The 57,671-nt window shown below is 34.6% G+C and carries 48 protein-coding genes (2 of these 48 cut by a window edge); 29 read left to right on the forward strand and 19 right to left on the reverse strand.

The genetic code is table 11. The annotated features are described in order from the left end of the window. Positions 1-801, reverse strand: partial view of a TlpA family protein disulfide reductase gene (locus GJV76_RS03280; RefSeq protein WP_155091218.1) — the 5' portion only. The gene continues 621 nt to the left of window position 1, outside the view; 801 of the gene's 1,422 nt are visible here — the first part of the coding sequence; it begins with the start codon at positions 799-801; its stop codon lies off the left edge, out of view. 181 nt (positions 802-982) lie between these two features. On the opposite strand from GJV76_RS03280, the gene GJV76_RS03285 reads away from it, so the two are divergent. Next, positions 983-2,599: an ABC-F family ATP-binding cassette domain-containing protein gene (locus tag GJV76_RS03285; protein ID WP_155091219.1), complete on the forward strand. Its 1,617-nt coding sequence runs from the start codon at positions 983-985 to the stop codon at positions 2,597-2,599. A 151-nt stretch (positions 2,600-2,750) separates the two neighbouring features. Here the strand turns inward: GJV76_RS03285 and GJV76_RS03290 are convergent, their stop codons facing one another. Both GJV76_RS03290 and GJV76_RS03295 read right to left on the reverse strand, forming a co-directional pair. After that, entirely contained in the window at positions 2,751-4,199 is a 1,449-nt protein-coding gene (locus GJV76_RS03290) for a glyceraldehyde-3-phosphate dehydrogenase (RefSeq protein ID WP_155091220.1), read from the reverse strand. A 111-nt stretch (positions 4,200-4,310) separates the two neighbouring features. Next, on the reverse strand, positions 4,311-5,711 hold the full coding sequence (locus tag GJV76_RS03295; protein ID WP_155091221.1) for a trypsin-like peptidase domain-containing protein: 1,401 nt from the start codon (positions 5,709-5,711) through the stop codon (positions 4,311-4,313). Positions 5,712-5,849: 138 nt separating this feature from the next. On the opposite strand from GJV76_RS03295, the gene dapF reads away from it, so the two are divergent. From dapF to mltG, 3 genes are read left to right on the forward strand one after another with little or no spacing between them, the layout of a single operon-like run. Further along, complete coding sequence (gene dapF, locus GJV76_RS03300) at positions 5,850-6,629, forward strand: diaminopimelate epimerase (protein WP_155091222.1); 780 nt, start codon at positions 5,850-5,852, stop codon at positions 6,627-6,629. A gap of 6 nt (positions 6,630-6,635) precedes the next feature. Next, positions 6,636-7,157, forward strand: a complete 522-nt coding sequence (locus GJV76_RS03305; RefSeq protein ID WP_155091223.1) for a GNAT family N-acetyltransferase — start codon at positions 6,636-6,638, stop codon at positions 7,155-7,157. Positions 7,158-7,165: 8 nt separating this feature from the next. Continuing rightward, complete coding sequence (mltG, locus tag GJV76_RS03310) at positions 7,166-8,203, forward strand: endolytic transglycosylase MltG (RefSeq protein WP_155091224.1); 1,038 nt, start codon at positions 7,166-7,168, stop codon at positions 8,201-8,203. 313 nt (positions 8,204-8,516) lie between these two features. On the opposite strand, the gene GJV76_RS03315 is transcribed toward mltG, so the two are convergent. From GJV76_RS03315 to GJV76_RS03345, 6 genes are all read right to left on the reverse strand, one after another. Further along, a complete protein-coding gene (locus GJV76_RS03315) occupies positions 8,517-9,989 on the reverse strand; it encodes an efflux transporter outer membrane subunit (protein ID WP_155091225.1) in 1,473 nt (490 codons plus the stop codon). 15 nt (positions 9,990-10,004) lie between these two features. Beyond that, complete coding sequence (locus GJV76_RS03320) at positions 10,005-13,154, reverse strand: efflux RND transporter permease subunit (RefSeq protein WP_155091226.1); 3,150 nt, start codon at positions 13,152-13,154, stop codon at positions 10,005-10,007. 59 nt (positions 13,155-13,213) lie between these two features. Then, positions 13,214-14,368, reverse strand: coding sequence for an efflux RND transporter periplasmic adaptor subunit (locus tag GJV76_RS03325; RefSeq protein ID WP_155091227.1), 1,155 nt, complete (start codon positions 14,366-14,368; stop codon positions 13,214-13,216). 822 nt (positions 14,369-15,190) lie between these two features. Beyond that, positions 15,191-15,988, reverse strand: a complete 798-nt coding sequence (locus GJV76_RS03335) for a hypothetical protein (RefSeq protein WP_155091228.1) — start codon at positions 15,986-15,988, stop codon at positions 15,191-15,193. A 49-nt stretch (positions 15,989-16,037) separates the two neighbouring features. Beyond that, positions 16,038-16,892 carry a KPN_02809 family neutral zinc metallopeptidase gene (gene ypfJ, locus GJV76_RS03340; protein ID WP_155091229.1) on the reverse strand — a complete coding sequence of 285 codons (855 nt, stop codon included), beginning with the start codon at positions 16,890-16,892 and terminating at the stop codon, positions 16,038-16,040. Positions 16,893-17,021: 129 nt separating this feature from the next. Then, a complete protein-coding gene (locus GJV76_RS03345) occupies positions 17,022-19,427 on the reverse strand; it encodes a TonB-dependent receptor (RefSeq protein ID WP_155091230.1) in 2,406 nt (801 codons plus the stop codon). A gap of 120 nt (positions 19,428-19,547) precedes the next feature. On the opposite strand from GJV76_RS03345, the gene GJV76_RS03350 reads away from it, so the two are divergent. Then, entirely contained in the window at positions 19,548-20,534 is a 987-nt protein-coding gene (locus GJV76_RS03350; protein ID WP_155091231.1) for a helix-turn-helix transcriptional regulator, read from the forward strand. A gap of 67 nt (positions 20,535-20,601) precedes the next feature. Here GJV76_RS03350 and GJV76_RS03355 read toward each other — a convergent pair whose 3' ends face one another. Then, positions 20,602-21,312 (reverse strand): YebC/PmpR family DNA-binding transcriptional regulator, encoded by a 711-nt coding sequence (locus GJV76_RS03355; protein ID WP_155091232.1) that lies wholly within the window; start codon positions 21,310-21,312, stop codon positions 20,602-20,604. A 101-nt stretch (positions 21,313-21,413) separates the two neighbouring features. Next, the gene (gene gcvT, locus GJV76_RS03360) at positions 21,414-22,496 is read right to left on the reverse strand and encodes a glycine cleavage system aminomethyltransferase GcvT (protein ID WP_155091233.1); all 1,083 of its coding nucleotides are present in this window, start codon (positions 22,494-22,496) and stop codon (positions 21,414-21,416) included. 238 nt (positions 22,497-22,734) lie between these two features. Here gcvT and GJV76_RS03365 point away from each other — a divergent pair, with 238 nt between their 5' ends. The 4 genes from GJV76_RS03365 to GJV76_RS03380 all read left to right on the forward strand — a co-directional run bounded on the left by GJV76_RS03365 (position 22,735) and on the right by GJV76_RS03380 (position 25,354). Then, the gene (locus tag GJV76_RS03365; protein WP_155091234.1) at positions 22,735-23,052 is read left to right on the forward strand and encodes a rhodanese-like domain-containing protein; all 318 of its coding nucleotides are present in this window, start codon (positions 22,735-22,737) and stop codon (positions 23,050-23,052) included. 2 nt (positions 23,053-23,054) lie between these two features. Continuing rightward, positions 23,055-23,669: a class I SAM-dependent methyltransferase gene (locus tag GJV76_RS03370; protein WP_155091235.1), complete on the forward strand. Its 615-nt coding sequence runs from the start codon at positions 23,055-23,057 to the stop codon at positions 23,667-23,669. A 93-nt stretch (positions 23,670-23,762) separates the two neighbouring features. Further along, the gene (locus GJV76_RS03375; RefSeq protein WP_155091236.1) at positions 23,763-24,347 is read left to right on the forward strand and encodes a hypothetical protein; all 585 of its coding nucleotides are present in this window, start codon (positions 23,763-23,765) and stop codon (positions 24,345-24,347) included. Positions 24,348-25,117: 770 nt separating this feature from the next. Next, positions 25,118-25,354 (forward strand): VF530 family protein, encoded by a 237-nt coding sequence (locus tag GJV76_RS03380; RefSeq protein ID WP_155091237.1) that lies wholly within the window; start codon positions 25,118-25,120, stop codon positions 25,352-25,354. Between the two features lie 12 nt (positions 25,355-25,366). Here the strand turns inward: GJV76_RS03380 and GJV76_RS03385 are convergent, their stop codons facing one another. The 6 genes from GJV76_RS03385 to GJV76_RS03410 all read right to left on the reverse strand — a co-directional run bounded on the left by GJV76_RS03385 (position 25,367) and on the right by GJV76_RS03410 (position 33,024). Further along, a complete protein-coding gene (locus GJV76_RS03385; RefSeq protein ID WP_155091238.1) occupies positions 25,367-25,765 on the reverse strand; it encodes a hypothetical protein in 399 nt (132 codons plus the stop codon). A gap of 7 nt (positions 25,766-25,772) precedes the next feature. Then, complete coding sequence (locus GJV76_RS03390) at positions 25,773-26,072, reverse strand: DUF6804 family protein (RefSeq protein ID WP_155091239.1); 300 nt, start codon at positions 26,070-26,072, stop codon at positions 25,773-25,775. A gap of 203 nt (positions 26,073-26,275) precedes the next feature. Continuing rightward, positions 26,276-27,406: a cytochrome-c peroxidase gene (locus GJV76_RS03395; RefSeq protein ID WP_155091240.1), complete on the reverse strand. Its 1,131-nt coding sequence runs from the start codon at positions 27,404-27,406 to the stop codon at positions 26,276-26,278. Further along, positions 27,406-28,893 (reverse strand): DUF6850 family outer membrane beta-barrel protein, encoded by a 1,488-nt coding sequence (locus GJV76_RS03400; protein WP_155091241.1) that lies wholly within the window; start codon positions 28,891-28,893, stop codon positions 27,406-27,408. Before GJV76_RS03400 ends, GJV76_RS03395 begins: the two co-directional genes overlap by 1 nt. A 3-nt stretch (positions 28,894-28,896) precedes the next feature. Further along, positions 28,897-30,288, reverse strand: a complete 1,392-nt coding sequence (locus tag GJV76_RS03405; RefSeq protein WP_155091242.1) for a DUF4876 domain-containing protein — start codon at positions 30,286-30,288, stop codon at positions 28,897-28,899. Positions 30,289-30,294: 6 nt separating this feature from the next. Next, on the reverse strand, positions 30,295-33,024 hold the full coding sequence (locus GJV76_RS03410; protein WP_155091243.1) for a TonB-dependent receptor: 2,730 nt from the start codon (positions 33,022-33,024) through the stop codon (positions 30,295-30,297). A 418-nt stretch (positions 33,025-33,442) separates the two neighbouring features. Between GJV76_RS03410 and hmpA the strand changes: the two genes are divergently transcribed. The 4 genes from hmpA to GJV76_RS03430 all read left to right on the forward strand — a co-directional run bounded on the left by hmpA (position 33,443) and on the right by GJV76_RS03430 (position 40,981). Continuing rightward, positions 33,443-34,651, forward strand: a complete 1,209-nt coding sequence (gene hmpA / locus GJV76_RS03415) for an NO-inducible flavohemoprotein (protein WP_155091244.1) — start codon at positions 33,443-33,445, stop codon at positions 34,649-34,651. Positions 34,652-34,755: 104 nt separating this feature from the next. Further along, positions 34,756-35,352, forward strand: coding sequence for a Crp/Fnr family transcriptional regulator (locus GJV76_RS03420; protein ID WP_155091245.1), 597 nt, complete (start codon positions 34,756-34,758; stop codon positions 35,350-35,352). 117 nt (positions 35,353-35,469) lie between these two features. Further along, entirely contained in the window at positions 35,470-35,907 is a 438-nt protein-coding gene (locus GJV76_RS03425; RefSeq protein WP_155091246.1) for a hypothetical protein, read from the forward strand. A gap of 10 nt (positions 35,908-35,917) precedes the next feature. Next, a complete protein-coding gene (locus tag GJV76_RS03430; protein WP_155091247.1) occupies positions 35,918-40,981 on the forward strand; it encodes a DUF4132 domain-containing protein in 5,064 nt (1,687 codons plus the stop codon). 67 nt (positions 40,982-41,048) lie between these two features. Here GJV76_RS03430 and GJV76_RS03435 read toward each other — a convergent pair whose 3' ends face one another. Continuing rightward, positions 41,049-42,014: a hypothetical protein gene (locus GJV76_RS03435; protein WP_155091248.1), complete on the reverse strand. Its 966-nt coding sequence runs from the start codon at positions 42,012-42,014 to the stop codon at positions 41,049-41,051. 149 nt (positions 42,015-42,163) lie between these two features. Between GJV76_RS03435 and GJV76_RS03440 the strand changes: the two genes are divergently transcribed. From GJV76_RS03440 to GJV76_RS03475, 8 genes are all read left to right on the forward strand, one after another. Next, positions 42,164-42,799: a hypothetical protein gene (locus GJV76_RS03440; RefSeq protein WP_155091249.1), complete on the forward strand. Its 636-nt coding sequence runs from the start codon at positions 42,164-42,166 to the stop codon at positions 42,797-42,799. Between the two features lie 38 nt (positions 42,800-42,837). Next, positions 42,838-44,514 carry a hypothetical protein gene (locus GJV76_RS03445; RefSeq protein ID WP_155091250.1) on the forward strand — a complete coding sequence of 559 codons (1,677 nt, stop codon included), beginning with the start codon at positions 42,838-42,840 and terminating at the stop codon, positions 44,512-44,514. A 6-nt stretch (positions 44,515-44,520) separates the two neighbouring features. Beyond that, entirely contained in the window at positions 44,521-45,159 is a 639-nt protein-coding gene (locus GJV76_RS03450) for a hypothetical protein (protein ID WP_155091251.1), read from the forward strand. A 112-nt stretch (positions 45,160-45,271) separates the two neighbouring features. Further along, positions 45,272-45,742: a hypothetical protein gene (locus tag GJV76_RS03455; protein WP_155091252.1), complete on the forward strand. Its 471-nt coding sequence runs from the start codon at positions 45,272-45,274 to the stop codon at positions 45,740-45,742. Positions 45,743-45,894: 152 nt separating this feature from the next. Continuing rightward, positions 45,895-46,299 (forward strand): DUF2262 domain-containing protein, encoded by a 405-nt coding sequence (locus GJV76_RS03460; RefSeq protein WP_155091253.1) that lies wholly within the window; start codon positions 45,895-45,897, stop codon positions 46,297-46,299. Positions 46,300-46,488: 189 nt separating this feature from the next. Next, a complete protein-coding gene (locus GJV76_RS03465) occupies positions 46,489-47,505 on the forward strand; it encodes a hypothetical protein (RefSeq protein ID WP_155091254.1) in 1,017 nt (338 codons plus the stop codon). Positions 47,506-47,606: 101 nt separating this feature from the next. Beyond that, entirely contained in the window at positions 47,607-48,212 is a 606-nt protein-coding gene (locus GJV76_RS03470) for a porin family protein (RefSeq protein WP_160339227.1), read from the forward strand. 107 nt (positions 48,213-48,319) lie between these two features. Continuing rightward, positions 48,320-49,711, forward strand: a complete 1,392-nt coding sequence (locus GJV76_RS03475; RefSeq protein ID WP_155091256.1) for an aminopeptidase P family protein — start codon at positions 48,320-48,322, stop codon at positions 49,709-49,711. Positions 49,712-49,781: 70 nt separating this feature from the next. Here GJV76_RS03475 and GJV76_RS03480 read toward each other — a convergent pair whose 3' ends face one another. Further along, on the reverse strand, positions 49,782-50,126 hold the full coding sequence (locus GJV76_RS03480) for a hypothetical protein (protein ID WP_196216213.1): 345 nt from the start codon (positions 50,124-50,126) through the stop codon (positions 49,782-49,784). Positions 50,127-50,293: 167 nt separating this feature from the next. On the opposite strand from GJV76_RS03480, the gene GJV76_RS03485 reads away from it, so the two are divergent. The 8 genes from GJV76_RS03485 to hisF all read left to right on the forward strand — a co-directional run. Beyond that, on the forward strand, positions 50,294-51,523 hold the full coding sequence (locus GJV76_RS03485; protein ID WP_155091257.1) for a DUF6051 family protein: 1,230 nt from the start codon (positions 50,294-50,296) through the stop codon (positions 51,521-51,523). A gap of 339 nt (positions 51,524-51,862) precedes the next feature. Beyond that, positions 51,863-52,720: an ATP phosphoribosyltransferase gene (hisG, locus tag GJV76_RS03490; RefSeq protein WP_155091292.1), complete on the forward strand. Its 858-nt coding sequence runs from the start codon at positions 51,863-51,865 to the stop codon at positions 52,718-52,720. Between the two features lie 11 nt (positions 52,721-52,731). Continuing rightward, positions 52,732-54,021: a histidinol dehydrogenase gene (gene hisD / locus GJV76_RS03495; RefSeq protein WP_155091258.1), complete on the forward strand. Its 1,290-nt coding sequence runs from the start codon at positions 52,732-52,734 to the stop codon at positions 54,019-54,021. Further along, positions 54,014-55,081, forward strand: a complete 1,068-nt coding sequence (hisC, locus tag GJV76_RS03500) for a histidinol-phosphate transaminase (RefSeq protein ID WP_155091259.1) — start codon at positions 54,014-54,016, stop codon at positions 55,079-55,081. The genes hisD and hisC overlap by 8 nt, the downstream gene beginning before the upstream one ends. After that, positions 55,053-56,144: a bifunctional histidinol-phosphatase/imidazoleglycerol-phosphate dehydratase HisB gene (gene hisB / locus GJV76_RS03505; RefSeq protein ID WP_317162593.1), complete on the forward strand. Its 1,092-nt coding sequence runs from the start codon at positions 55,053-55,055 to the stop codon at positions 56,142-56,144. The genes hisC and hisB overlap by 29 nt, the downstream gene beginning before the upstream one ends. After that, a complete protein-coding gene (gene hisH, locus GJV76_RS03510; protein WP_155091260.1) occupies positions 56,141-56,719 on the forward strand; it encodes an imidazole glycerol phosphate synthase subunit HisH in 579 nt (192 codons plus the stop codon). The genes hisB and hisH overlap by 4 nt, the downstream gene beginning before the upstream one ends. Beyond that, positions 56,716-57,429, forward strand: coding sequence for a 1-(5-phosphoribosyl)-5-[(5-phosphoribosylamino)methylideneamino]imidazole-4-carboxamide isomerase (gene hisA / locus GJV76_RS03515; RefSeq protein WP_155091261.1), 714 nt, complete (start codon positions 56,716-56,718; stop codon positions 57,427-57,429). The genes hisH and hisA overlap by 4 nt, the downstream gene beginning before the upstream one ends. Next, positions 57,423-57,671, forward strand: partial view of an imidazole glycerol phosphate synthase subunit HisF gene (hisF, locus tag GJV76_RS03520; RefSeq protein WP_155091262.1) — the start only. It continues 504 nt past the right edge of the window; only the first 249 of its 753 coding nucleotides appear in the window; its start codon is at positions 57,423-57,425; its stop codon lies off the right edge, out of view. The genes hisA and hisF overlap by 7 nt, the downstream gene beginning before the upstream one ends.

Consider the following 57,671-nt stretch of genomic DNA (forward strand, 5'->3'; position numbering starts at 1 on the left):
AATGTTCTTATCAAATTTTCTCGATGCGTCAAAATCAATTTCAGTTTCATTGGTTACTGAGTTGAGCATCATGGATAGGTATCGGGTATAAGAAGAATAACTAATCAATCTTTCCTCGTTGAAGTTGATTTTCTTTCTAAAACTGTAGTAATCTTCTGGTAAATTTTGACGTATATCTTGATTTGTTCTAATGTAGTGAGCTAAAGGGTATATTTCCTTTTGAGCAAAAAAGTGTAAATCCAATTTTGCTTTAGCATAAATGTCAAAGTCATTAGACCACCCAATGAGTGTTTTACTTCTAAGGTAATAGGTTGTTCTTGCTGCGTGCGTTGAATCAAGCTTGCGGAGAAATGCTCCTGGTTCCAAGTCGTAATTCTCGTATTTATAGTTTTCGTCCACAAGATTTTTCATGTTTAAAGCCATCAAGAAATTATTCTTTTCAGCTCCACGTCCAGAAAAAATAATAGAATGGTCAAAATCACGAGTATTCAAACGAAGGTTTAAACTGTCATTCTTGTCCAAGTAAACATATTGAAATTCGGGTCTGTGTCTGTAGATATACATCCCAGGAGTCAATGAATCAAACTTATGTGAAAACTTGTTGTGCTGGTCTAAATAGAGTGTATCTAAGACCTCATTGTCTTTGCAAAATAAGACATAGTCACTGTTGGGGTTTACTATTTCACCCTGAAAATAGGCACTGTAATCACTATCGTCAAATTTGGGTTGACAAGAAGTAACAGATAGTGTAATAGGTATTACAGCAAAAAATATATTTTTACTTATAGTTTGAATATTCATTGTTATAAAAAGCCTCTTAAATTGGTCTTTTAAAATGCGCGCTATAGCAAATGTAAGTTTTCATGTTGGCAATCGTCGTTAACAAGCTGTTAAAATGCGATATTAAGGAAGTATTGAGAATTAATCTTATATGTGGGATAATTTTATTAATTTTGTCGGCAATTTAAATCAATAGATAATAATGTTAACAGTTTCGAATCTGTCAGTTCAGTTTGGTAAACGAGTTTTATTTGACGAAGTTAATGTAACTTTTACACAAGGTAACTGCTATGGGATTATTGGTGCTAATGGTGCTGGTAAATCTACATTCTTAAAAATATTATCTGGAGAGATAGATCCTACATCAGGACATGTTTCTTTAGAACCAGGAAAGCGTATGTCTGTTCTTAACCAGAACCACAATATGTTTGACGAGTATACAGTTTTAGAAACTGTAATGATGGGTAACAAGGATTTGTATAATGTAAAGAAAGAGATGGATGAGCTTTACCTAAACTATACAGATGAAAATGCTGATAGAATAGGTGAGTTGCAAATTCGCTTTGATGAGATGGGCGGATGGAACGCTGAATCTGATGCAGCTACTATGTTATCTAACTTGGGAATCAACGAAGAGTTTCACTATACGACAATGGCGGAAATGGATGCTAAATTAAAGGTACGTGTATTATTAGCACAGGCTTTATTTGGTAATCCAGACGTGTTGATCATGGATGAGCCTACCAACGACTTGGATTTTGAGACAATTGGTTGGTTAGAGAATTTCTTAGCTCATTACGAAAATACAGTTCTTGTTGTATCTCACGACCGTCACTTTTTAGATGCTGTGTGTACGCATGTATCTGATATTGACTTTGGTAAGATTAACCACTATTCTGGTAACTATACTTTCTGGTACGAGTCAAGTCAATTAGCGGCTAAACAAAGAGCTCAACAAAACAAGAAAGCAGAGGAGAAAAAGGCTGAATTGGAAGAGTTTATTCGTCGTTTTAGTGCGAACGTAGCAAAGTCTAAACAGGCTACTTCTCGTAAGAAAATGATTGACAAATTAAAATTAGATGACATTAAACCATCATCAAGAAGATACCCTGCTATTATTTTTGATCAAGATAGAGAGGCAGGAGATCAAATCTTGAATATCGAAGGACTTGCTGCTTCTGTTGATGGAGAAATATTGTTCAAGGATGTGAATCTGAACATGGCTAAAGGAGATAAGTTAGTTGTTATTTCTAAAGACTCTCGTGCTACAACCGCTTTTTATGAAATTTTGAATGGAAATAAACAAGCAGATGCAGGGAAGTTTGAATGGGGTATTACTACTACTCAATCTTATTTGCCAGTTGAAAACCACGAGTTTTTTGATAACGACTTAACTTTAGTAGACTGGTTACGCCAATGGGCTAAAACAGAAGAAGAAAGAGATGAGGTTTATGTACGTGGTTTCTTAGGAAAGATGATTTTCTCTGGAGAGGAAGCGCTTAAAACTGGGCGTGTGTTATCAGGAGGAGAAAAGGTACGTTGTATGTTATCTCGTATGATGATGATGAGAGCTAATGTATTGATGTTAGATGAGCCAACAAACCACTTAGATTTGGAGTCTATTACAGCATTCAACAATACGTTGAAGAACTTTAAGGGGACTATTCTATTAACGACGCATGACCATGAGTTTGCTCAGACGGTTGGTACTCGTATTTTAGAATTAACTCCAAATGGTGTAATTGATAGATATATGACTTTTGACGATTACTTAGATGATCCAAAAGTAAAAGAGTTAAGAGAAAAGATGTATTCTTAATTAAATATCAAAGTCCTACTGTTTAAAGTAGGACTTTTTTTATGCACTTCATTTTGATTAGTAACACCATTTTTAGAAACAGTTTATAACAAAAAAAAATAGTTCAGCTTTTTAGCTGAACTATTTTTTGTAATAGAATGACTTCTATCTATTAATAGTAAGTATAACGTCTAACTTGAGCGATGTATTTAGCTAAGCGAATAACTTGATGGCTGTAACCATATTCATTATCATACCAAACATACATTACAACGTTTTTACCATCTGCTGATACAATTGTAGCTTTACTATCAAAGATAGATGGAGCAGAAGTACCAACAATGTCAGATGATACAAGTTCGTTGTTGATTGAATATTTGATTTGCTCTACTAAATCACCATTAAGAGCAGCCTTGCGCATTGTTTCGTTTAACTCCTCAACTGTAGTATTTTTTTCTACTTCTAAGTTTAATACCACTAATGATCCGTTAGGAACTGGTACACGGATAGCATTTGAAGTTAATTTACCAGCTAAAGAAGGTAAAGCCTTAGCAACAGCACTTCCAGCACCTGTTTCAGTAATAACCATATTTAGTGCAGCAGCTCTACCACGACGGTATTTTTTGTGCATATTGTCCACTAAGTTTTGGTCATTTGTATAAGCGTGGATTGTCTCTAAGTGTCCTTTTACCACACCGAAGTTGTCTTCCATTACTTTTAAGATAGGTGTAATAGCATTTGTAGTACAAGATGCTGCAGACCAAATATCTACTTGAGCTGGATCGTATTCTGTGTGATTTACTCCGTGAACGATGTTTGGAACACCTTTACCAGGAGCAGTTAACAATACTTTAGAAGCACCTTTCGATGACAAGTGGCGTTTTAGATCTTCATCTGTTTTAAAAGCACCAGTATTATCGATGATTAAAGCATTGTCAATATCGTATTGTGTATAGTCAATTTCTTCTGGAGAACCTGCAGAAATCATGTGTACTGTTGTACCATTGATGATTAAAGCATTGTTTTCATGATCAGCGATTACAGAACCTTCAAAGTCACCGTGTACTGAGTCATATTTAAGTAAAGAAGCGCGTTTTTCTAAAAGAATTGGATCGTTTTTATCACGAGTTACAATTGCTCTAAGACGCATTTGTTGTCCTTTACCAATTTTATTCATTAATTCACGAGCTAATAAACGACCAATACGTCCAAATCCATATAATACAACATCTTTTGGTACGATTTGTTCAGTTTCTTTAGCATCTTTTAATTTACTTACAACGAAACCTAAAGCATTATTGTGTTTATTGTCTTCTAAGTGGTATTCGTAAGTCAGTCTTCCGATATCTATTCTTGAAGGCGGTAAATCAGCTTGTTGAATAGCTTTAGCGATTTCTACAGAGTCGAAAATGTTAATTGGTTTTCCTACAAATTTTGCAGCATACTCATGAAGATTAATAATGTCGCTAACACTACGGTCAATTAGTTGATTGCGGAACATTAAAAGTTCAATAGATTTATCATACCATAAATCGCTAACGATTTTGATGAACTCTACACATGCTTTTCTGCGATCTGCTTGAAAAGCCAATTCCTTTTCGTATAAACTTGTATTTTTCATTATAAGATTGTGTTGTATAAAATTAGTGCAAAAGTCTGCTTTTTTGTCGAATAAATCAAGAGTTAAAAATAAAAAGACCTCTTTCGAAGTCTTTTAAATGATTATTTGGATTTAAAGCAGTATTCTTATTAGTTCACCCGAAGAACTAATAACTTCAAGCTTTATTTTTTGTGAATTTACTATTTTGTCGAATAGCATTTTAGCTTGGGCAGTGTTTTGTACTCTTTGCCCATTTATAGATAGGAGTATCCCTTGTTCAAGTTCGTCTTTATATGGTGCGTAATTAGGGTTGTCTACTTTAGTGATTTTTAGACCGTAATTGATCTTAAGCCTTTCTCTTTCTTGCTCAGTTATTTCTTCAAATTCAAAACCATTGTAACTTACTTGTTGGGATTGTGCTTTGATAAGCGCGACCATATCTGTTTTGCTCTGACCATTTCTAATGTAGGTAACTTCTACTTTGTCTTGTGGTCTTTTGGTGTTTAGAATGGATTTTATATCTACAAAAGTTTTGATTGGCTTGCTATTGATCTGCGTGATGATATCACCTTTAGTTAAGCCTACCTTTTCAGCATCGGATTGCTTTACTACATCTTGTATGTAAAAACCATGCGTTTGTTCGATCTTTAGATCTTTTGCTATAAGGTTGTTTAGTTCAAGACCTGAAACACCTAACACGGCCTGTTGCACATCGCCATATTCTAATAAATCTTCAATTATTTTTTTGGTAATATTGGACGGGACAGCAAAAGCATATCCGACGTACGAACCAGTATTGGAAGAAATCATTGTATTGATACCTATAAGTTCTCCTCGGGTATTAACAAGGGCACCACCACTATTACCTGGGTTGATTACTGCGTCTGTTTGTATAAAGGATTGAATACCTGATTTGGATAGGTTACGTGCTTTAGCTGATACGATACCCGTGGTCACAGTAGAGGTAAGGTTAAATGGATTACCTACAGCGATGACCCATTCTCCAAGTCTTAGGTTATCCGAATCTCCAAATACCAAGTACGGTAGTTTCTTATCTGCTTCTATTTTTAATAAAGCAATGTCCATTTGTTTGTCTGTACCAATAAGCTTTGCTTTATAGGTCTGGTTGTCGTTTAAGGTCACCTCAAGTTCTGAAGCATTAGCTATTACGTGATTATTGGTTACGATATAGCCATCTTCTGTGATGATTACTCCTGAACCCATTCCTACTTGAGCTTGTGTTTCTCCCTTGTATCCGTAAAAGAATTCCAGTAGCGAATTACTTCTGGTGCGTGTATAACTCAAATTCTTAACGTGAACAACAGCATTTACTGTGTTTTCTGCTGCTTGAGTGAAATCTGTCGGTGCAGCACTACCAGCAATGGAAGAGGTTTTTAACGGCAGAGTGTGCTCTGAATTAGCAGTTTGCTCTAAAGTCGGAATTGACTTATTTTCAAAAAAGTATTTGTAACCTCCAAGGGTTATTGCACCACTGAAGATGCATAGGAATAATAAACTGATTGTTTTCTTCATAATTAACTAAAAGCTTATTGATTTGATATGTAAAAATAAAAAAGGAAATAGTGATTTCGAAGTTGTTTAACCAAGACTTAACATAGTGAGATTAACAACTTAATTTGTAAATTTGCTTTTTATCAAACCGTAGAGTATATGTTGAAATTTTATAAATATCAGGGAACAGGTAATGATTTCGTTATGATAGATAACAGAGATAGCCACTTTCCTAAGGCTAATCAGGAGTTAATTGAGTTGTTGTGTGACAGACGATTTGGTATAGGGGCCGATGGTCTTATTCTATTGGAGAATGATAGAGATTTTGATTTCAAAATGGTATATTTTAATGCGGATGGCAAGCAAAGTAGTATGTGTGGTAATGGAGGAAGATGTATTGTCGCTTTTGCAAAGGACTTAGGTGTGATTCAAAACCAATGTCGCTTTATTGCAGTAGACGGAGAGCACACTGCTAAAATCAGTAGTGAAGGATTAGTTTCTTTGCAAATGATAGATGTGGATAAGGTTCATGTAGAAAAGAAATTCAGCTTTTTAAATACAGGATCTCCACATCATGTTGAGGTGGTTCGTGAATTAGATAGATATGGCGTTTTTGTAAAAGGCAAAGCCATAAGAGAAAGCGAAAGGTATGCTCCTTTTGGAACCAATGTAAACTTTGTTGAACAAGAAGGTCCGAATCGCTTTAGAATCCGAACATTTGAACGCGGAGTTGAAGATGAAACACTGTCGTGTGGAACAGGTGCCACTGCAGTAGCTATCGCCATGTATCACCAAGGAAAGGCTGATGCAAATGACATTGTCATTGAAGTAGAAGGAGGGGAGTTGTCTATTAGTTTTGACAAACGCGACAATACCTATACAAATGTTTACTTAACGGGACCTGCAGAGTTTGTTTTCCAAGGTACTTTTAATAATTAATATACAATGTTTATTCAAGGGGAATTGATCTATCTACGCGCTTTAGAGCCTGAAGATTTGGAGTTTATTTTTTTAATTGAAAACGATGTGAAGCTATGGGAAGTGAGCAATACACAAACGCCTTATAGTCGATTTCTCATTAAGCAATATTTAGAAAATGCCCATCAAGATATTTACGAAGCCAAACAACTTAGATTGGTAATTTGTCATCGAGAAACTCATAAGACATTGGGCTTAATTGATCTATTCGATTACGATCCTCAGAATAACCGCGCTGGTGTTGGAATTGTAATTCAGTATGAACAAGAAAGGGGAAAAGGCATCGGTACAGAGGCTTTAGATTTAATGATTCAATATGGAGAAAATCACTTATATTTGAATCAGTTATATGCAAATATATCTACTGATAATAAGGCGAGTATTAACCTATTTGAAAGTGCTGGTTTTGAGTTAGTAGGTATCAAAAAAGCGTGGACTCGCAAAGGAAATCAATACAAAGACGAAGGTTTATATCAATTAATTTTTTAACAAGAATAATGAAAGTAAAGAACATTATAACTTTAATCGCTGTTTTAGGAGCCTTTGGTCTCTTGGGATATTTGTACATCTGGTATGGTAAGGCATTTAATAGCAATCTTGAAGGGTGGAACGAGAAGGAATACATCTACGTTGCAGAAACTGACAACTTTGAAAAAGTGGTGAGTATGCTATCTCCTTATTTGAAAGATGTTGAAAGTTTCAAGACTATTGCGGAACAGAGAAACTATGATGCACTTGTTATCAATGGTCGATTTCAGTTGAGAAATGGCATGAATAACTACGACATTATTCAGGCTTTGAGAGATAATAAACCGACACGAGTAACTTTCAATAATCAAGAGCGAATAGAGAATTTGGCAGGTCGTATTTCGAGTCAAATCGAAGCAGATAGTCTTGCTTTGTTGGAAACATTTTTGAATAAGAAGTTTTTATCTGACAACGGATTCACACAAGAGAATGCACTTGTTATCTTTTTACCGGATACTTATGAGTTTTATTGGAACGTTAGCCCAATTAAATTGAGAAATAAGTTGCAAAGTGAATATGTTCGCTTTTGGAATGAAGAACGATTGGCTAAGGCTAAGGCGATAGGGTTGACTCCAATTGAAGTTTCTATTTTGGCGTCTATTGTACAAAAAGAAACGGTAAAAGCAGATGAAAGACCTAAAGTGGCAGGAGCATATCTAAATAGATTAAAGATTGGTATGCCATTACAGGCTGACCCTACACTTGTGTATGCACATAAGCTTCACACAGGGGATTTTGAACAAAAAATATACCGCGTATATAATAAACACAAAGAGTTAGACTCTCCATATAATACATATAGAAACGCAGGGCTACCTCCTGGACCAATTGCCATGTCAGACAAGACTTCAATAGATGCTGTTTTGAATCCAGAAGAGCACGATTATATCTATTTTTGCGCAAGTGTTGATAGACCTGGTTACCATGAGTTTGCAAGAACATTGGCACAACACAATGCTAATAGTGCGCGATATCACAATTATTTGAATCAAGCAGGAATACGATAGTATCCTTGAATCATAGAGAATCAAAAGAGAAACTGCTCCAAAGTAGTTTCTCTTTTTTTTGCATTTCATCAGAGGATAGGCAAACTAATAGCAGTCGTCTGGTCGATATTGTGTTGCAATCAACCAAGTCTTCTTGGGGTGAGATATACTTTGTGTATTATTAAAAAAAAGAGTGTATTTAGTATATTGACTAATAAAAAAAGACTGCTGTATAGCAGTCTTTTAAGGCGTGTTTTGTTGTTTGTGAGTTTGGCTATTCTAACAGTGCCTTTATTTATCTTGTTTGAATGATAAATAAAGGATGAACTGTTTATTATTTCCAACCACCACCAAGTGCTTTGTATAAGTTCACACGTGATAGTAATTTGGCTTGTTTAAATTTATTCAAGTTTAATTCACTGTCTAACAAGTTTTTTTGTGCATTGATAACCTCAATATAAGTTGCATATCCACTGTTAAATAGTAAGTTAGATTGTTTAACTCCCAATCTTGACGTAGTTACTTGCTCTTGTGCAATGTCTATCTGTTCGTCGATGGTCTGTAAGTTAATCAAAGCATCAGTCACTTCAGCTATTGCACCGTAAACAGTTTTCTGTAAGTTGATTTCAGATCGCTCTCTTTCTATCTTAGCAACTTTAAAATCAGTTTTCAGCTTTCTTTTGTTGAAGATAGGAGCAGCTACTTCACCTATTAAACCTCCGAAGAGCGACCCTGGAATATTGAACCAGTTCTTGCCCAACATACTGTTTAATCCCCCTGTAACATCAATAGACAAAGAAGGGTATCTACTTGTTTGTGCTACGCCAACTAAAGCATTCTTCGCTTTTAAGTCTAATTCGGCAGATTGAACATCAGGTCTTTGGCTTAGCATATATAAGGGAACTCCTGTAGCAAGTGTTTCATTCGCCTTGGCATCTGCCAGTTTCGTATTTCTTTCTATCTCATTTGGCAATTGTCCAGTTAGAAGTGAAAGCGCATTTTCCTGATTGGCAATTTGTTGTTTTAGAGATGGAATTAACGCTTTGGCAACCAACATCTGGTTTTTCGTTTGTTGAATAGCCAAAGAAGTAATTTGTCCAGCATCTCTTTGAAGCTCGACTATCTTCAGTGTATTTTTAGTCAGATCATAGTTGGTTTGGGCAACTTCCATTTGTGCATCCAAAAGCAGTAAGTTGTAGTATCCTTCCACAATACTGGCTATTAACTCTGTTTGTACAGCTTTTGTAGCCTCTGTTGTTTGTAGGTATTCTGCTAATGCTGCAGCACTCTTACTTCTAATTTTTCCCCAAATATCTAATTCCCAACTTAGCGATAGGGCAGAAGTATATTGAGCTGAGTTTACATACATATTCTCAGGAGCTTCTTTGCCTTTGTGGTCATAGTAATTTCCCGAAGCAGAACCATAGTAATTCTTAGATTTATATTGGTAATTTACATTTCCTAAATCGGCATTAAGAGAAGGCAGCCATTCGTGTTTTGCTTGTTTTGCTCTTTGATTGGCAATTTCCAGGTTTTTAATAGCATCTAACATATCGAAGTTATGAGCTAAACCTTTGTCAATTAGTTCAATTAATTGTTCATCTTCAAAGAACTCTCTCCATGGAATATCTGCGATGCTTGTAGAGTCACTTGCCATCGTTAGGGTATCTTGACCTCTATAGTGATCAGGAACGTCTAATTTAGGAGCTCTATACTTTGACTGTGGAGCACAAGAGGTTACTAATAAACCTCCTGTGACCATTGCTGAGTATAATGTATATTTTAATATTTTATTTGCGCTATTCATGATTGTTTTGTTCTGTTAGTCGTTAGTAAATTTTGCTTTTAGTTTTTCATCCCAATTCTGGAAAACATAGAATAGTACTGGGATAATAAAAATACCTGCTACTACTCCAAATAACATTCCACCTGCAGCAGAGAAACTAATAGAGTGGTTACCTTGAGCAGAAGGTCCAACAGTAAACATCAATGGAATCAATCCCGCTACGAAGGCAAACGAAGTCATTAAGATTGGTCTTAACCTCATCTTAGCACCTTCTACAGCCGCATCAAAGATAGATAAACCATTTTTGCGTTGCTGTAATGCAAATTCCACAATCAAGATGGCGTTTTTAGCTAAAAGTCCAATTAGCATAATTAATCCAACTTGAACGTAAATATTGTTTTGCAAGCCTGCTAAATTGACAAATAAAGCAACTCCTAATAATCCTGTTGGTACTGTCAATAGAATTGCTATTGGCAATAAATAACTTTCGTATTGTGCACACAATAAGAAGTAAACAAAGATTATACTCAATGCAAAAATTAATACTGCTTGACTTCCTGAGTCTTTTTCTTCCAATGACATACCGGTGTATTCGTACGAATAGTTACCTGGCATCTTAGAAGTTACCTCGTCAATAGCCTTCATCGCATCTCCTGTACTATATCCTGGTGCAGGATTTGTCTTGATTGAAATGGCATTGTACAAGTTGTATCTTGTTACGGTTTGTGGTCCTAATACTTTTTTCAATTTGATTAGCGTATTGGCAGGAAGCATTTCACCGTCTTTGTTTTTCACATAGATAGAACTGAATGATTGCGGACTTTCTCTGTACTCAATGTCTGCCTGCATATATACTCTATAAGTACGACCAAATCTGTTGAAGTCCCCTGCTTTTACACGTCCGTAATAGTTCTTAACTGTAGTTAATAAATCTTTTACACTTACTCCAAGTGATTTTGCTTTTACATAGTCAATCTCCAAGAGGTATTGTGGGAAATTAGCTTTGAAAGAGGTAAACGCATTGTCTATTTCAGGTCTTTCATTTAGTTGACTGATTACTTGATCTGCCATTTTACTAAACTCATCAAATCCACCACCCATACGGTCTTGAAGTACAAATTCAATACCTCCAAAATCACCAAACCCTTGAATTGTTGGTCTTGGGAATACGTTGAATGTCGCTTCGTTGATTACAGATAAATCTCTGTGGATCTCTGCCATGATCTTGTCGATGTTTTTTACTTTCCCTCTTTCTTTATAAGGTTTTAAGTTAATAAAGCCTACGGCGAAAGACGGGCTGGCATTTCCATCAATAGCGTTATATCCTGAGATAGCCGTCATTCCTTCGATATCAGTTCTCTTTTGCAAGATACTATCAGCTTTAGCCAATACTATTTTGGTACGCGCAAGAGATGCTCCAGGAGGCATAGCCAAAGAGTAAGTGATATAACTATCATCTTCTCTTGGGATAAATGAAGATGGTGTTTTGTATAAAAAGAATACACCAAGTCCAATGATTAGGGCTAAACCTGAGATAGCTACCTTTTTGTTTGTAATTAGCTTTTTGATTGTCTCGACATATTTATTAGTAAAGCTATCAAAAGCTGTATTGAAAGAGTAAAAGAACTTAGCTCTTACTCGTTTAAATTTGTTTTGTTCTTTCTTAGCTGCATATTCTTCGCCTGATGGTTGTTTTAAAAACAAAGCACATAATGCAGGACTTAGAGTCAAGGCATTTACAGCTGAAATTAAAATTGCAAAGGCTAAGGTATAAGCAAACTGTTTGTAGAAGATACCAGCTGGGCCTTGCATAAAACCAACAGGTAAAAACACGGCAGACATCACAAGTGTAATAGAGATAATCGCTCTGGTAATTTCACTCATCGTCGATATGGTAGCTTCCTTGGCTTTGAGTCCAGTTTGATGCATTTTTTCGTGGATTGCTTCCACAACTACAATGGCGTCATCCACTACAATACCAATGGCAAGTACCAAGGCAAACATTGTAAGCACGTTTATTGAGAACCCCATCAAATAGATAAAGAATAGAGTACCTACTAATGAAATCGGGATAGCAATAACTGGGATTATCGTCGATCTAAAATCTTGCAAGAAGATGTAAACAATGATAAATACTAAGAAGAAAGCTTCAAATAAAGTGTGTTGTACTTGACTAATTGACTCGTCAATTTGATCCTTCACAGAATAACTTATCTCATAGTGAATTCCCTTTGGAAAAGCTTTTGAAACTCGTTCTAATACTTCTCGAACAGCAATGTCAATATCTCTTGCATTAGATCCTGCTGTTTGGGTGATGTTCATGGTAAGACCAGGATAACCGTTTACACTGTTATCACTACCCACGTTCGATGCGCCAAATTCTACTCTTGCTACATCTTTAAGCTTTAATACAGAACCGTCTTTATTGGTTTTGATTACTATATTATCATATTCTTCAGGAAGGCTAAATCTCCCTTTGTGTTTTAATGCTGTTTCAAAAGCTTCGTCTGAAGTTTCCCCAAAATTACCAGGTGCTATTTCAAAGTTTTGATCTTTTATAGCAGCGATAATATCTTGAGGTGTTAAGCTGTACAAGGCAAGCTTCTCTGGGTTTAACCAAGTTCTCATTGAGTAGTCACGTGCTCCAATACGACCTACAGAAGCAACTCCAGGTACACGTAGTAACTCACGGTTGATGTTAATCTGAGTATAGGCCTGTAAGAACGTTTCGTCATATACCTCCTCAGGGTGGTCACTATAAAAGTTTATAGTCATAATATTACCACTCTGACGCGGGGTTACTGAAATACCATTTTCGTTTACTTCCGAAGGTAAATCACTTGAAGCCTTACTCACGCGGTTTGACACATTCACGGCTGCTTGATCAGGATCTGTTCCTGCTTTAAAGAATACGTTGATTGTACCAGAACCACTGTTACTTGATTTAGAACTAATATAAGTCATATTATCAACCCCATTGATTGATTCCTCAATAGGTAATAAGACACTTTGTGCTACAGTTTCCGCATTGGCACCAGGGTAAGATGTAGAAACAGTTACACTTGGTGGAGCAATTTCTGGAAAACGAGTTATAGGCAATAATGTAAGTCCAACTAAGCCCAATAATACGAACATGATCGATATTACCGTAGCAAGTATAGGACGGTTTATAATGGCTTTTAACATATTATCTTAATTTGTAAGGTGATATTTGTTTGAGTTTGGTTTTTGTTTTGTGTATTAAATTATTGGATAGGCTTTACATACATCCCTTCCGTTAACTTGTCAAAACCTGTTCTTATTACGCGATCTCCTACTGCTAAACCTGTAGGTACAATAAAGTTTGAACCAGATACTCCATCTACTTCGATTGATTGTAACTTAACTTTGTCTTCTTTATCTAAGATGTAAACAAATGTTTTATCTTGAATAGAAGTAGTTACTTCCTGCGGTACCATGATGACACTTGGCTTAGTTTCTTTCACTTTTACAGTACCTGTATTTCCAGAACGCATGACGTCTTTAGAATTTGGAAATGACGCGCGAATAGAGATAGAACCAGTAGTGCGGTTTACCTGTCCATTAATCATATCTACTTTCCCTTTTTCAGCGTATTCATGTCCATCAGCTAAGATTAAGGTAACCTCAGGCAACATTAGACCAGAGTTGGTGATACTTGTTGAATCTGCCTTATTTGGATTGTCTTTACTGAAGTATAAAAAGTCTGATTCACTCATTCCAAAGTATACATAAACTTCACTTACGTCTGAAAGAACAGTTAGAGGCTCTTTGTCAGTTTTAGATACTAAGTTACCAATACGCTTAGGCATTCTTCCGATATACCCACTTACAGGCGCTTTGATAATCGTGTAATTTAAGTTGATTTGCGCACTTGCAACAGCAGCAGAAGCTTTTGCTAAAGAAGCGCGAGCAATTTCGTAATTTGCTTTAGCTGTTTCCAACTGAACTTCAGCAATTACTTCATTGTCGATTAATGGTTTTAATCGGTCAATTTCAAGCTTAGCATTCTTTAATTTCGCTTTCTCGACATTTTCTGTAGCGATCATATTGTTTAATACCTCTTGGTATGGTTGTGGATCAACTTGGAACAAAGGTTGACCTTCTTTTACAAAGGATCCTTCATCTACAAATATTTTTTCCAAAATACCCTCTACTTGTGGTCTGATTTCCACATTTACTTTCCCTTCGATATTTCCGATATAGTCTTTTACTGTAATAGCAGTAGCAGTATCAACAGTGATAATAGGTAATGCAAGAGCATTTTCTTTAGGATCTAATGTTTTTGAAGATCCTATATTACAGCTGTTTATCCCTATCAAAGTTCCTATCATGATTAAAGCTGAAAGTGCTACTAAAACCGTTTTTCTATTTGTTATCATTTGTATAAAAATTCTTTTAATTGTTAAAAGGTGAGATTTAATCTACAGTATTATACTCAATACTAATGCCAAACTTTAGTATTTGACAATATAACTATTGGGTGTCTTTGTTGTAATTCATTTAAAGACAATGAGTTGCTTTGGTTAAAATGATATTTTTTATTTGTAGCAGGCAAAGGTATAAATTTAATTTTCAAATGTAAAAAGTGTTGCCTTTCGTGGAGCAGTTCTACACTGTGAACTGCCGAATATGTTGAAGTATGCTCATGTTACCGAGGGTTACTATATTAATTATGAAAAAATTATTATAATATTCAAATGTATGTTAACAAAGGTTTTTGGCAGTGCCGTATTGGCAATAGAAGCAAAACAGTACAAGTAAGATATTAGATATTGCTTGGTGGGCTTATCTAGGAGTGTAACTAACAAGAACACCTCTCGCATTGTTGAGGATAAATTGATATTTGATAAACAAAGTGCTCTTAGAGCTGATAAGTAATTTGTAGAGTCTAGTTGGATAGTTTTTAAATGCGTTGTTCAAACTAGTTAATTAAGAACATTTGATTCAAAACGCCTCAAACAATGAGCATGTGAGTTACTCTTTTTTAAGATAGTACTCTCTTTTATACTCGTTACTGGGAGATTCGATAAACAAAGTAATATCTTATCTCACCATATAGGCGAGGCTATTCAGTATAGAAGTTTAGATAGAGAAGGATGGCTCGGTTAACTATTTAGTTCTGTGTTTGGTTGTTTTTATATAATGAAAAACGGATAGTAGCTTTTGCTCTATCCGTTTATCTATTTGTTAGCGAATCTATATTAGTGTTTCGGTTGTCCTTCTTCTGGATAATAACCTATGACTTGTTTGTACAGTGTAAAGTAAACTGAGAACAAGTAAGGTAGAAATAAGAATATTCCAATCAAGAAAATAAACAAACTACTCATCAATAAAAAGTAGTTCAAGACAATCGTTAAAATGATTGGAATTGGTTGTTTATTCACTACCATGATACTGTCTTTGATAGCGGCTAACGGATTACGGTTTCCAAAAATAATTAAGGGAATAGTAAAGATCGTTAGTGTATGTACTAACCAATTGATCGCAAGAGCAACCATGCTTAGTCCCATTAATTGAAAAGGTACAGAAATAGCCATAAAAACTGTAGTAACAATTAGTGCTGCTATAAAAACGTAAAGTCCTTTTATACTTAAAAAATATTTGAATGCTCCTAAGAAACGGGGTAACCTCCCATGTGAAGCATCGGCATTGAGCTTAAAGAAACCTGCCATGACAATACTTCCAATAGCTGTTAAGAAGATCATTGCAACATAATAATAGTAGATATAAGGGGTAGTAATTAATAGATTTAAAAAGTTGTTCATGATCTCAGCTAATTGCTCCTGCATGACACTTTGATCTTCTTTGTTTAAGTCATAATTATTGGAGATAATACTCGAAATAAGTAACATTGTTCCAAAGATGATAAACATCAGTGTCGCAATAACAGATAGAAAAGTGCGCTTATAATAAGTAAAAGCTTCACCCATTACCTGAAAAGGAGCAATTTGATAACCGTTTTCTTTTATGTTTTTTAAAATATCGTTTAAGTTATTCATTGAAAGCATTGGCTTAGAGCCATTTGTTGTTTGTAATTATTAATTGTTTTTATCTGATATAATCAAAGGTGTTACCCTCTTTTATATCGCCAGTATGATATCCCTTCATAAACCATTCTTTGCGTTGTTTAGAAGTACCATGGGTAAATGAGTCAGGGTTAACTTGGCCTGTTACTCTTTTTTGTATAGCGTCATCTCCAACAGCTTGGGCTGCACTAAGGGCGATATCGATGTCTTTGGCTTCGAGGTATTTTTGATTGTACTTAGTCCATACTCCTGCGTAGAAGTCTGCTTGTAATTCTAAACCAACCGATAATTTATTAGCTTCTTTCTTGCTTAAGCCTTGTTGAGCTTGGTGTACTTTACTATTTGTGCCAAGGAGCGTTTGTACGTGATGACCTACTTCGTGAGCGATAACATAAGCAATAGCAAAGTTCCCTCTTTCTGCGCCAAAGCGAGTGTGAAGTTCTTCAAAAAAGCGCAGATCCATATAGACAGTTTCATCTGCAGGACAGTAAAAAGGGCCTACATCAGCTGTTGCACTTCCACATTTTGTATTTACTTTGTCGTCAAATAGCTCCATCTTTGGTTCGCGGTATTGGAGTCCATTTTCCTTGAATACTTTATGCCACACATCTTCTGTGTCAGCAAACATAACAGCAACCATCTTACCCATGGCAACCTCCTCTTGAGAGAGTGCTCTGGTTTCTACTTGCTCAGTTTGTTGGCCTGTATTTAATTGTTCTAATACGGGTGCAATTTGCTTACCTGTATCTCCTCCAAAAATGTACAATAGCATAGCTATAATACCAATTAGACCTCCACCGATAGCAGTTTTTCCTGCTGCTGATTTACCTCGGTTGTCCGTTACGTTTTTACTTTCTCGTCGGCCTTCCCATTTCATACCTTAGAATATTTTCGAACAAAAATAGTAAAAATTGAACAGTGTACCTTAAATATTGCGAATATTGATGAATAGCTTTTTTAAAACAATAATCCCTTTCGAAACTATGTTAGAAAGGGATTGTATTTATTAGAATGAATATGCTAAACTCAGTTTAAAGGAGAGTGGTGTAGTAGCTCTCCATCCATAGTGTGTATATCCCCAAGCACCTGGAAAGTGACCTACATAATTATATCTATCTGTGATATTATTTACAATTAGGTTAAATGCATAGTTGTTTTTTTTGTATGATATTCCTCCATCAAGAGTGAAATAGTCGTGTGGTAAAAACTTTTTAGCTTGAACAGGAGCTTGAGAACGATCTTTTTGGTATTGGTACCCAAGAGAGAAACCTAAACCTTCAAATGTTCCTGATTGAATTCTATAAGTAAGCCATGCATTTGTACTGTGTTTGGCAGTTCCTGGTAATAGCTGACCTTTTTTAGCCGGATTATTATCTTTAGTTATCTTTGCATCTGTATAAGCATAGTTCATTGTCAAGGTTAAGCCATCTGTAATGTGTCCATTTAAGTCAAACTCTACTCCTTTAGATGTAGCTTTTCCACTCTGTACCATGATTTGATTATTCGCAGAGGCATCACGTGGGGTAAGGATATTTGTTTTATCTACTCGGTAGAATGCTAATGAAGTAAATAGTTTTTTATCAAACCATGTTTTCTTTAATCCAAATTCTTTATTCGTTCCTTTGGAAGGATCAGCTGTCTTGTTGTTTTCTAATTGGCCAACTTGTTCTTGGAAGCTTTGATCATATAAGGCATAAGCTGAGAATGATGGGGAGATATTATAAGTGACACTGAAGCGAGGTGTATACGCTTGATTCTTTACTACATCTCCCTTAGAAGCACTTGTTGTTTTCTCTGTTGAGGTATAGCGTACGCCAAATCCTAATCTAAGCTTCTCGTCTAATAATAGTAACTCATCTTGTACATATAATGAGATATAGCTGTACTCTTGAATATTGCCTGCCGCTCTTTCTCTTAATGAACGAGAACGGTCATAGGTAGGAATATCTTTTTTAGTAAGTTTACCATACACTGGATTGTAGATATTAAATAAAGGACCTACAGGAATAGCTTTTCCTTTAGCATCAGAAACAAGAGACCAATCTGCCATATGCTCTTTTTGTCCCATATCTAGACCAAATAGCACATTGTTTTTAATCTTATCTGTGATATTAAATTTACCATTCATATAAACTTGACCAACCTTAGCTGAGTTATAAGCATCGTTGACTGAAAGAGCTCTTTGTACATTCCCCTTATCATCTATAGAGTTGTAGATTGAATATAAACTTTCTCCTTCCATTGTAGCTTCAACATAGCCTAGTTTGGCTGTAAGATTCCAATCGTCACTTAATCTGTGATTCAGATTAATAAATACATTGTGTTCTTTAACTATAGTAGGGTCTACGATAGGGTCAGTAAAAGTGAATTTGCGAGGTAGTTCTTTAAACTCTTTTTTAGAATAAGCATATTTAGAAAACCCACCTTCAAACTCATTAGAGTTGAATATGTATTCAAAGGTAATATTTGTATCATCACTAATATTGTATTTTAATGAAGGTGCTAAGGATAAATAGTTGTTTTTATTATATAGTTGGAAAGAACTTGCTTTGGTAGCCATTGCGTTAATGCGGAACAGAAGCTTTTCATCCTTTGTTAGTTTAGTATCCAAATCTACCTCTGCTCGATATAGATTAAAGCTACCTAAAATAGTTTTAACAGTCGTTTTGTTACTACCCTTTGGCTTTTTGGTTACGATATTATAGAAACCACCTGGTTGGGTATTTCCCATCATGAAGCCTGCAGGTCCTTTTACAAATTCAACACGTTCTATGAAGGTATTGTCTTCTCTAATAGGACCAAAACTTCCAGAGATATCCATTCCATTTCTTAAGTTACTGGCACTATAACCCCGTACATATATTCCTGCACTTGCCTGTTCTTGATGCAATACTGATCTTACACCGCTGACATTTTGGGCAATAGCATCACTCATTGTCATACTAATTTGATCATCCATTAACCCTTTGTCAATCACTTGGATATTTTGTGGAACATCTAATAAGTTAGCTGCTGTTCGCAAAGAAGAAGAAGAGCGGATATTTTTGTTAGTATTAATCACTACTGTCTCAAGAGTTTCACTGTTATCATCAAATAGCATGAAATCTTTTGTAGTAGTTTGATTTGCGGATATTATAATACTGTCTTTTGCAATTGTATTTTTGTACTGTAGAGTGATAAGGTATTTACCTGATTCTATGTTTTCTAAAAGATAATATCCGTTATTATCTGATATTGTTTTATAAGAGTAGTTATTTAAAGAAACAGTAGTTCCCGCTAATTTTTCTTGAGTATGGCTTACTATTGTTCCTCTGATGTTTCCTTTTTCTTGGGCATAAACACTTAAGTTGATCAATAATAGACCTGAAAGTAAGAGTTTATTACTTGTGTTGATTAAAAAGAATCTTTTCATCGTATAATTAATTTAGATTTAATAAATTTGAATATGGAAGCAAAAGTAGACTCTATATTATGAAATGACTTAGCCAAAAGGGAGTAAAAATTAGCAGTTTAGTAATCAATAGGTAGCTTTATGGAAAAAGGTGACCAGATCGTTGAGTTTTTTGAGTTAGAGAATATGGTAACTAACGAGATGAACCAGAGTAAAAAAGAATTAATTAATGACTCAGGAACTTTTGTAACCTATCATATTTTTGATTCTGCAGATATTGTTATTCGCCAATATTATCTGAAATATACACAAAATTATGCCTTACACTATGTCTTTGAAGAAATAGAGTATGTTGAGTTAAGTTTCTTTTTCGGCAAACATATCGTCAGAGATGTTATAAATGGAATACCTAATATGTATTTGCCTTTTCATTGTTATTTAACTTATTTAAGTACAGGATCTATTGCGGATGTTATATTTGAAAAAGATGCTATATATGAACATCTAGATATCTATCTCCCTTTAGAGTTCTTTAATGAATGGAGCCAGCATGATGAGACTATTATAGAGTTTACTACTGCGATAAAAAATGACCAGACCTGTAGATTAATTAAGGATATTAAAGTAACACAAGAACTTTTAGTATTACTAAATGAGATTAAAACATGTAGTTACAAAGGGATAGCAAAAGAGGTGTATATAAAAGGCAAAGTGTTAGAAGTAATATCTGTGTTATTACATGAGAAAGAGGAAGGGAGAGTGGAGTGTTCTAAGTTACAATTAGGCGTAAAGCTGACAATAGAAGACGAATTAGTATTATCTAATATAAAAGATTTCATCGACCATAATTATCGCGAATTTTATACTACTGAGGAGCTATCTAAATTATTCTTTATAAATGAATATAAATTAAAGAGAGGGTTTAAGCATTTATACAATTTTGGTTTATTTGAATATGCTCAACATAGAAGAATGAATATCGCTATAAAGAAATTAGAAGAGGCACATCATACTATTGCAGAGATAGCTTTTGATTTAGGCTATTCTTCTTCTGTAACTTTCTCTAAAGCTTTTAAGAAGCACTTTGGATATTCTCCTAAGCGATTTCATTTGACTAAGTACGACTGAATAAAAAAAGACGAAATACTCTATTATAAGTATTTCGTCTTTTTTTAATACAAACGAAGCCGCAAAATTATGCCATTGTAGTGAAAACGTTTTGTACGTCGTCATCTTCTTCGATTTTCTCTAATAGTTTTTCCACATCAGCTATTTCTTCTTCAGAAAGCTCTTTTGTTACTTGTGGGATTCTATCAAATCCAGAAGATAAAATCTCAATTCCTCTACCTTCCAATTCTTTTTGGATAGCACCAAAACTTTCAAAAGGAGCATAAATCATTACTCCATCCTCATCTTCGAAAATTTCATCAATACCAAAGTCAATTAACTCTAATTCGAATTCCTCTAAATCTCTGCCTTCTTCTGCTGGAATTCGGAAGTTACAAGTGTGGTCAAACATAAACTCAACTGATCCTTGAGTACCTAATGTACCATTGCACTTATTGAAATAACTTCTAATATTAGCTACTGTACGATTATTGTTGTCAGTTGCTGTTTCTATCAAGAATGCAATACCATGAGGACCGTATCCTTCAAAGATTACTTCTTTATAGTTTTCAGTATCTTTATCTGTAGCACGTTTAATGGCACGTTCTACGTTGTCTTTAGGCATATTTGCTGCCTTAGCATTTTGTATTACAGCGCGTAGACGAGCATTAGCTTCGGGATTCGGTCCACCTTCTTTTACAGCCATTACAATGTCCTTACCGATTCTTGTAAACGTTTTTGCCATAGCAGACCAACGTTTTAGCTTACGTCCTTTTCTAAATTCAAACGCTCTTCCCATAATAAATTGTTACTTAATTTTAATAGTGCAAAAATATAGTATTATTCATATATATCATAAAAAAAATGGGAGCTTATTTTTAAACTCCCATTTACTTTGTCTTATTTTTTATAAAAAGGTGTTTTTACCACTTTTGCCTCAACATCGTTTTTGCGGATGCGGATAAAGATTTGACTACCTTCAGTTGCTAATGCTACAGGAACATATCCCATACCAATTCCCTTTCCTAATGAAGGAGATTGTGTACCAGAGGTAACTTTTCCAATTACATTTCCTTGTGCATCTACAATTTCGTAGTCGTGTCTTGGGATTCCCTTTCCTATCAATTCAAAACCAACTAATCTATTTTTAATACCAGCTTCTTTTTCTGCTTTTAAAATGTCAGATGCGATAAAATCTTTTGTAAACTTCGTTACCCATCCTAAACCTGCTTCTAATGGTGAAATCTCATCATTTAGTTCATTTCCGTATAAGCAGTACCCCATTTCAAGGCGTAGAGTATCACGAGCAGCTAATCCGATTGGTTTGATTCCCCAGTTTGCACCAGCTTCAAACACTTTGTTCCACACTGTTTCGATATCTTCATTTTTTACGTAAACTTCAAACCCTCCAGAACCTGTATATCCAGTTGCAGAGATTACTACGTCTTTTACTCCAGCGAAAGTGTCAACTACAAAGTTGTAGAATTTAATCTCAGCTAAGTTTACAGAAGTTAAGCTTTGCATTGATTCAATTGCTTTAGGACCTTGAATAGCTAAAATTGAATAACCATCTGATAAATTCTCTAAAGTCGCATTTACGTCATTGTGAGAAGTAACCCAATTCCAATCTTTTTCAATATTAGACGCGTTTACCACCATTAAGTATTCGCTTTCATTCACTCTATACGTAATGATATCATCTATAACACCACCTTTTTCATTTGGGAAGTAGCAGTATTGTGCTTTACCGTCTACTAAAGTAGATGCGTCATTTGAAGTAACTTTTTGGATTAATGCCAACGCATTTGGTCCTGAGATTTTGAATATTCCCATGTGAGATACATCAAATACCCCAACTCCGTTTCTTACGGTTTCGTGTTCCGCATTTACTCCTTCATATTGTACAGGCATATTAAAACCTGCAAAAGGAACCATCTTAGCTCCTAAACCTTCGTGTATGTGATTTAAAGTTACTTGTTTCATCGTGTTGTTATATGATTAATATGAATTTTAAACTGTGCTAAAGTAAGTTTTTTTTATCTGATTTAAAAACCCAGAATCCCAAAGTTTGAGTACTTCTCCAAAAACACAGCCCTATCTAAATGGTTCGTATACTTTTTGCTGAAAAGCCTCATTTTACCAGATATTCTCATGCAGGGTAACCTAAGTTACACTTAACCTAGAATAGAAACTCTATTTTTACTTTTTAAACAATAAAGAGATGATCAGTTTTATCAATAAATTATTGGGATTCGGGAATAACGAGCAGTTGGCAAACTATATTCGAGAAGGAGCAATCTTAGTAGATGTGCGTACAGTAGGAGAGTTTAAAAGTGGTTCTGTACCTGGTGCAGTGAATATTCCTTTGGATAAGTTAGAGGGGCAATTACACAAATTACCTCAGCAAAGTAAAATTGTTGTATTTTGTAGAAGTGGTATGCGCAGTGGACAAGCCAAACGCATTTTAGAAAACAAAGGATATACTCAAGTCATCAATGGTGGAACAAAAGCCAAGATATCAAAAGCAAAAAGCAAATAAGAATGAAAGAATTTTGGGATAAGAGATATAGTGAAGCTACGTATGCCTATGGTATTGAACCTAATGCGTTTTTTAGTGATGTAATAAGGGATATAAAATCTAAGGGAAATATACTTATGGCCGCTGAAGGGGAGGGACGAAATGCAGTCTACGCAGCTAAGCAAGGATGGCAAGTAACAGCTTTTGACCAAAGTCAACAGGCAAAACAGAAGGCTTTACAGTTAGCAGAGCGATTCAGTGTATCGATTGATTATACAGTTAGTGATATAGAAGAACTGCGTTATACAGAAGAGCAGTTTGATGCCTTAGCTTTAATTTACGCCCATTTTCCAGAAGAAAGAAGAAGGGCTTACCATCGCCAATTAGCTACTTATCTAAAAAAGGGTGGGGTACTCCTTGTGGAGGCTTTTGAAAAAAAACATACAGTCAAACAAAAAGAGAATCCCAATGTTGGTGGTCCAGGTAATGTTGCAATGCTATACAGCATAGCGGAATTAATGCAGGATTTTGAAGGTTTTGACTTCTATATCTTAGAGGAAAAAGAGGTTGAACTAACCGAAGGCCTTTACCACAGAGGAAATGCTCATGTATTGAGAATAGCAGGTCGAAAGCAATAATCTGCAAGAGAGCATAGTTTATCAAATTGTTGTTAAAAAGACACTGTTCAATCAATTAAATATACATCTTTGTCAGTATTAAAAAATTAAAGTATGAAAAGAATTAGTATGATTGCTATCCTTTTAGGAGGTTTAGCGTTTGTTTCATGTAAGAAAGAACAGAAAGCAGCAACAGTAGTTCCTGCAGAGGTAGTAACAGAGCAACAAGAGTCAAAAGCTGAAACTTCACTTTCAGAAGTGGCAACAGGGGTAAGTGATTTCTTGAAAACGGAGTTTTTGACTGAAGCTGATTTAAAAGTGGTCGCTGAAGCTGATCGCCAGTTTAGAATGTATCTAGTAGATTTAAACAACGATGGAAAAAAAGAGATATTTGTTAGTCTTGCAGGTTCATATTTCTGTGGTTCAGGTGGGTGTACTATGTTGTTGTTAGATTCAACGTATAAGTTGATCACGAAGTTTACCGTGATGGAGGGAGCTGTTTTTGTTGAGCCAACTATGGAAAATGAGTGGAAAATATTAAATGTTAAGTCAGGTGGAGAGTGGAAAAAAATGGTGTATACTAACGGAACTTATCCAACTAACCCTTCTATTTTAGAGAAAGCTCCTTATGATGCACCAAGTGGGCACGCTGAGGTTGTATTTGAACAGGGAAATACATTGGATATTTACACATTTTAAAATAAGTATGTAAAGTGTAGTAACAGTACTACATTTCTATATAATGAGTTAGGTCACAAGTAGGCGATGTCTATTTGTGACCTTTTATTTTTATAGTGCTGTTGAGAGCTAATTGAACACAGCGTATTGATGTTTGAAAAATGGAGGCTTTATGTTTCATACTTTTTTTAAGTTGCTGTTTGGTAAGCTGTGCTGTTTGGCAAAAGAAATGGAGCAGTGGTTTTGTGCATTCTGATAGCGATTGGTCACATGGTGATGGGAAGTTGATTGCATAGTGGTCGCATGTTTTTTGCCTAATAGTATGCGACCACTATGCGATCACTATGCGACCACAAGCCGACCACCCCCTAAAATCTCTGTCTCGTCCTACTATAGCTGTACAGTTATTGTTTATAATTCTGATTTTAACTGTACACTTGTTTATATCATTTTATTATAACGATACCAGTTACCCCGGCCTAATATGTTTGGCTATACGTCTTTTTTAGGGAGATGGCTATTGCTTTTTTGTATTAGTTGTTTGAATGTAAACTTTTCTTTATTAGGTGTTTAGTTGCAACATGGTTAATTGGATCGCCAGTTTGTTTGTAGGAAAGTATTCCTTAGCTCACAACAGAGAGGCAGGGAAGTATAGACAGTGTATGTAGTTTGGATAAATACTTGCATCCGTTCAGAGATATACAGTGCGTCACAACAATGGTTTTTATTGGAAGCCACTGATTTTTGGTGTAAGATTAAGTGTATCTTTGCATAGAATAAAAACAAGAAGTATGCAGGAATCTAAAGATCCTTTACACGGAAAAAAGTTAGTAAATATAGTAGAGGAATTAGTAGAATATTATGGAGGTTTTCAAGGGTTAGGCGATCAGATTAATATCCGCTGCTTTACACACGATCCAAGTATTAAATCCTCACTTACTTTTTTGAGAAGGACTCCTTGGGCCAGAGAGAAAGTAGAAAGTCTTTACCTTTATACTTTACGCAAGAAAGCACAAAAAGGAGAGTAAGTACGAAGATTACTAATTTTTTTGTATCTGTATTACGCGATACATGGAGTCAGAGGTGTCTTTGACTTGCTTAGATTTAGATTTAAAGTAAAAAATGGCTTGTTCTTCATCGTTAATGAATTCATATTCATTGTTGAAGAATTCAAAGTAATCTATCCCCTTATTTGTTTGCGCGTATTTCAATGCGATTATAGTTTTTTCTCCTGTGTGATTAAATCCCTCTAAATAAAAAGTTTTACCTTCCTCTGTGTAAAACAATTCCACATTTGTCAAAAAAATCTGTTTGTCAAACACCTCTTTATTGACGTAGATTATCTCGTAAGCAATTAGAGTATCACTTTCTGTTTTTTCTTGGCTAAAAGTGGATAAAGTACAGACAAGACAGAGAAGTAAGAAGTGTTTTTTGAACATTTGGATATTATTTTTCTTTTGGTTCTTTGTGATTTAAGATGGAGTAAATAAGGCTAATCGATACGATTATATCTACTATATTCCATAGAGCTCTTCCCAAAGCTATTTTAAAAAATGGTTGAAACAATAGCGCAAGGGCTCCAAAAATAAACATTTCCGTATCATTTTCCTTCTTTTTAGCTAAATAAGCTAAGAAGCCAAAACCTGCAAAACACGCAAATCGCAATAGAGAATAGTAGCCATAAGGCATTTGTAACAAACAAAACAATAGCATGATGGCTAAAACAAGCTTGATAACTCTTTCCATGATTTAAAATATTACAGTGCTGAAAAACAGAGTTAAATTACAAAATTATCTTCGATATCGGTCATGATAAAAATCCTTTGTGATTAAAAAATAATTGGTTATTTGTTTTGTAATCACAAAGGTATGAAGTATTGTTTTTTGTTTTAGTAATGTATTGCTTAGTGAAAAAAATAAAGTACTGTGAGTTTTTAGTTCACAGTACTTTATTTTGGCAATGTTGGTTTTTCTATTAGCATAGGTTTAGAAGATAATGCTTCTAAAAATGCTATAATTGCTTGCTGTTCTTCCTTGGTTAAATTCAATCTTTTAAGTAACGGGGAAGTAACAGGAAATAAAGTATCATTTTTGTATTCTTCTCTGCGGTGGGGTATATTCATACCTGCATTATACATAGCAATGACGCTTTCTATATTGGGAAAAATACCTTGGTGAAACCACGGTGCTGTATGCATGACGTTTCTCAATCCAGGAGTTTTCATTTTGCCAACATCAGAGGCTTTGTGTGTAACGTTAAATCGCCCTAAGTCTTCTCTTTTCCGCTTGTAGAATGTAAAACCTTGGTTGTGATATTGTAAATCTGTAAAGTAAGGTCCGCTGTGACAATTGATACATCTGGCTTTGGTTCGAAACAAGTGTAGACCGTGAACTTGTTGGTCTGATAGTTGCTTGTAATCACCGTCAATGAAACTATCAAAAGGTGTAGGATTAGAAACAATGGTCTGCTGAAATAAGGCAATTGCATTTAGTATTTTATCCTTTGTGATATTGTTAGTTCCGTAGGCTTTTTTGAATTGTTTTTTGTATCCTTTTATTGCAGCAATCTTCTTGGGAAGTTCATCTATATCTTGAAACATTTCGACGTGATTTTCGATAGACATGATTTGTTGCTCTTGTAGGCTATTAGCTCTTCCGTCCCAGAATAGCTCTTTTTGAATCCATACATTTTCTATGCTTGGTGTATTTCGTGTTCCTACTAAATCTTCATGTCCAATTGCTAAGGTTTCTTTGTCTGCCCAATGTGCAGTATCAATATGGCAAGTAGCACAAGCTATTTTGTTCGATGAGGATAGCCTTGGGTCGTAAAAGAGTATTTTGCCCAATTCTGCTTTTGACTTATCTTCTTTACGTAGTCTTGGAGCAGGTAGCAAAGCTCCTAATTCTGTGAAAACTGCCGTACTATCTAATGTAGGGGACGGCCATAAATTCGTTGGCTTTTCATAAGCTTGACGCAAATCTTCAATAGTTTGATATTCTGCATAAGGCTTTTCTATTCGATGAAAACTAAAAAATAAAATAGAAAATAATAAGATAGCTAAATAGATAGCTCTGTTCATTATAAATATAGTTTTAAGCTAAGATTAATACTACTGCGATCTTGTCCTTTTGACTGAAGATAGTGTCCTGATAATCCCAAGTATATACTGTATTGGTTTAACCAAGTTTTGTTTCCATAGCCAATTTCGCCTTGTAGCCCCATGGCATTGTCATTGTTATATTGGTAGTTAGGAATGACTACTTGATCTGTAAAATTAGTGTATTGTGTTTCAGGAATGGTCAAGTCATTAACAAGCTTGAGTCTGTATAGGGGAGTAATATTAAATTGATAAAAGTGATTAGGTTGATCAATTATAGTATTCAAAATAATCTTGTTTAATAATTGCTTTTCTTCGCTGTATACTCCTATGGCGAAATCTTTTCGAATAGTAGAGTAAAGAGTGTGATCTATACCTATTTGTACATCAGTATTCTTCCATAGTTTAGAAAATGAAGCAAGTAATTGAGCATTTGCATTGAAGTGATCAACTTTATAGTTAAGACCTTCTATTTGTCTTAGGTTTTTACCGTCGTAATTGTTGTATTTTAGGCTTAATTGATATTGATTGTTTTCTGTAGGAGTAAAAGTAAGTATACTCTGTACAGTAAGTTGTTCATTTTTAAATTGATTATAGACATCAAAGCTTTGCTTATACTTATTTAGTTCTGCGTTTTGGTCAAAATAGCTCATTTTTATAAGAGTCGCAGTTTCTACTTTTTTTGCTTTATAATGATGAGCAAAGGTGTATGAATTCTCTTTGGTCTTGCGATCCAATAAGAGATTTTGGTCACTCAAAACAATATCACCATATCCAAGACTGATATTCAAAAAGCGTTCTTTGTATTTATTACTGCTTTTGTATTCATTGTTTTTATACATAATATTGTTTTCCTCCGTCACCTTTCCATAAGCGAATCCTACTCCTATTTTGTGTTTGTTTATATGCCATGCGATATCTGCTTTATAGCGTATGAAGTAGTTTACTACATCGGGTCTTGGGTCGTTATTTCCTGTTGTCCAATTGTAGTTAAAGTCTATTCCAAATCCTACAAATACCCTTTGTTTAATTAACTCATAACTAAATAACGTGTTGGCTAAATATTGTTGGTTTTGAAAATTGTTTGGATGATTGGCATAGAAGTAGAAGGGATTAAATTCGTCTTTCACTCCTCTTAGATCATTAGCCAGTTTATCATGGAATGTTTTGGCATATGTGAATTTCCCATAGACTTTGAATTTACTTATATCTGTAAATCCTTCAGCTGAGAAGGCATATTTTCTATTGCTTTCAGCGTCTTGACTTTTCTTGTAATTTCCCTTTTCTTTAGTATAATCTATCGATAGACGACCATACTCTTGGGTCTGTTGATTGAGAAATAGAATGTGCTCAGGAACATAGGAACGTTTGTTTTTCTCAATAAGCCAAAGATCTAAGCGCTCAGAATAGTTCTGAGCACTTAGTACTTGAATGAAAAATAGAGTGATGAAGATAAATAGTGTTCTCATGAATTAATTAGTGAAAGAGTCTTCTCCTTTAGAAACAATTGGCTTTTCGATGACTACAAAATCCTCTGTAGAATTGTCAGTGTCTTGTAATACGCGACGGCCATTTTTTAATTTGTATTTTGTCTTTCTCAATAGAGATTGACTTGAATAAGTTCCATTTGGAACAAAAGTACTACCTCTGTCAATAGATTCAGGTACTTTACGAGGAGCAACACGACTGTCTTTCGAATGTCTAATTTGTACTCCATCTAAAACATATTCCACTGGAATTCTTAAACACAGTGTTGAATCATTATTTTTTGGAGCTTTGATAGTAGGGAAGGTTTCTACTGCCACTTCTTTCGGCAATTGAACTAATAGTATTCCATCATCTGTAGCAAATCGCATTGCTAAATCACTCTGTTGTACTCTTAGCACTTCCATTTTAGCAATACCTAAAGTATTTAGGTTGTAGCGATATTTTGCTTGAGTAATATCTATGCCATATTCTTTTTGTAAATAATCTAAGACGTAAACATCAAAATCAGCTTGGCTTAAATCAACTGTTTTGTTTGGGTCAACAAATTCTGAAGGTTTACCGATGATGAAGTTTTTGGTATGATCTATAGCTGTCGATGCAATAATCATGCTTTTACCTGCTTCAATAGGATATTGAGTTCCAGTTCCAGGGAATCTCAATACTTTTTTAGCATAAACATAGTCATTGTTTAGGTTTCCTTTACCTGTATTACCAGTTGCTTTAGTCCAATCGTATTGACGGGTAGGTAAGTAACTTGTATCATCAGGACCATTTGCTTGACTATTCGTAGTATTGTGAAGCATGACAAGCATGATTCCGTCTACATATTTTGTTTCTGCACTATTGTTGTAGATTTCAATAAATTGATCTCTATATCCAGAACCATCTTGAAGACTTGAACCGGCATAAAAGATTTGTTTTAGAATTAAGCCAGATTGACTGGTTTTATTCATTTGTAGTTCTATTTTAATATCATCAGCATTGTTAACAGCAAGATTGTCGATATTCGCTGTGAAAGTGATGCTGTCATCCTCGATTTTATCTTCTTTGCTTTTCGATGCATCAATGAGTTGGTTAAATGCCTGTTTGCTCATTGTTTGTTTTGCAATGATATTGTAGTTTCCTACTCTTAGGTTTGCAGTTGCTTCCCCTTTTTTGTCAAGCGTAACAGTGTTTTTGTTTCCATTAGCTCTATTGGTAAACTCTATTGTTGTACCTTCTAATGGAATAGTTAAATTTGTATGTTCTTGTGATACAGATGCAACAAATTTGACATTGAGTGTGTTGGCAAAATCACTTGAGTTATCATCTTTACTACAACTTGTTGTAAAGATTGAAATGATTAGAACTAAAGTTAATAGTACGTTGTTTCTCATTTTAGGTTAAAATTTAATTGATATTGATCCTGTTATACTGAATGGAGCGTTGTAGTTGATCACTGATCGGGTTCCATCAGATAGTTTTTTTTCTTTATTTATTCTGATATTAAAGAAGTTATAGGTGTTTATTCCTATTCTTATATTTTTGCGTATTTCTTTTGTAGCATTGAGGTTTATTACATAGAATGTTGGCTGTTCATAATTACTTCCAGCAGTAGAAATAGTTTGTTGAATATCCTCGGGAAGTTGGACTTTAATTGGTTGCATAGCAACATCTAAATATTCATTAGCATATTTCTGTTCTGTATTTAAACTTTTTCTAAACCAAAAGATATCACTGTTCATCGTTATGATAAATCCTATTTTAGGAATGTGGTAGGTTAATCTTAGTTTACTCATCAAAGAGAGCGACTTGGTTTTGGCTGGATAAAAGACAGTATAGTACACACCGTAATCTCGTTTGTAAGATTCTTCGGAAATTTCATTATACGTTGGATTTTGATCGTAATACTCACTGTAAGAAAGGCTGTTAGATAAAGACACATACATATTTAAAGGCTTTATCTTTTGCGTAGATACAGTCCAGTCAAATCCAAAAGATTTTGAACGCACACTATTGGTCATTCTTCGTATACTATAGTTCGTTAGTGTATTATAGTTACCAGTCGCTTCATATTCGATAGGCTTGCCTTTTTCTAACTCACCGATAACTCTGTATTCGGGCACATCTATTGGGAAATACTCTTTCTTTACACCAAAACCATTCTTGTTATCCTTGAAGTAGCCAAAGAAATTATTGGTTAAGAATTTGTTTGAAAAAGTGTATCCTACTTCAAATTGTGATGAGGTAGAAGGTTTAAGATGATTGTTGTCTGACTCGATTTTTACGGTCTTAACCAAGTACAAACTGTTATTAATATTCGAGTCATCAAAGAAGTTTAACAGGGGGAAATCTAACCAAATAGGAGCAGGGTAGCGGTGTGCCAAAGAAGGAGATTTACTCGCGATACCATATCCTAAGGTCAATCTGCTGTTAGGAGTTAATTGGTAAGCTATATTTACCCTCGGTTGATAGCTAACTTTTCCATTTTGAATATCTGTTCGAAAACCAATATTACCATCTAATGGCTTATTAAAGAGATAGGATTTAAAGTTGTCCATGATATAGATACCATAGTTAGCTTGTCCTTCATTTCTCCTGAAATCATAGGGACGTTCATTTTGGTTGTTGTTTTGAAACCATCGAGGTTGATCTGCTTTATAGATTGTTCCTTTACCTAAATTGTCGTGGTAATTAAGAGAAATTCCCGCAGTGATTAAGTGTTCAAATTTGTTGCCAAAGGTATTAGAGGATACATTAAGTGTTGAACCTAAGCTCAAAGGCCTACCTTGAATTTCTTCTACAGCTATATAGCGACCATCTACGTAATAACCTTCGTATACCCCTGTTGTATCTCTGTTTGCAACTGGAAAAGGACCTTTGTTAATTCGCTCTTGATTATATGTATTGCTAATTCCATAAGAACCATTAAGGTTAATATTTAACGATTTAATAATGCGCGAATTGAATTGAACCGATGTACGATTAGACCATCTAAAAAATTCGTCTGTAGCTTTTAGTTTTCGACTTTGTTGATCATCTGGATCTTCGCGTACACCATCTAACCTCTTACTAAAGCTAAAACTTAAGTTATTCTTTACATTGGATGAGAATGATTTTGTCCATAGTATACTTTGATTTATGCGATTGTATTCTTTGATATTATCTCGAGGGTCATTATTACTCTTGGAGTAATTTACAGATAAGTTTATGGCTCCCCATTTGTTTGGCAGTCCAAACCCTTTAGACAAACTATATGAGGTGGCTCCTCTATTTATATTAGTAGTGAAACTGTAGGGAGTTCTTCCTGCTTGTTTATTAATGATGATTGCTCCATCGGTAAGCTCTCCATATTTGGCTGATGCTACCCCTTGTACAACTTCTATGCTTTCGATGTTTTCTACTGGAATTTCGCGTAAATCTACTCCTTGATAGGTTAAATTGGCGATACTTCCTGTATTAGAAGCATTAGTCAATCCAAATTGATTCAAACTACGGGTTTGCATATTAGCATCATTAGAGATAGTGACATCGTCTATGATGATAGCAACTCCAAAAGAGTTATTCATTTGTTGCAAAGTACCTCCTGTAAACTTGTCGAAACTTCCACCTCTTAAATTGATAGTTTGTGCTGTATTTAGATTAGGAGCTACTGTAGCATGACCAGGTAAAGTATTTAAGACATCTTTTAAACTGAAAGCTTGTGCTTCGCTGATTTTTTCTCTGTCAATAATAATGGCAGAGTTAGATCCTGATTGAGCTTTGTGAATAGGAGCAGTGATGTTAATTTCCTCTAAGGTGATGGATAAGTCAATCATAGTGAATGATTGATTGTAAGAATGATATGTTTTTAAATCCTTTATGTAAATAGATTTTTTATTGGCATAGTGAATACTAAAAGGTTCGAATTCTTTTCTTGTTGAAAAAGAAAAGTGACCAGTACTGTTAGTGTAATACACTTGGTTGTTGTCAAGAGCGATAGAGGCGAATTCCAAAGGGTTACCATGTGCATCTAATACTAACCCTGTAAATGTTTTAGAACTCTGGGCGACTACATTTGTTGCAATCAACAGGACGCTTATGTAAATAAAGTAATGAGATAAAGACTTTACTACATGAAATAATGTTTTCATTATTTAGACTTAATTAAAATAAAATGCAAATGTATTGAATATCTGAATATTTAAAATTTAGTTAAAAATTAGCATTTTCAATGATGGTTTAAATTGCTGATATACAGGTTTTTGTTTTTATTTTGGATATTGAGTATTTGGGAGAATACTGATTTGTTTTTAATTGTATTCATTCTAAATAATGTTATATTATTTAGATATATTATATAAGAAGGGCTTTGAGATTAAAATATTCGCAAAAATGGTAGTCAGGGGTATTTTCTTGTCTTTTTAAAGGCTTTTTGTCATGAAAACTCCATTGTTTGTTCGTGGATTTATGCTAAGTAAGACATATTTTGACTTTTCTTATGATTATAGTCATAAGAACGGCAGTAGTATAACTTCTAACTTTGATTTTACAATATAAAACAACTAAGACATGTTAACAGGAGAGCAAAAACAGTTAATCTTAGCAACAGTACCGTTGCTAAGAGAAAGGGGATTAGAGTTGACGAAACATTTTTACTTGAGAATGTTTGACCATCATCCTGAGTTAAAAAATGTATTTAATATGGGAAATCAACGAGCAGGAAAACAACAAATGGCTTTAGCTATGGCTGTGTTGGGGTATGCAGAGAATATTTCGCAACCCGAAAAGTTGATGTCTGTAGTAGATTTGATTGGACATAAACACGCCAGTTTACATATTCAGCCAGAACAGTATGAAATTGTAGGAACGCATCTATTAGCTTCTATTAAAGAAGTTCTTGGTAGTGCTGCTACTTCTGAAATTGTACAGGCCTGGGCTGTAGCTTATCAACAGTTAGCTGATATCATGATAGGTCACGAACGTAAAATTTATCATGCTAAAGAGAATGAGCAGAATAATTGGGTAGGATGGAAAGAGTTTGTCATTAAAAGCAAAGTAGAAGAATCAGATGAGATTACTTCCTTTTATTTAGTTCCCAAGGATGGAGCCTTAGTTGCTTTACATCAGCCAGGTCAGTATATCAGTGTTAAGGTATTTTTAGAGCAAATAGGCTTAGAGCAAATCAGACAATATTCCATTTCATGTGCTCCTAATCACGAGTACTATCGCATATCTGTAAAAAGAGAAGTAGGAAAGCAATTGGATATGAATGGGCTGATTAGTAATTATTTACACGATCATGTAAATGAAGCAGATTCTATAATGATTAGTTCGCCATCGGGCAATTTTGTCTTACAAGAGAATAATAGAGATAAAGTGTTTATTAGCGGAGGGATAGGACAAACACCTTTGTTATCTATGTTAGAGGCAATTGAATTAAGTGGTAATACTCAGGAAAATATCGTTTGGATTCACGGCTGTAGAAATAAAGAGGTTCAAGCCTTCAAGGATAAGTTAAATTATATAAGTAATAACTGTGCACAAGTAATGCCTATTTACTTTTATGATCAAACTCCAACTGAAAGTATTCAAGCAAGCGTTTATTCAGGGATAGTTGATTTATTTGCTATTAAAGAATATACTTTTGACAGTAATGCAGATTATTATTTATGTGGACCTCGTCCGTTTTTAGATAAACAGTTAAGAGATTTAAAAGCCATGAATATAAATGAGCAACAGATCTTTTATGAAGAGTTTTCTCCTGCGTCATTAGTCTAATTTTTTACTTTAAGAAAGCGAAAATACCCTTTGTGTTTTCGCTTTTTTTAATGTATTAGTTTAGCCTTTATTAGTAGCTTTGACAAAGAGTAAATTAAATAAACATGATAAGTGTAGAATTATTACTTCAGTATAGCGCTGAAATTAAAGAATACAAAAAAGGAGAAGTAATATTCCAAGAAGGGCATTACCCAAGTCATTATTACCAAGTACTTCTGGGAAAAGTAAAAATGAATAATTACAGTGCAGATGGCAAAGAGTTTATACAGAATATATTTGCTTCAGGGCAAAGTTTTGGTGAACCGCCTTTGTTTATAGACGAATGTTATCCTGCTAATGCTATAGCTGTTACCCAAGCCAAAGTAATTCAACTACCTAAAGCAGAGTTCTATGTGATGATGCAAGAAAATAATGAGGTTTCTTTAGCAATAAACAAAAGCTTGTCAAAGCGCCTTTATTATAAGTCTATTATGGCACCTGATATAGCTACTCAAGACTCTGAGAATCGGATCATGACTTTGTTAAACTATTTAAAGACACACCAACATAGTGGAGATGATAATCAGCGACTGTTAATTGATCTGACCAGACAACAGATTGCTGATATGACAGGTCTTAGGGTAGAGACGGTTATTAGAACTCTTAAAAGGTTAGAGAGTATTGATAAAGTAGAAATTGTCAATAGCAAGATTGTCATCTGATTTAAAACCTTTGCTTGCTTTAAGAAATTCATTCTATTGTGATAAATTATCACTACATATTGCTTTTTACTTTTATTTCAAATTCCTTATCTTTCCTCTTTGAAAAAGAAAGAGATTATGGCTGTAAAGCAAGTGAATATACAGATCAAACAATTGAATAGACTAAGTACTAAGGTAGAAGAACTGGCCATAGTGATAGTAGTGCCTACAGAAGCAGTCACGGTAAGAGAGTTTCTTCGTGCCGTAGTGATACAGCAGGTAGAGCAACACATACAGAAGTTCAAACAGCGCGATACTGTAGCGCAATTAACCACTACACAAGAAGCATTAGATACTATTTTGTTTAGTAGTAAACTTCGCTTCAAGTCACCTGAGAAGTACAGAGATATCGATATAGCAGAAGAAGTACAGCGCGTGATACAGGCGTATGAAGATCAGTTGTTCTTATTGTTTTATGCAGAGCGAGAGTTACTGTCATTAGAAGAGGTCATTGTATTAAATGATACAGATGCCTTTGTCTTTATTCCCCTTAATTTTTTAAAAAATAGTTTTTAAACAGACCCCGATGAATAATAATATTGTAACTATACTAAGAGACCATCAAGTAGAGAACCGTACTTACGCAGAGATGCATAAGGAGCTTTATGCGATGGTGTATAACGAGGATTATGTAGGTATGAAATTAGAACCACATATTGCTGTGTTAGGACTACATTTTACTGGCAATAGCAGTGATCCGGAAGATTCTATTTATAGCCCTAAGGTATTTACGCGTTATGATGAGAGTTTTGTAGAGATATTAGTAAATAATTCTGTTGGAATGTGGAGAGAAACGGAGTATTACGCTTTATTGGTATACTTTTTTGGAGAGAGGTTAGCGCCTTGGGTACAGGAATTATTAGATCGAGTGGATCAGTATATCTTAGGAGGACAATATGATATAAAAGAAGCGACATGGCGTAATCAAGAGCATTCTTTCTTAAAGCAATGTAATGTTATTTCAGGACTGTTAAATGGTATTTCGTTCTATGATAATTATGATTATGATTCTTATAGTGTAGAGTTGCCACTTCATAAGCAGGTGGAGTATAGTATGCACCTCTCGCTACCTAACTATCTTCCTTATCTATGGGCAGTGGCTTTAGATAAGGGAGATGTGGAATTAAGCAAAACAGTTGAGGATATCTGTGATGGAGATAATGAGTATGGGCGATGGACACCTTCTTTTTTATTGATGTTAATGGCATCAAAACAATCAAAGTATTGGGAGAAGGTAAAAGATATTCTTGTAAATGCAGGGCGCGAAGAGGGAATTAGACAAGATATTACAAGGTTGTTATCACATGTACAGGTAGCTAACTTAAAGTATTTTTTAGAAGTTATTCTCTCTTATAACTTAGTGCGTTATGAAGCAGTGCGTACAGAGTTACCATACCACTTTAGAAGTCATGTAGAGGATGACAAACAAGATAATGTAAAGCGACTATGTGAGTTGATGATTTATACTATAAATCACTATGAGTATTTTGATGATAAAGAATTATCTACATTCAACGAAAAAGAGTTTTACGCATTGATGCACTGTTATCTGTGGATACACAGAGAGATAGCATTTGACTTTGTAGAGAGTGCATTTGAGCAAGTAAAGCGCAAGTTTCAGCTTGTAATATTAGAGTTCTTACCTAACTTTAATGAATATACGGTAGAGTCTGTTCTATTTAGTAAAGTATTAGCAAGTAGAGATCAAGAGTTTATCGCTATGCTTCTAAACCGAATAAACCAATATTTGGAAGGAAGCAGATCTTCAAGGTATTTTATACAACAAGAAAATTATAAGGAGGTCTATCAGGTATTTTATGACTTATATAAGCAGTATAAAAGTGGAGAGACACTTATCTTAAAGAGTAGTGTAATACCAGATTACTACAGAAGCTTTGAATTGAATAAAGAAGAGTTGTTGACTTCACTTTTGTATCTAACAGAAGAATCATCAGAAAAGGCGAGACTGTTTATTGATAAGCGAAACACTTTTACTACAGAGTTTAAAGAAGAATTATTAAATGTCTTGTTGTTTGAAGCTAAAGAATATGGGCTTCAGGGATATGGATATAGTTTTACAGGAGAGATACAGCCTACCTATGAAGTACAAAATGAGTTAGCTTTCGCTTATTTGAAAGAGCGCAAAGAAACAATAGCCTTTGGCTGTATGCGCTTTTTAGCAATCGCTACTTTATCAAGTAAAGACGAAGAAGAAATAGTAGCATACTTTAAAAGAAAGTTTAAAAAGGCACAACAGCACTTTATCCGTTTATTAATCTCAAGACAAGATGATTTTAAGGATAGACTATTAGAGCAATTGATACTGAGTGATGATGTGAATCAACGCTTAACCGCAATGGAAGGACTATTGGTACTTGCTCAGAGAGATGAAATACATCATCAGTTAGGTATTTGGCTTGCACAGTTAGATGCTCTGGATATTAAATATTCAAAACAGGAAGAAGAATACTTAGTACTCTTGCGCGACTATGGACGTCAAGCAGAACAAGGACAAGATACAGATATAGCATTATACGATGCTACTGTGGTGAGTGCTATCACATTGCCTTTAGTGGAAGAGAATACTTTATTTAGTCAGCGCATTGCACATAATTGGGGACTTTCTAAGAAATGGGAGGAGGTAGTACGTGAGTTAGATAGTCTTGAGCAGTTGATAAAACAATATGCTACGTATGAATATGAACATTTTAATTATGGAAAAGCAGAGAAGGTACTCTTAGCAACGCACTTCACGAAGATGCATGGTTATGCAGATGATGGCAAATGGACAGCAGAACAGCACTTCCAAGATTACCCACTGTATGAAGTATGGCAGCAGTGGTACATGGATAGTAAGTTGGATACTTTAGACTTATTCTTACTGCATTGTGCTACTTTAAAAACAGAGGTTCCAGATTTAGTAAAACCGTTATTAGAAGGGAAGTTACCTTATTTTTATAATGAACTCTCAGCTAAATATGACAACTATTGGTATGCGATGGGAACGGTGTTTACTTGCCTAACCTATCAGTATCCATTTAAAGAAAAAACAGCCTATTGTTTAGATGGTTTAAAAACAATCTATAACAGTGTTACTCAAGAGGTTTTAGATATAGAAATACGCACTTGTGTTTATGGAGAAGAGTATAACTATACATGGGTAGATTATACAGATTTATCTTGGTATGCAGAGTTTATATCTATAGAGGACTTAACAGAAGAACAGTGTTTAGCATATTTCAAACTATTGCGTTGGCGTCAATTGAATTGTAATAAAGCAGATGATAGTTATTATCTGTTGCCTTTTGAATTGATGGCTTTTGCCTGTGATAAGAATGAAATTACGCGAGATGAGTTTATACAGTATTTAGTTGCCATAGATAATAGAAAGACTTATTTCAGTTCAATGTTACCTGCTTTGACAAAGCGATTTATAACTGATAAAGTAGAGCAAGTCTTAGTTGAGTTTAAAGCGTATTATTTACAACAGGTTATGGATAGGGATAACCCTACGACTAAGGTATTTGATATTGTCTTTGACTTTCAGGAGATAGAAGGAATGCAGTATTTCTTTGGGTTATTGCATAAGGTAAAAACGGCTGGGATTTCACAAGAAAGTATTTATTACTATGCTGAGATGCAAATCACGATTAAGGAATTAGGGCAAATCTATAGTAAACTTATTCGTAGAACAACACCTCTAAGTACTGATACTCAAGAGATGTTTAATGCACAAGTAGCAGAGATAAACTTCAGTGCAGCACAATGGATAGAGGTGGCTGTAGCATGTCCGCAGTGGATAAAGTACATCACATCTTACTTAGACTGGCAAGGATTAGAGTCTGCAATATGGTGGCTGTTCGCTCATCTGCTGGACAATCAACAAGAAGAGGAACGAAACAAGATACAAAAACAGATACAACGCTATTCTGCTATAGCGTTAGAGGAGTTTGAAGCAGGTGTAGTAGATATAGATTGGTTCTTTAGTTTTTATCACGTATTAGGAGAAGAACGTTGGCAGATGCTTTATGACTCAACTAAGTTTATGGCTGTAGAGGGACATACTCGTGTGAAGCTGTATGCAGATGTACTCTTGGGCAAGGTATCTATGAAAGACTTGAAAACAAAAGTTCTCTCTAAACGCGATAGAAACTATGTACGTGCATGTGGTTTGTTTCCCTTATCTGAGACAGATAGAGAAGGAGATCTGATGGATAGATATGAGTTATTAGAACAGTTTAAAAAAGGTTCTAAGAAGTATGGAGCTATGCGCCAAGAGAATGACTTAAAGATCTATAACGTAGCGATGCAGAACATCGCAAGGGCAGCTGGGTATACTGATGCAGTGCGCTTTCAATGGTCTATGGAGAGTGTACAAGTGCAGTCTATTCTGGAGAACTACAAGGAATTGGTATTAGATGAGTATACATTCTCTTTGACTGTATCTGATCAGGGAAAAGTAGAGTTGACGGTGAAGAGTAAAGGGGATAAACCTTTAAAAGCGATACCTGCTAAACTGAAAAAGAATGAACAAATCATAGATTTAGTAGAACGTCAGAAGGCACTGAAAGAACAGTATAGTCGCTCTCGTGTGAACTTAGAGCAGGCCATGCTAAGACAGGATGTGTTCTCTTATGCAGAGATGCAGAAGTTGTTACTGCACCCGATTATTAAACACCACTTGGCTAAGTTAGTTTTTAAGTGTGGTGAGGTTTACGGTTTGTTTGTAGAGGGAGTATTTACTACTATGGATGGAGAGGTAATGGAGGTGAAAGGAGAGGAAGAGTTCGTAATAGCACATTGTTATGATTTATATCAAAGTGGGCAGTGGGTCAACATACAGGCCTATTTGTTTGATAAACAAATAGAACAGCCCTTTAAGCAAGTGTTTAGAGAGTTGTATTTACACAACGAAGCAGAAGAAACAAGTATAGGTAGTTCTAATCGCTATGCTGGCTATCAGGTTAAAGATAATCAGACTTTAGGATTGTTTAAGACCAGAAACTGGCAATATGAATATTATGCTAATTACAGTAAGCTGTATTTTGATGAGGATATTCGCGTTGAAGTTTATATTGACTATTCAGGGGGAAGCAATGCAGATTATGGAGACTATGTCAGCTTAGAACATATCTTATTCACTAAAGCTTCTACCGATGAAGTAATTGCCTTAAGAGAGGTTAATCCTATTGTCTTTAGTGAGGTAATGAGAGACCTGGACTTGGTAGTAAGTGTCGCTTATGTAGGAGGAGTAGATCCAGAGACGAGTCTATCTACTGTACAGATGCGCATGGCTGTTGTCAGAGAAACAGCACGATTATTGAAACTAACAAATATAGAGTATAAAGAACGTCACCTTGTTATCACAGGGACTAAGGGAACCTATAGCTTACATGTCGGTAGTGGTGTGATTCACTTGATACCAGGAAAACACTTGTATATCGAGCCTGTACATACACAGGATAGAGGGAAGTTGTTCTTACCTTTTGTAGATGATGATCCTAAGACTATTGAGATTGTATCTAAAGCTTTAATTCTATCCAGAGATGGCAGTATCAGAGATACAGGGATATTAAGACAGATAGAGTAGAATAAACTAAGGCTGAGTAGTTTTATACTCAGCCTTAGTTTATTAATATTGTTTTTGAGATATAGTATTATTCTACAATATTAAGTTGATATCTCATGAATATGTTTTTTTGTTCCTCAAATTCATTACTTGCTTTACTGAAAGTAAAATCGTTAGGGTGTTTTTTAGCAAACTCTGATTTTAGTTTGTTTAGTTCACTTCCCATAAGAACTTCTTTAAAACCATCAGTAGATTTACTTCCCTTAGCATCTAACCATTGATTAAATTTTTGTACTTGTGCCTCTAATGCTTTTTTGTATTCAGGATCAGAGATATCGTTTAGCAAGGTTAGATCTATTTTTGCTTTTGGTAATGAAGCATAAGGTGTTTTCTCGACTAAGAATTCTATTGTAGCATCATTCACCGTTTTAAGATAGTCTTTAAATTCTTGTTCTCTGAATATTTTGTAAGCAGTCTCTTGGAATTTCCCTGCTTGATAGTTAGGGTCATTTAATAGACTGCGGTTACTTCTTGTGATAATAGAGGGAGTTAAGGTTAAACCTTCAGGCATAGGTTCATCTAAATTATACTTCCAATCAAAGTCATGTTTGTCAATAATTAGCTTATTACAAGGTTTGAAAGGAATAAATACAGTCACGATAGAATCGTTTATTTTTAAACGAACAGAGTCACTTTGTGTTCCTATAGCCCATTCAATGAATTCTTCAGTAGCTCGTTCATCATTTTCATTTATAAATAGTTGTTTGTAAAATATGTAAGTGCTCTGTGTAGGATTGATAATCGCTTGTCCTTTATTGACACGACCACCATTGTGAATAGTGATTTCTTGATCGTTGTATTTAAGTTGGTGTTTACCATATTCCAAGGAAATTTGTATCATAGTTACAGGTGGAATATCATAAGCAGTATCATCGATATAGACAGTGATAGGTTCTTCTGTTGGATTGTCTATCCAATAATCGTTGGAACTACTATTACAAGAGGTAAATAGTGCACTTATAGATATTAAGCACAATAAGATTAATTTTTTCATTTAGTGTAATTTTTGTACAAAGATACTTATTATTTAAGAATAAGGTTGTTATATTGTTGATTATCAAAAGGGTATTTAAGTAGTATTGCTTGTTTTTTGTTAAGGAATGTAAGAGGATTTTAAATATATTTGAAAGGATTTAATGTATTATGAAACAAATATATATTTCGTGTAGCTTTTCTATGCAAAAGGAGCTTAGAGAAGTGATGAATCAACTAAAATATCAGATAGATACGATAGGTTATCGCCCTTTTGTGTTTATAGAGCACTATAAGTTTGAATTTCATCAAGAGAAAGAGATGATGAGGCAAGCGATGAAGGATATTGATGAGAGTTGTTGTTTGTTTGCAGAGACTACAGATAAGGGAATTGGTATAGGGATAGAAGCAGGATATGCTAAAGCACAAGGCAAACCTGTAGTCTATCTACGTCAGGCTGACGCATCACATTCTACTACAATGTCTGGTATATCGGATTATCATATTCTCTATCACAACATAGAGGATTTGGGCAGACAAGTAAAAGAACTGCTATTTCAAATACAATTAGAGGTAGAATTAAGAAAGTATATTTTAGATTTAGTACGTGAAGAAAAACAGGCTTTTACAAAAGAAGTATTAGCTTACTTAAAAGATTACAAGTTGAAAGGCGGAGGACAAGAAAGAGCGGTAGAGATACTTACAGCATTGGGCAATGTATATGATGGAGTCCCTCAGTGGAGAGATAAGATAGAGGATGTATTAGATATGATGACAGGGAATTGTTCACCTAAGTGGAGAGTGTGAGAAGAGTAAGTATATTTGTAGATAGAAAAAAGTAAAAGATGACAATAGCACAGTTATTAAAATTTGTAGAAAGAGCTACTGTAAGAAAAGCAGCCCAATTATCTATACGTGAAGTAGAGGAGGAGAGTAAAGGACACTGGATAGCATTTGTAGATGATAAAGAGGAAAGTTATGATGTACAGATTGTTATTGAGGGGAAACAAGTCCTTAGTAGAAGTTGTGAATGTGAGATTGACAATATAGTTATGTGTTCACACCAGACTAAGCTACTCATGGCAATAAATGATGCCTTAAAAGGGAAGAAAATTGCTACGAAACCTGTTGTGAAAAAAGCTTTGAGTAAAAAGAAAGTAAGCGAAAGTGTAGCATTACTTCAAGATGTTAGCCAGGAGGAGGTATATACATGGCTGACTGAATTGTTTAAGAAAAATAAGGAGGTAGAGCAGGAGTTTATATTGACTTTTAAAAAACAAGATATTGCTGAGTATACTGTAGATATCGTGGATAAAATATTGAAAGATATTTATACTTCTGTTTTTGGAAAAAGAAAGAATGCTGATACTAAAGATATTAAGAAGCTGGTAGATTTGGTTTCACTTGCATTAGAGCCAGTGGATAAATACATCGTTGTTAATATAACAAAACCTATTGCTTTAGAACTTTATTTAAAGATAATGTCTTCTCTATTTACGTTAAAGTATAGTGTGAATTATACAAGTAAACGAGTTGATACGTATATGAATAAGTTTGTTGAAAGATATGTATTAGCATTATTAAATGTCAAAGACCAAGATGTTGTCAAGAAAACGATAATCAATTTATTGAAACAACTGTATGAGCCTAAGAATAGTTTACAATACAGTCTAGTCTCTGCATTAGTTATAGAACTATACGAAAGTAAAGATGAGAGATATACTTCTCTTTGTGGGGATGAGGTAGTGAAAATAATGAAGCATTATCAAGATAATAATTATGTTGTTGAGATAGAGATGTATTTGTTCTTTTTGATAATAGCTGTTGAACAACAAGTTTTAAAAGATTGTTATAAATTGTTTAAACCAGTTAGGTTTCAGAATGAATACAATTTGCTATTACTAAAAGGGTTAATGGATATAGATGTTAAACTAGTAGAGGAGTATTGTTTAAAAATAATAGAGAGTAATATTCAGATAGAGTATAATGAGCCATATCTAGAGATACTAGAAGAGATTTATGAGAATAATGGGGATAAAAGTGGTATAGCAAACATAAAAAAGCAACTTTTCTTTCAGACCTATGACCTTGAAGATTATAATTATGTAATTAAGTATTTAAAGGATCCGGAAGAGGTTAAGAGGTTTAGAACTAAAGTTTTAAGTATTTTAAGAAATAACTTTCATCATGCAAAATCAGCCTCTATGTTGTATTTTGCAATTCTGGAAACAGAGCATAATTATAAGAAAATGCTGGAAGTACTAACTAGAGATGTTCCTCAAGATGTAATGTGGGCTTATGGTGAACAGATGTGTAAGTTTAATGCTGCATCGTACTTAGACAAGGTTATGAGCATTGGACAAACTCCTGTTTATCCTAGATATACTGATGAAAGATTGGCTGAGTTTATTGTAGAGAAATTTTCAACAAAAGATATCGTGCAGAAATTGATGAAGTATAGGTATACAGATGGAAGTTTGAATAAAAAGATCAAGACACTTGTCGAGAAAAAACAAAAGTAGATAGTAATGAAACAAGCAATTTTAGATAGAATAAAGGCTTTAGGTGGAGATATTAGTCAAGTAAAAGGAAAGTCATTACAAGAAGACTTAATGGCGATTACTTTTAATACTGTACTATACCAGCGACCAGAAGATACAGCATGGGCAAAAGCAGATGAACAAGAGCCTATCTGTGGGTTAGCAGAGTACATAGACAAGCATCAGGAGTTGATTAATATAGACAGAAAAGTTTTCTACGATAAAATGATTGCAGACTATTATGTAATAACTAAGGAAGGTAGAGGGCAGATGTTTTGGACAGCAACTCCTTTTACACCCTATAAGGAAGGAACAGATGATTATGAGGAGTGGAGTAGTGATTTTTTACGTGAAGAAGAGGTGGATCTTACTGAGATTATTTCTGCTACAGGGTTAAAACAGCCTGAAATGATGGAGTTGTTTTATAGTTATAGTTTTCCTGATCAGTTTTATATTTGTATAGACGATCCCAATCAAGACAATCCTACATTATTTGGTACTGATCATGAGGTTTTCTTTAGAGAAGTGACTAATGAAGGAAGTTTAGAGGAATTTATGCAAAAGTTTATGACTCCACAGGAGCTAATTAATATAGTTAACAAGGCATTCGAGGATATGTTTAAATGACTTGTTGATTAGTAAGTGTTTTCTGTAGGTTAATAAAAGAAAAAGGTATTGTTTTTAGCTTGCTTTTTAGAAATTGTATATTCAAATTAGCTGATTGTATAAAAGGGTGGTTATGAGAAAGTTGTTTGTTTTTTTAAGTCTCTTATTCACCTGTATTTGCTTTGGGCAAAGTGATTGGAGAGCGTATAAACCAATTGTGAATATGGGGTATCAATTCAATTCTCACAGTCAAGTTTACGCTGGTTTAGAATATAGTTTTATTTCTGGAACGCGATTAACAGAAAGGTGGAATTTTGTAGGAGCAGGTGTAATGGCAACTCCCTATCGAGATAAGTGGTATTGGTTACCTTACGCAGATTTTACAAGAAGCAATGGCTTAGCATTTATTTCAACTCGTTTATCTACACATCACATACAGCCTCAAATAGGTGTAACTATGCTAAATTTGTTAGATATTGGAGTTGGATATTCTTTTGCATTTAAACAAAGTGTTAGTAATCCTGTTATTAAAGGGTTTACTTTGTCTTTTAAGTTGAGAATCACAAAGGATAAGTCTAATTATCTTGAAGTTATGAGATATTAATTGACAGGAACATAAGCGTTCTATTTAGTTATAAACTAGTAATTTCATTCTAAGGATAACGATATATTACCTTTGATAATATTTATTAGCTTGTAGGTTGGGTGTAGTAGTATTAAATATTTACTTTTGAGCAGAACTAAAACAATAGGAATATGAAATATACAGCTGAACATTTTATCCCTTCAGAGTATGATGAGCAAACAATTGAGTGTATTATTGATTTTCAAGATCAACCTGTGATCCTAAGTATCTATAACGGAGATGATAACTTGGAAGATATTTTGGTAGATGTAAACAAGACAATGGAAGATTTTGAGCATTTGAATAAAAGAGGTGTTCGCTTGATTACAGATGAATTGTTTGATGCCTACACAAAGAAAAGTGCTATAACAGAAGAGGAGTTTATGGAAGACATAAAATTAGTGTCTTTATACTTTACAGGAGATCAGGAAGTAGAGTTTACTTATGAGGGAAACAAAGAGCTTTTTGGCGAACATATCTTGACTATTTCTTTAGTTGAAGGACACTTTGAAGATGGTGTTGCTATAGATGGATAAAAAGTTTAAAGCGCAGCAATAATATAATAAAGAGGTTGACAGAATAATATCATGTTAACCTCTTTTGTTTAATATAGTAGTATTGGACAGATTAATTACTGCAAGTTTGCTGTATTTTAAGCAGAGTATTTTTTTATTTGTCAAGGGAAGATTAGATTTGTATAGTGTGTGTTTGACAAGAAAGTAATTATGACCATTCAAGAATTTTTAAAAAAGCAAAGTAGACAAGACTTAAGTAAATCTAAGAAATTCCCTGTTAGAGAGTTGGAGTTAGATCCAAAGGGCAAATACATTGCTTTTGTTGATGATGCGGAGCACAGTTTTGATGTTTCTATTGTTTTGGATGGCGAAGTAATTATTGTCTCGGACTGTGATTGTCATGTACAAGAAGATAGTTGTTTGCATAAAATAGCTGTGGTAATGGCTATTAAAAATAAGTTTACTGAACAAAAGCGACTTACAAAAAGCAAGCAAACCAAAGGTAGAAAAGCAAAGCTAACAGAAAGCGACGAATTGTTATTACAGATGGACAAAGATGTTTTGGTGCATTGGTTAAAAGAGGTGTTTAAAAAGAATAAACCTTTCGAGAAGCAGTTCTTACTTACCTTTGGAAAGAAAGAAATTAGCTATACACCAGAGCAAGTAAAGGAGACAACCGAACAAGTTATTGCCTCGGTAGCTGGTAAGCGAAAAACATTAGAAGCTGTTAAGATAAAAAAGATATTAGATCTACTAACTATTGCCTTGGAGCCAGTGGAGACTTTTGTTGTGGCAAATATCAATAAACCTATTGCTTATAAGATTTTTTCAACTTTTTTAGATACCCTTTATGCCTTTGATCATAGGGTATCTCATTATAGTAAAAAACTTGGTGTGTACGTTGATGAATATATTGAACGATTTGCTTTGTCGATTAATAATATACAAGATGATAAACAGTGGAGGCATATTGTAGAGATACAACTTCACAGGCTTTTTGAATTGCCGTATTTGACTAATAAGGAATATGATTATATGTTGGTGCAGTATATTTATCTAACAGCAAGTCACCAGCGTATGAATCAATATGTAGACTTGCTAAAAGAAATACTACTTGCTAAGTCCTCTAAACGTTATTTGTTCAGAAATGACTTTACACAGTTTCTTTTAAAAGTGTCAGCCAAGCACAATATTTACCAAGATGTAAGGGTATTCTTTGATAATTGATATACTTGTTTTTTTTATTGTTTGTAATTTTATCTTGTTTGTTAGCGATGTTTTAGTACATTAGTAACCAGTGAATTCCTTATAATCAAGAAATGGCATATATGAAAAGAATAATAGTTAGTTGCTTTGTAACTTTGGCACTCTTAGGTTCTGTACAAGCACAGCAAACCAAGAAAGAGGATAACAGTAAATTACTCTTAGGTATAAAAGCAGGGTTTAATCGTTCAATACTGACTAATCACGATGACTTTTTAGGAAAGTCTGGATTTCATATAGGTTTTGTTGCAGAGAAATTTGTTACTTCTAATATCTCGCTACAAACAGAATTGATGTATTCTACTTTAGGAGCAAATTTTACATCAACAGATTTTATACCTAATAATTTTGATGGTAAGGTTACTTTAAACTATTTGTCTATTCCTATTATGGCAAAGTTTTACCTCTACAAAGGCTTTAATTTACAAATGGGACCGCAGCTAAGCTTTGCATTACATACCAAGTCGAAGTTTGATGGGTATTCTTATTATGAAAATAAGAAGATTGAAAAAACAGATTTTGCTGTTAATTTTGGTCTGGGATATGAGTTTGATAATCGTGTCTTTATTGAGACTCGTGGAATATTTGGAGTTACAAATGTCATTAAACTTGAAGATGACGAGAGTAAGAATTTTGGAGTACAGTTTTCGATTGGTTATAAATTTAACTAAACAATACAGTAAAGGCTTTCTATGAAATAGATGGCCTTTTTTTATGCTTATTTTAGAGGATCTAATTCAATAAAGTTGTTAACTTAGGAAACTTAAACAACAACACTATGTTCAATAAAGATACTTATATAAAACGCAGACAAAATTTAGTAAACAATGTACAGTCAAAAGGTATATTGTTATTCTTTGGAAATATTGAAAACCCTGTAAATTTTGAAGATAATACCTATCACTTTAGACAGGATAGTACTTTTTTATACTACTTTGGTATCCAACAACCAAAATTAGCAGCGATTATTGATTTAGACGAGAATAAATCAATTGTATTTGGAAATGAAATGTCAATCGATGAGATTGTGTGGATGGGACGTCAAGAAACATTAAAAGATAAATGTGAAAAATCAGGAGTTTTAGATGTTCGCCCCTACGCAGATTTAGCTACTTATTTGGCTACTGCTTTAAGTGTTAAGCGTCCTATTCATTACCTGCCACCTTATCAATCAGTAAATAAAATCTTATTAAGCGAATTATTACAAATTTCACTTGGAGATTTTAAAGCTTCTGTGGCTATGATTCAGGCTATTGTAAAACAAAGAGAAATCAAGGAGTCACAAGAGATTGAGCAGATTGAGAGTGCCCTTAAAGTTTCTACCCAAATGCACTTATTGGCTATGCAAATGGCAAGACCTGGAGCTAAAGAATATGAGATTGTGAGTGCTATCGAACATGTGGCTGGAAGTCATAATTGTGAGCTTGCTTATCCTTCTATTGTAACTGTGAATGGGGGGATATTACACAATCATTATAAAATGAATACCCTTGAGTCAGGTAGGTTGTTATTAAACGACTCTGGGTGTGAGACATCAATGGGCTATGCATCAGATTTGACGCGTACCTATCCTGTGGATAAAACTTTTACATCAGAGCAACGTGATCTGTACAATATAGTTTTGAACTCTTTTGAGGGCGCTAAGGCAGAACTTAAAGCTGGAGTAAAATATAAAAACGTACACCTAAAAGCCTGTGAGATATTAGCGCAGGGGCTAATAGATTTTGGTTTGATGAAAGGAAACGCACAAGATGCTGTAGCTAATCATGCCCATACGATGTTCTTCCAATGTGGATTAGGACATATGATGGGATTAGATGTACACGATATGGAAGACTTAGGTGAACAATATGTTGGATATACCGCTGAAGAGCCTAAGGATACAAAACAGTTTGGTATTAAGTCGCTTCGTTTGGGAAAAGAATTAAAAGCAGGACATGTACTAACGGTAGAGCCAGGTATTTACTTTATCCCAGAGTTAATCGAGATGTGGCAGGCAGAGAATAAATACGCGGAGTTTATTAATTATGAAAAACTCAATAAGTTTAAAGACTTTGGAGGTATTCGTATAGAGGATAACTTTTTAATTAACAATGACGGTTATAAACATCTCGGACCTGAATTGATTAAAACAGTAACAGAAATTGAAGATTATAAAAGACAGTTCTAAAAAGTAAAGTATAGATTTGAAAAGCCCAAGAGCATTGCTTTTGGGCTTTTTATATAGTAGTATTTTAATCTTATTTGAGAAATTTTAAAAAGGCATAACTCTTTCTATTGTGTAAATAATTAAGTGTGTCTTCGTGTGTATAGGCTTCTTTTTCAAAACTGATGCATCGATAGGCATGAAAAGAGTCTTTATTCTTTATAAAGTGGTAGGTAAACTCAATGACATACCAGATAAAGAATGGGATAATCAATAATTCCAACTGTTGTTTTAAATGGATGCATTCATGTTGAATTAAAATGTGATTATCAATCTCTTGTTTATCTTTTAGGATAATAAAAGGAAAGATAGTTAGTCCGTCGAATTGTTTAGGTAGTAGATTCTTTATAATCAATATCCTATTGGGATGGATTAGCATAATGTATGTTTTTTGTAATATTTAAAGGTAATTGATTTATAGTGAATCTCGAATATTGTGAATAAAAATTAAATATGTAAATATTCTATGTAAGTTCTGTAATAAGTTTGATAGTCAAAGCGTTTACCTTTATAGCAACGGATATTCACCTTATAAAATATAGCATAATGCACTACTATCAACTTCATGAAGAATTAAAACAACTTTTTCATCAACAAGGTGATTTTCATTGTGATGAAAACTTGGCAATAGAGATTCACAAGTATCCTTTTAAATCCACTAAAGCAGATGGAATATTAATAGGTTCAGAGCGATTATTTTGTGAAGATCACCAGGTTGAATTCCAAGAGTGTTTTGTTAAATATACAGCGGATACCGATACGCTTTTAGATGTTCCAGATTTTAGTGTAAAGGAAAACTTAGATTTTAAAATTATTGTTGTGAAACCCAACGATGTGAAAGTTTGCCAAGATGTGATTGTTATGTTTCATGGTCTTAACGAAAAGAAATGGGATAAGTACTTACCTTGGGCGTATGAACTAACTAAAAGAACAAAAAAAGCTGTAGTCTTATTTCCTATTAGTTTCCACATGGATCGTACACCCTGGCAGTGGTCTGATCGCAAAATGATGTTTGAAATTGCACAGAAACGAGCAGCAGATTGGAAGGAGAATTCTGATAGTAGCTATGTCAATGCTGCTATTAGTACGCGAATGGAGGCTCATCCTCAACGGATGTTTTGGTCGGGCTTGCAGACTTATTACGATTTTATCGAATGGGAAAAGGCTCTTAGAAAAGGAGTTTTTTCTACTGTTTCTTCTCAAGCAAATATTGATCTTTTTGGATATTCTATTGGGTCGTTTTTATCTATTATTTTAATGATGGCTAATCCTAACAATATATTGGATAAGGCTAAGTTGGTGTGTTTTTGTGGTGGGATGACCATAGATCGTATGTTCCCAGTTTCAAAATACATCATGGATGGTCGTGCAACTATAATGATGCAGAAGATATTCGCACAATTATTAACCACAAGCTTTGCTGCCGAACCAAGATTAAATCACTATCAATCATGTGAATTACATCCTGGAGAGAGTTGGTTTAAAACAATGTTGAGGTATAATCATTTTCAAGCTGAACGTGAAGTGCGGCTAAGAGAGTTACAAGGTCAAATCATGTCTATTAATCTAAAAAATGATGAAGTAGCACCTCCAGTGGAAGCCTTAAATATGCTAAAGGGACCTTATAGGGATATTGATATTAAAGTGGATATATTAGACTATCCTTTTAATTATACTCATATGGTTCCCTACCCATTGACAAGTAAAAATGCTGAAGAAGTAGATATACATTTTAATCTAACAATGGATAAAATGGCAAATTTTTACTTAAAGTAATAATCTTGTAAACTTCTTGTTTTCATTGGGTTTGAGTATTGATTTTAGAAGCGAATGTTTGAAAAGTATAAGAAATAAATAAAAAATATTTGTCGAGGGTATGAAAATAATACCTACATTTGACCTATCAAATAAACAATAAAAGACATGTATCTTAATCAATTACATCATCGTCATCATTCTACTTGTACTCTTACGAGCTGGTAATGATATGGTGTATTTGAATCCAAAATATCTAATTATCCCGTTTGAGTAAATCAGACGGGATTTTTTGTTTTTAAGCATATTGCTATTTTATATTTCCTATTGATTTACTCAAACATTATAATCTAAAATATGATGAGTAAATTAAAAATTGCAATCCAAAAAAGTGGACGTCTTAGTGAGAAATCCCTAGAATTATTAAAAGAGTGTGGTATTAAGTTTCCCAATGGTGGAGGTAAACTAATTGCCGAAAGTAAAAACTTTCCTATTGAAGTATTGTTCTTGCGAGATGATGATGTAACCAAATACGTAGAACAGCAAGTAGCTGATATCGGTATCGTGGGAGAGAATGTTTTCATTGAAGCTAATCTTTCTGTGAATGTTTTAGAATACTTAGGCTTCGGAAGTTGTCGTTTAAGTTTAGCTGTTTCAAAAGAAGTAGATTATCCTGGGATAACATACTTTGAAGGGAAAAAGATAGCTACTTCATATCCATTCATTTTACAGAAGTATTTGAAAGAGCAAGGAGTAAGTGCTACTATAGAGTTTATTTCTGGTAGTGTTGAGATTGCTCCTAGTATTGGATTAGCTAGCGGTGTGTGTGATATCGTGAGTAGTGGATCTACGTTAATGTCTAATGGGCTTAAAGAAGTAGATAAGGTACTGGATAGTCAGGCAATACTAATTAGTAATAAAGCTTTAAGTATTGAGAAACAGGCGCTGTTAGATAAACTCTTGTTTAGAATAAAGTCCGTTTTAAATGCAAAAGAACGCAAGTATATCTTATTGAATGCGCCTAACGATAAGTTGGAACAAATCATTTCAATATTACCAGGTATGAAGAGTCCTACTATTCTTCCATTAGCTGATAAGGGATGGAGCAGTTTACACTCTGTCATCCAAGAAGATCAGTTTTGGGATATTATCGATGAGTTAAAAAACTTAGGAGCAGAGGGAATTCTAGTAGCTCCAATAGAAAAAATGATTTACTAAACTAAGAAGTTATGATTACAATATACAAACCAACAAAAGAGGAATGGATAGGATTGATCAAACGCCCTATTATTACTACAGAAAGTTTAAATGAGAGTATTAGTACTGTACTAAAACAAGTTAAAGACAAAGGGGATGTAGCTGTTGAGAATTACACCTCATTATTCGATGGAGTACAACTGAAAAACTTCAGAGTAAGCAAACAAGAAATTGAAGAAGCCACTACTTCAGTTAGTCAGGAAATAAAAGAAGCTATAAAGATAGCTGCATCTAATATCAAAAAGTTTCACCAATCTCAGATCATACAAGAGGAAAAAGTAGAAACAACAGAAGGGGTTAACTGTTGGAGAAAGAGTGTGGGAATAGAAAAGGTAGGACTTTATATACCAGGGGGAACAGCTCCTCTATTCTCTACTTTATTAATGTTAACTATTCCAGCTCAGTTAGCAGGTTGTAAAGAGTTGATATTGTGTACACCGTGTAACAAACAAGGCAAGGTAAATGAAGTAGTACTTTATGCTGCTCAATATTTAGGAATAGATACAATTTTTAAAATAGGAGGAGCTCAGGCTATTGCTGCTATGGCCTACGGTACAGAGACTGTTCCTCAAGTTTATAAGATATTCGGGCCTGGTAATCAGTATGTGACTAAGGCTAAGGAGCTAGTACAGGCAGAAGGTGTAGCTATTGATATGCCAGCGGGGCCTAGTGAAGTTTTAGTTATCGCTGATGAGGTGGCAGATGCAGATTATATAGCTGCAGATTTGTTGTCACAGGCAGAACACGGGACAGATAGTCAAGTAGTCTTGGTAACGACAACAAGACAAAAGATAAGTGAAGTAACAGAGGCTTTAGAAAAACAATTAGAAGAATTACCTCGAAAGGACTTAGCCATACAGACACTTAAGAATAGCTTGATGATAGAATTATCGACTATAGAAGAATGTATTGCTTTTAGCAATGCTTATGCACCTGAACACTTAATCTTGAATATAGAGAATGCCGAGAAGTATATAGACTTAGTGATCAATGCAGGTTCAGTATTCTTAGGCGCTTACTCATGTGAGAGTGCAGGGGACTATGCTAGCGGAACGAATCATACCTTACCTACTAATGGATATGCCAAGAGCTATAGCGGGGTATCTGTAGATAGTTTTGTAAAGAAGATTACTTTTCAAAAGTTAACAAAACAAGGGCTGAAAAATATAGGTAAAACAATAGAAGTAATGGCAGAAGCAGAGGAGTTAATCGCTCACAAAAACGCTGTTAGTATTCGCCTTAAAAAACTAAGTAATGAGTAATAGTAAAATAAATATAAACGAATTAGTACGCCCTAATATTAAGATCTTATCTCCTTATACCAGTGCAAGAGATGAGTATAAAGGAGATAAGGAGGTATTCTTAGATGCGAATGAGAATCCTTATGGTAAAGTGAACCGCTATCCTGATCCTTATCAACTTGAGTTAAAACAAGTGATTAGTAAGGTAAAAGGAGGTAGTGCTGACCAATTGTTTTTAGGTAATGGAAGTGATGAAGCTATTGACTTAGCCTATCGTATATTCTGTGAGCCCAATAAGGATAAAGCTATTGTATTTACACCAACCTATGGAATGTATGAAGTGTATGCTAATATCAATGCTGTAGAGCTAATTACACTTCCTCTAGATGAGATATTTCAGATCGAACAAGCAATGGTAGAGCCTTATCTAAACGATGATACTGTGAAGTTGATGTTTATCTGTTCGCCTAATAACCCTACTGGCAATCTAATCTGTGAAGAAACAATAGTCACATTGCTTAATCGCTTTAAAGGAATCGTTATAATCGATGAAGCGTATATTGATTTTAGTAATGAACCTTCTTGGTTAGATAAATTGTCACAATATAGTAATCTAATCATTTTACAGACCTTGTCTAAAGGGTGGGGAATGGCAGGTCTACGCATCGGTATGGCATGGATGAATGAAGAGGTGCTTTACTATTTTAATAAAGTGAAGTCTCCTTATAATTTGAGTGTTGTTAATCAGCAACTTGCGATTGAAACGTTAAGGGATGTCGAGGGCTTTAAAGAGAGAATAGCACTACTTTTAAGTGAGAAAGAAAGAGTGATTAGAGAATTAAGTACATTGTCTATTACATCGTTTATCTATCCTTCAGAAGCTAATTATCTCTTAGTTAAATTCGACAAGGCTGATCAACTGTATCAAGAGTTAATAGATAGACAGATTATCGTGAGAAATAGAAGTAAAGTAGTAGAAAATACTTTGCGTATTTCGATAGGAACACCACAGGAAAACAACCAATTAATAACTGCATTAAAAGCTATAGAACGTGAAAAAGAAAGTATTGTTTATAGATAGAGACGGAACTATTATTAAAGAACCTGAAGACTTTCAGATAGATAGTTTTGAAAAATTAGTATTCTTACCCAAGTCAATATCTAGTTTGTCTAAAATTGCTCGAGAGTTAGATTATATACTTGTATTAGTTAGTAATCAAGATGGTCTAGGAACTGCTTCATTTCCAGAAAACACTTTCTGGCCAGTACAGAACTTTATTTTGGATACACTAGCAGACGAGGGAGTGACATTTACAGATATTTATGTAGATGATTCTTTTGAACATGAGAATAAACCTACGCGCAAACCTGGGCTCGGAATGTTAGGTAAGTATGTATATGGTGATTATGATTTGGCTAATTCGTATGTATTAGGAGATCGATTTACAGATATACAATTGGCAGAGAACTTAGGGAGTAAAGCTATTTATATCAATGAATTAAAGGATGATAGAGCTGCTCTGTCTACAATGGACTGGGAAGAAATCTATCAGTTTTTAAAACAACAGCCTCGTATAGGGAAAGAATATAGAAAGACCAATGAAACGATTATTGATATATCTGTAAACTTAGACTGTGCTAAAGAATGTAAGATTAATACTGGATTAGCCTTTTTTGATCACATGTTAGAACAGGTGAACAGACATGGTAATATCGGTTTGGAGATTCAGGTAAAAGGAGATTTGCAAGTAGATGAGCACCATACGATAGAGGATACTGCTATAGCCTTAGGTACAGCCTTTAAAAAAGCATTGGGTACTAAGAAAGGGATAGAGCGATATGGATTCTTACTTCCGATGGATGAGTGTTTAGCACAGGTAGCTATTGATTTTGGAGGAAGGGCATGGTTAGTATGGGAGGCTGAGTTTAAGAGAGAAAAAGTAGGTGATATGCCTACAGAGATGTTCTTTCACTTCTTTAAATCGTTCTCTGATGCAGCGAGTTGTAACCTAAATATTAAGGTAGAGGGAGATAATGAACACCACAAGATAGAGTCTATATTCAAAGCCTTTGCTAAGGCAATAAAGATGGCAGTGAGCAAGACAGAAAATTACAATATCCCTAGTACTAAAGGTATACTATGATCGCAATTATAAAATACAATGCAGGTAATGTACAGTCTGTACAGAATGCAATAGAACGCTTAGGGTATAAGACTATAGTGACAGATGATCTAGCGATGCTCACCTGTGCAGATAAGGTGATTTTTCCAGGAGTAGGAGAGGCTTCATCTGCGATGAGATACTTAATAGACAAGGGGTTGGATAAAGTAATTATAGGATTGCAACAACCTGTTTTGGGAATTTGTTTAGGAATGCAGTTGTTGTGTAAATCGAGTGAGGAGGGAGGAGTAGAAGGTTTAGGTATCTTTGATAATGAGGTAAAGCTGTTTCCTGCCTTAGACATAGTTCCTCACATGGGATGGAACAACTTTAGTAGTGTGAAAGGACCTTTATTTAAAGGAATACAATTGGCAGATGATTTTTACTATGTGCATAGTTATTACGCAACATTAAGTGAGAGTACTATTGCTGTGAATACCTATATACAACCTTTTTCGGCGGCTTTACAAAAGGATAATTTCTATGCAGTGCAGTTTCACCCTGAGAAGTCGGGTAAAGTAGGAGAACTATTAATAAAGAATTTTTTAGAATTATGAGAATTATACCAGCGATAGATATAATAGCAGGGCAGTGCGTTCGACTATCTAAGGGGGATTATAACACCTCTAAAGTGTATAATACCAGTGCAGTGGAAGTGGCAAAACAGTTTGAAGATGCAGGAATTGAGTATCTACACGTAGTGGATCTAGATGGTGCTAAGTCGAGCCAAATAATGAATGCTAAGGTATTAGAAGAGATAGCTACTCAAACCAATCTACAGATAGACTTCGGTGGAGGTATTAAGAAGGATGAAGATATCATTACTGCTTTTAATAGCGGTGCTAAGCAAGTGACTGTAGGAAGTATAGCAGCGACTAAGCCAGAACTATTCTTAAGGTGGTTAGATGCTTATGGAAGTGAGAAAGTAATATTGGGAGCAGATTGTAAGCAACGCAAGATTATGACTCAAGGATGGTTAGACTCTGCCGATACAGACGTTTTAGAGTTTATCCAGTCGTATGAGCAGAGAGGGGTGTCTTATACCATAGTCACTGATATAGAAAAAGACGGAATGCTAAGCGGACCTGCCATAGAGCTGTATAAAGAGATTATAGCGAATACAGAAGTTAAGTTGATCGCTAGTGGAGGGTTAACTACTGTAGCCGAATTGTACAAGCTAAAAGAGATAGGCTGTGAAGCAGTAATCATAGGCAAAGCTATTTATGAAGGAAAGATAACCTTAAAAGAGTTGAGTGAATTATGCTAAAGAAGAGAATAATAGCCTGTATGGATATTCAGAATGGCCAGGTGGTCAAAGGGATTAACTTCGTTGATATACAGCGAGCTGGTGATCCTATAACATTGGCAAAACGCTATGTAGTGGAGGGCGTAGATGAATTAGTCTTTTTAGATATCACTGCTACAATCGAGAATAGAAAGACATTAATTGGTTTAGTAAATGAGATCGCGAGTCAGATAAATATACCATTTACAGTAGGAGGAGGGATT

Origin of the sequence: Myroides albus (assembly GCF_009711045.1) — a bacterium.
In the GTDB taxonomy this organism is placed as follows: Bacteria; Bacteroidota; Bacteroidia; order Flavobacteriales; family Flavobacteriaceae; genus Flavobacterium; species Flavobacterium album_A.

Coding starts and splice junctions, on each gene's coding strand:
- GJV76_RS03285 (WP_155091219.1), top strand. CDS start 983: ATGTTAACAGTTTCGAATCTGTCAGTTCAGTTTGGTAAACGAGTTTTA.
- GJV76_RS03290 (WP_155091220.1), bottom strand. CDS start 4,199: ATGAAAAATACAAGTTTATACGAAAAGGAATTGGCTTTTCAAGCAGAT.
- GJV76_RS03295 (WP_155091221.1), bottom strand. CDS start 5,711: ATGAAGAAAACAATCAGTTTATTATTCCTATGCATCTTCAGTGGTGCA.
- dapF (WP_155091222.1), top strand. CDS start 5,850: ATGTTGAAATTTTATAAATATCAGGGAACAGGTAATGATTTCGTTATG.
- GJV76_RS03305 (WP_155091223.1), top strand. CDS start 6,636: ATGTTTATTCAAGGGGAATTGATCTATCTACGCGCTTTAGAGCCTGAA.
- mltG (WP_155091224.1), top strand. CDS start 7,166: ATGAAAGTAAAGAACATTATAACTTTAATCGCTGTTTTAGGAGCCTTT.
- GJV76_RS03315 (WP_155091225.1), bottom strand. CDS start 9,989: ATGAATAGCGCAAATAAAATATTAAAATATACATTATACTCAGCAATG.
- GJV76_RS03320 (WP_155091226.1), bottom strand. CDS start 13,154: ATGTTAAAAGCCATTATAAACCGTCCTATACTTGCTACGGTAATATCG.
- GJV76_RS03325 (WP_155091227.1), bottom strand. CDS start 14,368: ATGATAACAAATAGAAAAACGGTTTTAGTAGCACTTTCAGCTTTAATC.
- GJV76_RS03335 (WP_155091228.1), bottom strand. CDS start 15,988: ATGAATAACTTAAACGATATTTTAAAAAACATAAAAGAAAACGGTTAT.
- ypfJ (WP_155091229.1), bottom strand. CDS start 16,892: ATGAAATGGGAAGGCCGACGAGAAAGTAAAAACGTAACGGACAACCGA.
- GJV76_RS03345 (WP_155091230.1), bottom strand. CDS start 19,427: ATGAAAAGATTCTTTTTAATCAACACAAGTAATAAACTCTTACTTTCA.
- GJV76_RS03350 (WP_155091231.1), top strand. CDS start 19,548: ATGGAAAAAGGTGACCAGATCGTTGAGTTTTTTGAGTTAGAGAATATG.
- GJV76_RS03355 (WP_155091232.1), bottom strand. CDS start 21,312: ATGGGAAGAGCGTTTGAATTTAGAAAAGGACGTAAGCTAAAACGTTGG.
- gcvT (WP_155091233.1), bottom strand. CDS start 22,496: ATGAAACAAGTAACTTTAAATCACATACACGAAGGTTTAGGAGCTAAG.
- GJV76_RS03365 (WP_155091234.1), top strand. CDS start 22,735: ATGATCAGTTTTATCAATAAATTATTGGGATTCGGGAATAACGAGCAG.
- GJV76_RS03370 (WP_155091235.1), top strand. CDS start 23,055: ATGAAAGAATTTTGGGATAAGAGATATAGTGAAGCTACGTATGCCTAT.
- GJV76_RS03375 (WP_155091236.1), top strand. CDS start 23,763: ATGAAAAGAATTAGTATGATTGCTATCCTTTTAGGAGGTTTAGCGTTT.
- GJV76_RS03380 (WP_155091237.1), top strand. CDS start 25,118: ATGCAGGAATCTAAAGATCCTTTACACGGAAAAAAGTTAGTAAATATA.
- GJV76_RS03385 (WP_155091238.1), bottom strand. CDS start 25,765: ATGTTCAAAAAACACTTCTTACTTCTCTGTCTTGTCTGTACTTTATCC.
- GJV76_RS03390 (WP_155091239.1), bottom strand. CDS start 26,072: ATGGAAAGAGTTATCAAGCTTGTTTTAGCCATCATGCTATTGTTTTGT.
- GJV76_RS03395 (WP_155091240.1), bottom strand. CDS start 27,406: ATGAACAGAGCTATCTATTTAGCTATCTTATTATTTTCTATTTTATTT.
- GJV76_RS03400 (WP_155091241.1), bottom strand. CDS start 28,893: ATGAGAACACTATTTATCTTCATCACTCTATTTTTCATTCAAGTACTA.
- GJV76_RS03405 (WP_155091242.1), bottom strand. CDS start 30,288: ATGAGAAACAACGTACTATTAACTTTAGTTCTAATCATTTCAATCTTT.
- GJV76_RS03410 (WP_155091243.1), bottom strand. CDS start 33,024: ATGAAAACATTATTTCATGTAGTAAAGTCTTTATCTCATTACTTTATT.
- hmpA (WP_155091244.1), top strand. CDS start 33,443: ATGTTAACAGGAGAGCAAAAACAGTTAATCTTAGCAACAGTACCGTTG.
- GJV76_RS03420 (WP_155091245.1), top strand. CDS start 34,756: ATGATAAGTGTAGAATTATTACTTCAGTATAGCGCTGAAATTAAAGAA.
- GJV76_RS03425 (WP_155091246.1), top strand. CDS start 35,470: ATGGCTGTAAAGCAAGTGAATATACAGATCAAACAATTGAATAGACTA.
- GJV76_RS03430 (WP_155091247.1), top strand. CDS start 35,918: ATGAATAATAATATTGTAACTATACTAAGAGACCATCAAGTAGAGAAC.
- GJV76_RS03435 (WP_155091248.1), bottom strand. CDS start 42,014: ATGAAAAAATTAATCTTATTGTGCTTAATATCTATAAGTGCACTATTT.
- GJV76_RS03440 (WP_155091249.1), top strand. CDS start 42,164: ATGAAACAAATATATATTTCGTGTAGCTTTTCTATGCAAAAGGAGCTT.
- GJV76_RS03445 (WP_155091250.1), top strand. CDS start 42,838: ATGACAATAGCACAGTTATTAAAATTTGTAGAAAGAGCTACTGTAAGA.
- GJV76_RS03450 (WP_155091251.1), top strand. CDS start 44,521: ATGAAACAAGCAATTTTAGATAGAATAAAGGCTTTAGGTGGAGATATT.
- GJV76_RS03455 (WP_155091252.1), top strand. CDS start 45,272: ATGAGAAAGTTGTTTGTTTTTTTAAGTCTCTTATTCACCTGTATTTGC.
- GJV76_RS03460 (WP_155091253.1), top strand. CDS start 45,895: ATGAAATATACAGCTGAACATTTTATCCCTTCAGAGTATGATGAGCAA.
- GJV76_RS03465 (WP_155091254.1), top strand. CDS start 46,489: ATGACCATTCAAGAATTTTTAAAAAAGCAAAGTAGACAAGACTTAAGT.
- GJV76_RS03470 (WP_160339227.1), top strand. CDS start 47,607: ATGAAAAGAATAATAGTTAGTTGCTTTGTAACTTTGGCACTCTTAGGT.
- GJV76_RS03475 (WP_155091256.1), top strand. CDS start 48,320: ATGTTCAATAAAGATACTTATATAAAACGCAGACAAAATTTAGTAAAC.
- GJV76_RS03480 (WP_196216213.1), bottom strand. CDS start 50,126: ATGCTAATCCATCCCAATAGGATATTGATTATAAAGAATCTACTACCT.
- GJV76_RS03485 (WP_155091257.1), top strand. CDS start 50,294: ATGCACTACTATCAACTTCATGAAGAATTAAAACAACTTTTTCATCAA.
- hisG (WP_155091292.1), top strand. CDS start 51,863: ATGAGTAAATTAAAAATTGCAATCCAAAAAAGTGGACGTCTTAGTGAG.
- hisD (WP_155091258.1), top strand. CDS start 52,732: ATGATTACAATATACAAACCAACAAAAGAGGAATGGATAGGATTGATC.
- hisC (WP_155091259.1), top strand. CDS start 54,014: ATGAGTAATAGTAAAATAAATATAAACGAATTAGTACGCCCTAATATT.
- hisH (WP_155091260.1), top strand. CDS start 56,141: ATGATCGCAATTATAAAATACAATGCAGGTAATGTACAGTCTGTACAG.
- hisA (WP_155091261.1), top strand. CDS start 56,716: ATGAGAATTATACCAGCGATAGATATAATAGCAGGGCAGTGCGTTCGA.